This is a genomic window from Allobacillus sp. SKP2-8 (assembly GCF_007559355.1).
Taxonomy (GTDB): domain Bacteria; phylum Bacillota; class Bacilli; order Bacillales; family Alkalibacillaceae; genus Allobacillus; species Allobacillus halotolerans.
Map to the genome: position 1 here is coordinate 194,410 of NZ_VMHF01000002.1, position 46,482 is coordinate 240,891.

43 protein-coding genes are annotated in these 46,482 nt (G+C 39.7%); 7 read left to right on the top strand and 36 right to left on the bottom strand.

The annotated features are described in order from the left end of the window. The 14 genes from FPQ10_RS04240 to FPQ10_RS04305 form a co-directional block, all read right to left on the bottom strand. The coding region (locus tag FPQ10_RS04240) for a glyceraldehyde-3-phosphate dehydrogenase (protein WP_144161058.1) at window positions 1-1,004 on the bottom strand (1,004 nt) is incomplete at its 3' end. A 113-nt stretch (window positions 1,005-1,117) separates the two neighbouring features. Beyond that, entirely contained in the window at window positions 1,118-1,729 is a 612-nt protein-coding gene (gene coaE / locus FPQ10_RS04245; RefSeq protein WP_144160778.1) for a dephospho-CoA kinase, read from the bottom strand. An 8-nt stretch (window positions 1,730-1,737) separates the two neighbouring features. Then, entirely contained in the window at window positions 1,738-2,355 is a 618-nt protein-coding gene (locus FPQ10_RS04250) for a manganese efflux pump (protein WP_144160780.1), read from the bottom strand. A 105-nt stretch (window positions 2,356-2,460) separates the two neighbouring features. Next, on the bottom strand, window positions 2,461-3,294 hold the full coding sequence (mutM, locus tag FPQ10_RS04255; protein ID WP_144160782.1) for a DNA-formamidopyrimidine glycosylase: 834 nt from the start codon (window positions 3,292-3,294) through the stop codon (window positions 2,461-2,463). A gap of 64 nt (window positions 3,295-3,358) precedes the next feature. Then, window positions 3,359-5,992, bottom strand: coding sequence for a DNA polymerase I (polA, locus tag FPQ10_RS04260; protein ID WP_144160784.1), 2,634 nt, complete (start codon window positions 5,990-5,992; stop codon window positions 3,359-3,361). Window positions 5,993-6,031: 39 nt separating this feature from the next. Next, a complete protein-coding gene (gene pnpS / locus FPQ10_RS04265) occupies window positions 6,032-7,735 on the bottom strand; it encodes a two-component system histidine kinase PnpS (protein ID WP_144160786.1) in 1,704 nt (567 codons plus the stop codon). 3 nt (window positions 7,736-7,738) lie between these two features. After that, window positions 7,739-8,422, bottom strand: a complete 684-nt coding sequence (locus tag FPQ10_RS04270) for a response regulator transcription factor (RefSeq protein ID WP_144160788.1) — start codon at window positions 8,420-8,422, stop codon at window positions 7,739-7,741. A gap of 156 nt (window positions 8,423-8,578) precedes the next feature. After that, on the bottom strand, window positions 8,579-10,630 hold the full coding sequence (locus FPQ10_RS04275) for a thioredoxin domain-containing protein (protein ID WP_144160790.1): 2,052 nt from the start codon (window positions 10,628-10,630) through the stop codon (window positions 8,579-8,581). A gap of 170 nt (window positions 10,631-10,800) precedes the next feature. Next, window positions 10,801-11,226: a YugN family protein gene (locus FPQ10_RS04280; RefSeq protein ID WP_144160792.1), complete on the bottom strand. Its 426-nt coding sequence runs from the start codon at window positions 11,224-11,226 to the stop codon at window positions 10,801-10,803. A gap of 273 nt (window positions 11,227-11,499) precedes the next feature. Further along, a complete protein-coding gene (locus FPQ10_RS04285) occupies window positions 11,500-11,751 on the bottom strand; it encodes a DUF2188 domain-containing protein (RefSeq protein ID WP_144160794.1) in 252 nt (83 codons plus the stop codon). A gap of 120 nt (window positions 11,752-11,871) precedes the next feature. After that, window positions 11,872-12,819 carry a malate dehydrogenase gene (gene mdh / locus FPQ10_RS04290; protein ID WP_144160796.1) on the bottom strand — a complete coding sequence of 316 codons (948 nt, stop codon included), beginning with the start codon at window positions 12,817-12,819 and terminating at the stop codon, window positions 11,872-11,874. Between the two features lie 62 nt (window positions 12,820-12,881). Then, entirely contained in the window at window positions 12,882-14,153 is a 1,272-nt protein-coding gene (gene icd, locus FPQ10_RS04295; RefSeq protein ID WP_144160798.1) for an NADP-dependent isocitrate dehydrogenase, read from the bottom strand. Between the two features lie 129 nt (window positions 14,154-14,282). Beyond that, window positions 14,283-15,398: a citrate synthase gene (gene citZ / locus FPQ10_RS04300; RefSeq protein ID WP_144160800.1), complete on the bottom strand. Its 1,116-nt coding sequence runs from the start codon at window positions 15,396-15,398 to the stop codon at window positions 14,283-14,285. A 220-nt stretch (window positions 15,399-15,618) separates the two neighbouring features. Continuing rightward, the gene (locus FPQ10_RS04305; RefSeq protein ID WP_144160802.1) at window positions 15,619-16,092 is read right to left on the bottom strand and encodes a DUF441 domain-containing protein; all 474 of its coding nucleotides are present in this window, start codon (window positions 16,090-16,092) and stop codon (window positions 15,619-15,621) included. Between the two features lie 117 nt (window positions 16,093-16,209). Between FPQ10_RS04305 and ytvI the strand changes: the two genes are divergently transcribed. Then, window positions 16,210-17,304: a sporulation integral membrane protein YtvI gene (gene ytvI / locus FPQ10_RS04310; protein ID WP_144160804.1), complete on the top strand. Its 1,095-nt coding sequence runs from the start codon at window positions 16,210-16,212 to the stop codon at window positions 17,302-17,304. Window positions 17,305-17,897: 593 nt separating this feature from the next. Here ytvI and FPQ10_RS04315 read toward each other — a convergent pair. The 8 genes from FPQ10_RS04315 to dnaE all read right to left on the bottom strand — a co-directional run bounded on the left by FPQ10_RS04315 (window position 17,898) and on the right by dnaE (window position 28,821). Then, a complete protein-coding gene (locus tag FPQ10_RS04315; RefSeq protein WP_144160806.1) occupies window positions 17,898-18,299 on the bottom strand; it encodes an FxsA family protein in 402 nt (133 codons plus the stop codon). A gap of 11 nt (window positions 18,300-18,310) precedes the next feature. Beyond that, entirely contained in the window at window positions 18,311-20,077 is a 1,767-nt protein-coding gene (gene pyk / locus FPQ10_RS04320) for a pyruvate kinase (RefSeq protein ID WP_144160808.1), read from the bottom strand. A 20-nt stretch (window positions 20,078-20,097) separates the two neighbouring features. Then, complete coding sequence (gene pfkA / locus FPQ10_RS04325) at window positions 20,098-21,057, bottom strand: 6-phosphofructokinase (protein ID WP_144160810.1); 960 nt, start codon at window positions 21,055-21,057, stop codon at window positions 20,098-20,100. Window positions 21,058-21,325: 268 nt separating this feature from the next. Then, window positions 21,326-22,315, bottom strand: a complete 990-nt coding sequence (gene accA, locus FPQ10_RS04330; protein WP_144160812.1) for an acetyl-CoA carboxylase carboxyl transferase subunit alpha — start codon at window positions 22,313-22,315, stop codon at window positions 21,326-21,328. Continuing rightward, entirely contained in the window at window positions 22,315-23,172 is an 858-nt protein-coding gene (gene accD / locus FPQ10_RS04335) for an acetyl-CoA carboxylase, carboxyltransferase subunit beta (RefSeq protein ID WP_144160815.1), read from the bottom strand. Before accD ends, accA begins: the two co-directional genes overlap by 1 nt. 87 nt (window positions 23,173-23,259) lie before the next feature. After that, window positions 23,260-23,874, bottom strand: a complete 615-nt coding sequence (locus FPQ10_RS04340; protein WP_186278531.1) for a FadR/GntR family transcriptional regulator — start codon at window positions 23,872-23,874, stop codon at window positions 23,260-23,262. A 26-nt stretch (window positions 23,875-23,900) separates the two neighbouring features. Beyond that, window positions 23,901-25,139: an NADP-dependent malic enzyme gene (gene ystJ / locus FPQ10_RS04345; RefSeq protein WP_144160821.1), complete on the bottom strand. Its 1,239-nt coding sequence runs from the start codon at window positions 25,137-25,139 to the stop codon at window positions 23,901-23,903. 337 nt (window positions 25,140-25,476) lie between these two features. Further along, window positions 25,477-28,821 (bottom strand): DNA polymerase III subunit alpha, encoded by a 3,345-nt coding sequence (dnaE, locus tag FPQ10_RS04350; protein ID WP_144160824.1) that lies wholly within the window; start codon window positions 28,819-28,821, stop codon window positions 25,477-25,479. Between the two features lie 182 nt (window positions 28,822-29,003). Here dnaE and FPQ10_RS04355 point away from each other — a divergent pair, with 182 nt between their 5' ends. From FPQ10_RS04355 to FPQ10_RS04365, 3 genes are all read left to right on the top strand, one after another. Further along, window positions 29,004-29,333, top strand: coding sequence for a YtrH family sporulation protein (locus FPQ10_RS04355; RefSeq protein ID WP_144160827.1), 330 nt, complete (start codon window positions 29,004-29,006; stop codon window positions 29,331-29,333). A 30-nt stretch (window positions 29,334-29,363) separates the two neighbouring features. Further along, a complete protein-coding gene (gene ytrI, locus FPQ10_RS04360; protein ID WP_144160830.1) occupies window positions 29,364-29,882 on the top strand; it encodes a sporulation membrane protein YtrI in 519 nt (172 codons plus the stop codon). Between the two features lie 130 nt (window positions 29,883-30,012). Next, window positions 30,013-30,210, top strand: coding sequence for a YtzJ family protein (locus tag FPQ10_RS04365; RefSeq protein WP_144160833.1), 198 nt, complete (start codon window positions 30,013-30,015; stop codon window positions 30,208-30,210). A gap of 112 nt (window positions 30,211-30,322) precedes the next feature. Here FPQ10_RS04365 and FPQ10_RS04370 read toward each other — a convergent pair whose 3' ends face one another. Continuing rightward, window positions 30,323-31,285: a DHH family phosphoesterase gene (locus FPQ10_RS04370; RefSeq protein ID WP_144160836.1), complete on the bottom strand. Its 963-nt coding sequence runs from the start codon at window positions 31,283-31,285 to the stop codon at window positions 30,323-30,325. A 130-nt stretch (window positions 31,286-31,415) separates the two neighbouring features. Between FPQ10_RS04370 and FPQ10_RS04375 the strand changes: the two genes are divergently transcribed. Then, window positions 31,416-31,706: a YtpI family protein gene (locus FPQ10_RS04375; RefSeq protein WP_144160839.1), complete on the top strand. Its 291-nt coding sequence runs from the start codon at window positions 31,416-31,418 to the stop codon at window positions 31,704-31,706. A gap of 3 nt (window positions 31,707-31,709) precedes the next feature. On the opposite strand, the gene FPQ10_RS04380 is transcribed toward FPQ10_RS04375, so the two are convergent. Together FPQ10_RS04380 and FPQ10_RS04385 are read right to left on the bottom strand one after the other, a co-directional pair. After that, a complete protein-coding gene (locus tag FPQ10_RS04380) occupies window positions 31,710-33,014 on the bottom strand; it encodes a DRTGG domain-containing protein (RefSeq protein ID WP_144160842.1) in 1,305 nt (434 codons plus the stop codon). Between the two features lie 626 nt (window positions 33,015-33,640). Next, window positions 33,641-34,321, bottom strand: coding sequence for a metal-dependent hydrolase (locus FPQ10_RS04385; protein WP_144160845.1), 681 nt, complete (start codon window positions 34,319-34,321; stop codon window positions 33,641-33,643). A gap of 109 nt (window positions 34,322-34,430) precedes the next feature. On the opposite strand from FPQ10_RS04385, the gene FPQ10_RS04390 reads away from it, so the two are divergent. Continuing rightward, window positions 34,431-35,519 (top strand): M24 family metallopeptidase, encoded by a 1,089-nt coding sequence (locus FPQ10_RS04390; RefSeq protein WP_144160848.1) that lies wholly within the window; start codon window positions 34,431-34,433, stop codon window positions 35,517-35,519. A gap of 78 nt (window positions 35,520-35,597) precedes the next feature. On the opposite strand, the gene ald is transcribed toward FPQ10_RS04390, so the two are convergent. Both ald and FPQ10_RS04400 read right to left on the bottom strand, forming a co-directional pair. Further along, window positions 35,598-36,719 carry an alanine dehydrogenase gene (ald, locus tag FPQ10_RS04395; protein ID WP_144160851.1) on the bottom strand — a complete coding sequence of 374 codons (1,122 nt, stop codon included), beginning with the start codon at window positions 36,717-36,719 and terminating at the stop codon, window positions 35,598-35,600. A gap of 69 nt (window positions 36,720-36,788) precedes the next feature. Then, complete coding sequence (locus FPQ10_RS04400) at window positions 36,789-37,553, bottom strand: SDR family oxidoreductase (RefSeq protein WP_144160854.1); 765 nt, start codon at window positions 37,551-37,553, stop codon at window positions 36,789-36,791. A 153-nt stretch (window positions 37,554-37,706) separates the two neighbouring features. On the opposite strand from FPQ10_RS04400, the gene FPQ10_RS04405 reads away from it, so the two are divergent. After that, complete coding sequence (locus FPQ10_RS04405; protein WP_144160856.1) at window positions 37,707-38,162, top strand: universal stress protein; 456 nt, start codon at window positions 37,707-37,709, stop codon at window positions 38,160-38,162. 57 nt (window positions 38,163-38,219) lie between these two features. Here the strand turns inward: FPQ10_RS04405 and FPQ10_RS04410 are convergent, their stop codons facing one another. From FPQ10_RS04410 to FPQ10_RS04450, 9 genes are all read right to left on the bottom strand, one after another. Next, window positions 38,220-39,035 carry an EcsC family protein gene (locus FPQ10_RS04410; RefSeq protein WP_144160859.1) on the bottom strand — a complete coding sequence of 272 codons (816 nt, stop codon included), beginning with the start codon at window positions 39,033-39,035 and terminating at the stop codon, window positions 38,220-38,222. A gap of 32 nt (window positions 39,036-39,067) precedes the next feature. Continuing rightward, complete coding sequence (locus tag FPQ10_RS04415) at window positions 39,068-40,057, bottom strand: class I SAM-dependent methyltransferase (RefSeq protein WP_255439691.1); 990 nt, start codon at window positions 40,055-40,057, stop codon at window positions 39,068-39,070. Window positions 40,058-40,259: 202 nt separating this feature from the next. After that, window positions 40,260-40,730, bottom strand: a complete 471-nt coding sequence (ytfJ, locus tag FPQ10_RS04420) for a GerW family sporulation protein (protein WP_144160863.1) — start codon at window positions 40,728-40,730, stop codon at window positions 40,260-40,262. After that, a complete protein-coding gene (locus FPQ10_RS04425; RefSeq protein WP_144160866.1) occupies window positions 40,723-41,298 on the bottom strand; it encodes a DUF2953 domain-containing protein in 576 nt (191 codons plus the stop codon). Before FPQ10_RS04425 ends, ytfJ begins: the two co-directional genes overlap by 8 nt. 185 nt (window positions 41,299-41,483) lie before the next feature. After that, window positions 41,484-41,672, bottom strand: coding sequence for an alpha/beta-type small acid-soluble spore protein (locus FPQ10_RS04430; protein ID WP_144160869.1), 189 nt, complete (start codon window positions 41,670-41,672; stop codon window positions 41,484-41,486). A gap of 102 nt (window positions 41,673-41,774) precedes the next feature. Then, a complete protein-coding gene (thiI, locus tag FPQ10_RS04435) occupies window positions 41,775-42,977 on the bottom strand; it encodes a tRNA uracil 4-sulfurtransferase ThiI (protein WP_144160872.1) in 1,203 nt (400 codons plus the stop codon). 4 nt (window positions 42,978-42,981) lie between these two features. Beyond that, a complete protein-coding gene (locus FPQ10_RS04440; protein WP_144160875.1) occupies window positions 42,982-44,118 on the bottom strand; it encodes a cysteine desulfurase family protein in 1,137 nt (378 codons plus the stop codon). A 158-nt stretch (window positions 44,119-44,276) separates the two neighbouring features. Beyond that, window positions 44,277-44,597 (bottom strand): hypothetical protein, encoded by a 321-nt coding sequence (locus tag FPQ10_RS04445; RefSeq protein ID WP_144160878.1) that lies wholly within the window; start codon window positions 44,595-44,597, stop codon window positions 44,277-44,279. Between the two features lie 15 nt (window positions 44,598-44,612). Further along, window positions 44,613-46,316 (bottom strand): septation ring formation regulator EzrA, encoded by a 1,704-nt coding sequence (locus tag FPQ10_RS04450; protein WP_144160881.1) that lies wholly within the window; start codon window positions 46,314-46,316, stop codon window positions 44,613-44,615. Window positions 46,317-46,482: the final 166 nt, after the last annotated feature.

A 46,482-nucleotide genomic window follows, 5' to 3' on the forward strand; every position in this document is an offset into this window, starting at 1 on the left:
GAATCAGCAATATATTTAACAAGGTCTACTACACGACAGGAGTAACCCCATTCATTATCATACCAAGCAAGCACTTTAACTTTTCGGTCTCCCATCACAATCGTCGAAAGTCCATCAACAATCGAAGAATGAGCATCCGTCATGTAATCCATTGAAACAAGTGGTTCTTTATTGATTGATAGAATCCCTTTCATGGAACCATTCATTGCATCATAGAATGCTTGATTAACTTCTTCAACGGTCACATCTTGTTTGACGTCTACAACTAAGTCTACAAGTGAAACGTTTGGTGTTGGGACGCGAAGTGCCATTCCATGCAATTTCCCTTGAAGTGTCGGCATTACTTCTCCAAGTGCTTTGGCTGCACCAGTTGAAGTAGGGATAATTGACTGAGTTGCACCACGGGCACGACGTAGATCTTTATGTGGGTTATCCAAGTTTTTCTGATCATTGGTGAATGCATGAACAGTTGTCATCAACCCGTTTTCAATACCAAATTGATCTTCCAACACTTTAGCTACAGGTGCCAAGCAATTCGTCGTACAAGACGCATTTGAAATAACTTCATCCGTTTCAGGTTGATAGTCGCCCTCGTTAACCCCCATTACGATTGTTCGGTCAACGCCACCTTTACCTGGTGCGGTCAAAACCACTTTTTTAGCGCCTGCATCGATGTGCGGCTGCGCTTTTTCTTTGGAATTGAATTTTCCAGTCGCTTCAATGACTACATCAATATTTAAATCTTTCCATGGCAGCTCTGCAGGGTTACGGTTGGAAACTGTTTCAATCAATTGTCCATCTATCATTAATTTGTCATTTTCTACTTTTACTTCACCGTCATATTTTCCATGGTTTGAATCATACTTAATTAAATGAGCTAGTGTCTCAACAGGATAGCTTGCATTAATTGCTACAACATCCAGTTGATCTTCTTTCATAGCACGGCGAAATACCATGCGGCCGATTCTTCCAAAACCGTTGATTGCTATACGTGTTGTTGTCATATTACATCCTCCTAAGGCATAAACGTTATACATAATTTAAAAATCTCACAAATAGTATAACACATTCATGTCGAAAAGGAAGATGGATTTTGAATTGTTTTTGACAAACGTTACTATTCAAGTGAATGTGGCACGTTCCACCTCGATAAAATATCACTTAATTGCTGTTTACTTTGTTCAATTGTGCCACTGTTATCGATGATTGCATCGGCTTTCTCTCTCTTTTTTTCAACGGATATTTGTGCGTCTACACGTGATTGTGCCTCTTCTTTCGTGCTGCCATCTCTTGCCATCAGACGCTCCAATTGTAGCTTTTCTGGTATATAGACAACGAGAATGCGGTCGACATAATCAAAAAGACGACTTTCAAATAGTAAAGGTATATCCATGACAACTAATGGTACATTCTTATTAATCAAGTCGTCGCGTTGTGTAAGCATTTTTTTTCGGATCTCTGGATGGATGATTTGGTTTAATTCTGTACGTTTTTGGTCATCATTGAACACAATATTTCCTAAACGTTTCCGATCAAGTGTACCATCACCAGCAATCACTTCATCTCCGAAATGTGCCTTAATCTTCTCAAACGCTGTCTCTCCTGGCTTAACAACTTCTCGTGCAATCGAATCGGCATCGATCACTGGAAATCCCGCATCTTTGAACATATTGGATATCGTTGATTTACCTGTCGCAATGCTTCCTGTAAGTCCTACTACTAATGTCATCATAATCCCTACCCTATAAAATATGAAATACCAATTCCGATTAAAATGATTCCTGGAATCCATGCAAAGAGATGTGTGGAGTGAAATTGACGCAACCATTTACCCGTCCATGCACCGAGATGTAAAAATAGACTTGAAAAAATCCCTACCATAAGGCCAAGTACATAAATGGGTAACTCTGTAAAGGTGGTTCCAATTCCTGTCGCTAAGGAATCAAGTGATAATGCGATGGCTACAACGAAAACCTCGACTCCTCGAATGGAACCAGAACGATCGAGATCCGCTTCTTGCGGTTCTTTTAACACTCGCCATATATCTACAATTGTCCATGGTGGCTCAATGGATTTTAGTTTTTCTTTTTGCTCTGTTGCCCATTGGAATAGTACCCAAAGACCAATGGAGATAAAGATCATCCCACCAATGTATTCAGATGAAAATGGAAGCATATATAAAAAGTACTTTCCAATCCAACTTCCGATGATAAAACAGCTACCAGTAACTAAACCAATCAGCCAAACAAATCGAAGACTTAGCTGAATGGAGCGTAACTGAAAGGTGAAGCCGAAGAAAAAACTATCAAAACTAACAGCAAAACTAAGTAATACCATGATGAAATAAGGGCTCATGTAAAAGTAGCTCCTTCCATAAGCGGTCTACCTATCTTATGAAAAGAGCTCTAACCATGTGCTGTACTTGTTAACCGGGGCGTTCATTGTCCCAATTTTTGTTTTTTACTTTGAAGGTGGTTGGCAAACCGGGCAAAAATGTGTCCCACGTCCACCTACTTTTATTTTCTCAATTTCAGTGCCACATACTTTACAAGCTTCCCCTTCTTTTCCATAAACGGCAATTTGAAGTTGAAACATACCTATCTCACCAAGTGAATTTAAATAAGAGCGAATGGATGAGCCACCAACTTTGATGGCATCATCCAATACTTTTATAATCATTTCATGTAATCGCTCGCACTCTTGGAAGGTCAACGTATTGGCAATTCGTTCAGGATGAATATTACTCCAGAATAATGCTTCATCTACATAAATATTCCCTAATCCCGTTACGATCGTTTGATCAAGTAAGACTGGCTTTATTTTCCGTGTTGTTTTTTGTAATTTACCATATAAATATTCAGGTGAAAAACCCTCTTCAAATGGTTCGAACCCGAGTTTGTTTAATGGTGCAGTCGTTAACTCCGTTCCATTCGGCTTTAAATGCATCGTTCCGAATTTACGCACATCGCGGTAACGGAGTTCCTTTCCATTTGATAATGAAAAAACAATATGTGTGTGGGCATCTTTCGGTTCATTTGCTTCGTGAATGCCATACTTTCCTTCCATTCTTAAATGGGAGACAAGTGTGTAACCATCTAATCGAAACAATAAAAACTTCCCTAGTCGATCGATTTGCTGAAAGGCTTGTCCAATGAGTAAATGCCTGAATGCTTCTGTATCTTCAGGTTCTTTGACAATTCCAGCATAACGAATGTCGACGTCTTTGATCGTCGTTTTACTTATCAATGGCTCTAGCGTACGACGAACGGTTTCAACCTCTGGTAGTTCAGGCAATTGCTGTACTTCCTCTCTTCCATGATTTCATCTACTGAATCTCTTTTTATCTCTAGTACTTCGATTATTTCGCATCATACCATGTGTCACCGAAGGACGCATCGACACTTAATGGTACATCCAATGTTACTGTATTTTCCATTGTTTCTGTTACAAGGTTCTTCAGCGCATCGACATCTTCTTTTGCCACTTCAAAAATCAATTCATCGTGAACCTGCAGAAGCATATTTGCGTTAATTTCGGAGTTTTCCAATGCTTGTTTGACATCGATCATCGCTTGCTTAATGACATCTGCCGCACTTCCTTGAATTGGTGAGTTCATCGCTGTCCGTTCGGCAAAGCTTCGACGGTTGAAGTTCCGTGCATTTATCTCAGGCAAGTAGCGTCGTCGATTCATTATCGTTTCGACGTACCCGTCCCGCTTCGCTTGATTGACGATTTCCTCCATATATTTCTTAACACCTGGATAGCTATTCAAATACGTGTTTATGAACACGCCAGCTTCTTTTCTGGAAATGCCCAAGCTTTGACTTAAACCATAATCACTGATTCCATAAACAATCCCGAAGTTCACGGCTTTTGCATGACGCCTCATGAGAGACGTTACTTCATCTTCTTTGACGTTAAAAACTTCGCTTGCGGTTTGCGTGTGGATATCTTTTCCTTGTCTGAATGCTTCAATCAATTTTTCATCTTGGGAGATGTGAGCTAATACTCGAAGTTCGATTTGAGAATAATCGGCTGCGAGCATGATCCAATCATCCTTAGACGGAATGAATGCTTGGCGTATTTTTCTTCCCTCTTCCAAGCGGATTGGAATGTTTTGCAAGTTTGGATCAACAGAGCTCAATCGGCCAGTTTGTGTCAACACTTGATTAAAACGCGTATGAATTTTATTCGTGTCTTTGTGTACGACTTTTAATAAGCCCTCTAAATAAGTTGATTGTAATTTGCGAAGCTGTCGATAAAGAAGAATCTGATCGACAATTTCATGTTCATGCTGCAACTTCTCTAGAACATCAGCAGCTGTAGAGTAGCCTGTCTTCGTTTTTTTAATGACTGGAAGCCCTAAATCTTCAAACAGAACAACGCCAAGCTGCTTTGGTGAATCGATGTTGAACGCTCGTCCAGCCAGCTCATGAATACGTTTTTCAATCTCTTGTAAACGCAGATCTAAATCATCCTTCATTTCTTTCAACCGTTCGACATCTGCTCGGACACCGATATGTTCCATGTCCCCTAAAATAATGGCTAGCGGCATTTCCAATTGATGAAAAAGGTTTTCTTGTTCATTTTCTTGTAATTCCTTTTGTAAAATATCATGAAGCTGATGCCCGACGAATGCTTTTCGAACAATATGTTCCGCATAGACATCCTCTTCTGGTAGCTTTCGTTTGGCCCCTTTTCCATAGACCTCTTCGTCAAATGACGTGTCATGGATACCATAAAATGTTGCGACACCCGGCAAATCATGTGCCGAGTTTTGCGGATTGACGATATAGGAAGCCAGCAATAAATCGAATGTGATGCCTTCTACTTCAATTCCTTTCCAAGCAAGAGCTACTTTCATCGCTTTTGAATCGCTGACGATTTTTTTCTTCTCTGGATTTTTGAGCCAGTCGACGAATTTTGTTGATTCAAACGCGACCTCCGTTGGAATGAAATAATGTCCGGTTTCATTGGATAATGAAAAACCGACTACATCGGATGAGTGATAATTTTCTTCCCATAGCTCCATAATGAAAATATTTTCATTCGGACCAAGAATGTCATCATTCAATTCAGTGATTTTTTGAAAGTTTACTTCAGCGCGTTCAACCGGTTCTTCGCTTGCTTCCCCATCGATTCGGTCCATTAACGAGTTAAATCCATAAGCTTTAAAAATCTCGACGACTTTTTGCGTTTCATATCCTGGATAAACAATGTCCTCGACACTGATCTCAATCGGTGAATTCCGGTTGATCGTCACTAATTCTTTACTCATGAATGCATCTTCTTTGTGGTTCGTTAAATTCTCTTTTAACTTTTTGCCACTTACTTCTTCCAAGTTTTCATAGATATTTTCGAGTGTATCAAACTGTTTCAACAGTTTTGCTGCTGTTTTCTGACCAACACCTGCTACGCCCGGAATATTATCTGAAGGGTCACCCATCAATGCTTTGAAATCGATCAGTTGATCTCGGGAAACACCCATTTTCTCAGGAATTGTAGCTGGTGTGTATTCTTCCAAATCAGAGGTACCTTTCTTGGAAATCGATACGGTTGTATAATCATCAGCCAGCTGCAGTAAGTCTTTATCACCTGTAATGATGTTCGTATGCTTTTTCTGCTCAGATGCCTGCTTCGAAATGGTTCCGATAATATCATCTGCTTCATACTGATCCAACTCATAATGCTTAATACCAAATGCATCTAACAACTGGCGTACAATCAAGAATTGTTCAGAAAGTTCAGGTGGTGTTTTTTGTCGACCACCTTTATATTCTTTATAAGTCTCATGACGGAATGTCGTTTTGCCCGCATCAAAGGCAACCAGAATATTTTCTGGATTTTTTTCCTCCAAAATCTTCAACAACATCGTTGTGAATCCGTAAACGGCATTTGTATGAACCCCTTGATCATTACTCAATAGTGGTAAAGCGAAAAACGCTCGATATAATACACTATTCCCATCAATTAATATTACTTCATCAGCCATTCAAGCACCCCATTTTCTATTTCTCAATTCTTGCTTCGGTTAGTTTCTAGGTAAACGAACCGTAATTTCAGTTCCTTCACCGAGGGTACTATCAATGTCGATCTCACCCTCATGAACCTCAACGATATGCTTCACTATCGATAGTCCTAAACCAGTCCCACCGGATTGCCGGCTTCTCGCCTGATCGACCCGGTAAAAACGTTCAAAAATCCGGTGAAGCTGTTCTTGTGGGATACCAATACCACTATCCTTAATTTGTAAGATGATTTCTTCATCCGTTTGTTCCACCAGCCATTCAATATGGCCGCCTTCATCCGTATATTGAACAGCGTTCACATATAAATTCAATACTAATTGATACCAGCGGTGATAATCCGCGTAGACGGTTAAATCAGTTGGAACGATAACATCCGTTTGAATATTCTTTGCTTCGATTGTCTTTTCAACTACTTGGTAAACTTCATCCATCAGCATCTTCAAGCGAAATTCAGTTTTATCCAGTTGAAAAGAATCTTTCTCGAGTAAAGCTAAATCCAATAAATCTTCTACAAGATTATTCAATCGTTTACTCTCTTTTTCAATGATTTTCAAGAACTCTTTCTCTTTCTGTTCATCGACTTTTTGTTCCAAAAGTGTTTCAGCAAAACCTTGCATGGAAGTAAGTGGTGTTCTTAATTCATGCGAAACATTGGCAACAAAGTCTTTCCTTACATTTTCAACTTGCTTTATCTCCGTTATGTCATGACATACCACGACAATGCCTTTCCACGTGTCGTCTGCATTTTTAATCGGCGCAACATGTACATCAAAATAATGGCCTAGCGTTTCAATCAGTGCATGCTTTTTTTCTTCTGTAAAAATAGCCTCTTGAATTAATTCATTTAAATGCTCATGATCAATGACTTCGTAGTAAACTTCACCAATGATATTTTTCTCGTCAACAGAAAAATATTCAACAAATGCATCATTGATCAGTCGAGTAATGCCTTTATCATTGACCAACAAAACACCGCTCACCATATTATTGACAACAGTCTTCAGCCGGTCATTTTGATTCTCATACTTGCCTGTAATATAATCCAAATTACGAGCCAGGCGGTTGATTGAATGACTCAGTTCAGACGCAATCCCATAGGGGGCATCATGGATCCTTACTTGATAATCACCTTCCACTAGCCGCTCCGCTGTATCGGCTGCCTTTCGAATCGGCATCACATAGCTATCATACAAACGATTTCCAAAACTCCATAGAAAAGCAATGATTAAAACAGCTATAATGCTGACGAGTAGCCAAACTGTCCATTGCAATTCACGTATCGGTAGTTCTTCGCTTACGACAACCAATGTCGTACCAGCAGATACAGAATACGTATAAATCAACCGATCATTTTTCAATAAATACCCGGTTTCAGACGCTTGACCGCGTAAAACCTCCAAAAAGTCATCGTTATCAGGAACAAACGTAGACAATTCTTGTTGGTCATCTTGAAAATATAAATCTACTTGAAAATATTCAGCATAATAAGCAAGGTCCGAATTGTCCAATCCACGCTGTTCCGCTTCATCCTCAAGTTGCTCACCGATAAAATTCGCATCATTATCTAGTTGTTGTTCAGCCGACTGAACAATATAGTGCTGTGCAATTTGAGAGAATATATAACTAAGCACAGTGAAAAAAGCAATGATCAATAGAATATAAATATATAATGTATTTCGGTTTCCAGTTTTCCGGCTTTTCGTCATTTTTTATCCCTCAATTTTATAGCCAATTCCTCTTACCGTTTTAATCAATGTTGGTTTTTTGGGATCGAGCTCTAGTTTTTCACGTAGATGGCTAATATGTACATCAACGATTCTTGTGTCTCCAACGAAGTCAAAATCCCAAACATCCTTTAGTAATTTGGCACGTGGAACCGGTTTGTTTTTTCGTTTCACTAAATAGATTAGTAAATCAAACTCTTTTTTTGTAAATTCAACGAGTTCATCTTCTTTAAATACTTCATATGTTTCTGGGTCTACACGAATATGAGCCAGTCGAATTTGTTTTCCTGACTCCTCCACCGGCTGCGTTCGTCTCAAAACAACTTTTACGCGGGTCACCAATTCTTTAGGACTAAAAGGCTTCGTCATATAATCATCTGCACCATATTCAAGTCCAGTGATCATATCCTGCTCATGACGCTTGGCCGTTAACATAATGATTGGTGTGTGAATATTATCCTGCCGTAACTTTTGACAGATCTCCATGCCGTCCATCGACGGAAGCATCAAATCCAACACGATAAGATCGAAATGATCATTCTTCGCTGCTTCATATGCTTGCTTACCATCTTGATATACGACCGTTTCATAACCTTCCTGTTCTAGATTATATTCAATCAATGTGGTGATCGAATCCTCATCATCTACAATTAAAATACGTCGGTCCATCATGTCATCCCCTACTATTCTGTTGTATTTATCATATCGATAATTAACTAGTTTGAAAAGTAATAAGAGGCATGAACACTCTTAACAAAAGAAACGAAAATGGAACATCCATTTGCGCGATGCTCCATTTTTTATTTAGTTCATTAAATGGTAGACCTACTTTCCAAATAAATCACCAATGACGTTTTGGTAATTCGTCGTCGGTGCTTGACAGGAGAAGTTTTCACAAACAAATAATGTCGTTTGATCATTTATTTGTTGATAATCTTTCGTGAACGGGGCCACTTTCACTAATTCGTTTGCCTCACCTGCAATTAATGAGATTTGTGGACTGTAACTTTGTTGATAATGATGAACGAATTCTCTAAAGCCATCTTCTTTTTTATTACCTAACAAGACGACTTCTTTGGATGGGAATTCGGTCATTAACAAACTTTGCAAGAAAAAGCTCGTGACGTATGGATGTTTCTGAACAATGGAATAGAATAAGTGATACATTTCTTCAAGTTTTTCAATATAAACAGTTTCACCAGTCAATGCCCCCAACCGGGCTAATAGTACTCCCGCTACACTGTTTCCTGATGGGATAGCTCCTTCTTGAATCTCCTTTTCACGATCGATCAATGTTTCACCATCTTCACCATTAAAGAAGAATCCACCTTCATCATCGTCCCAAAATAATGTGAATAGTTCATCCATCAATTGCTTGGCTTTTTGTAAGTAATTCAAGTCAAAATCAATTTCATAAAATTCTAGATAGGCCCATATTAAATAGCCGTAATCATCCAAGTAAGCTTTATATTTTACGTCATTCTCTCTGTATCTGGCCATTAAACGTCTATTTTGAAACAAATTTTCCTCGATAAATGTAAGTGCTTGTGACGCCATAACAGCATAGGCAGGTTGCTGATATGCCTTGGCTGCTTTTAGCAACGCGGTAATCATCATCGCATTCCAGGAAGTTAGGATTTTATCATCCACATGCGGATAAACTCGTTTTTCCCTTTCAATTAAAAGTAGTTTTCTCGCTTCTTCCAACTGTTCATTTAGCTCATGAACCGACAACGTATTTCGCTCAGCGACTTGTTTTAAATCTACGTCAATTAAATGAGGAATATTCTTTCCTTCAAAATTACCCTGTTTTGTTATTTGGTAAGCATCTGTATATAAATCACCCAACTGCTCGCCCAAGATTTGATAGACCTCTTCAAAAGACCAAACATAATACTTTCCTTCTTGCCCTTCCGAATCGGCATCAATGCCCGAGTAGAAGACGCCTTCTTCACTCGTCATTTCCCTCTGTATAAATTGGATGATTTGCTCACTGATTTGTTGGTAAAAAGGCTTACGTGTAACTTGATAAGCCTCCGTATAAGCCATCAACAAAAAGGCTTGATCATACAGCATTTTCTCGAAATGGGGTACTAGCCACTTTTCATCTGTGGCATAACGTGTAAAACCAAATCCGACATGATCCCACAAACCACCATTAGCCATTGCTTGGAGTGTGTGTTCAGCCATTTGCAATGCCTGTTCATTATTCGTTTGATCATAATAACGGAGTAAAAAAAGGATATTTTGTGGTGATGGGAACTTAGGCGCTCCACCGAAACCACCATCTGTTTCATCGTATAATCGAGTAAACAACTCATATCCTCTGTGTACAGCCGTTTGATCCAAGCGCTGCTCACCCGCCTTCAATTGAGATCGCTTAATCGCCTGCTCAACACTGGCCGTCACATCCTTGATTTGCTCTTTGTCATTCTTATACGTCTTATATAACTGTGTGACAACTTCTGTGAAGCTCGGTAACCCATAGCGTCCCTTCGGTGGAAAATAGGTTCCTGCATAAAATGGTACATGTTCCGGTGTCATGAAGACGGATAAAGGCCATCCGCCATGCCCTGTCATCTGTTGACAGATTTTCATGTAGATCGAGTCGACATCCGGCCGTTCTTCCCGGTCGACCTTAACGGAGACAAAACGTTCATTTAGCAGTTTAGCCGTTTCTTCATCTTCGAAACTTTCATCAGCCATGACATGGCACCAATGACAGGTTGAGTACCCAATGGATAGAAAGATCGGCTTGTCTTCTGTTTTCGCCTTCTCGAATGCTTCTTCACCCCATGGATACCATTCGACTGGGTTGTATGCATGTTGTAGTAGATACGGTGATTTTTCATCGATTAGGTGATTGGGTTTTCCCATATGCGGTCACTCCAATAATTGATTTTAACGAGTCGTTTCCCTCATATCCTATTATCTTATCCTGTTATAAGTATGACCAAACAAAGTATAAACGTCAAAAATAGAAAACAGGCATTCACCCGCCAGTTAAGATGGTGAACGCCTTATTCAACAGTACATGCTATACTTTTTTAAACTTCTTCTAAAAAGTTCACATGGGAAACAATTTTTTCAACAGCTTCCTCGCCATTTTCTTCCCACTCATTCTTATCATGAATCTTTCCGTCCGTATCCAGCGGCTTTTGAAATTGTCCCAGACCTGAAATGGTTGCTAAAGCATTTGCATCTTTCTCTAAACCAATATTGACAACATGTTTAATGACATACGGTTTTTCAAATTCAATTAACGCATTGGGGCGATCGAGTTCACCTTCGATTACTTGAAAGGGTAAGCGCAAGTAAATGGTTTCACCTGCTTCTCGCCATAAAATCGAATCGATGCAACCACGATCGTAGTCCCAGCAACCACCAAGTGTAAATTTTAGTCTTTTAGCTTCTGAGAGCATGTTTCCATAAAAGGTTCGCTTACCTTCAATCGTTGTATCCAATTCAATCATATGAATCCACCTTTACAATAGAGTTTATGATGGTCATAGTATTGGCCGATTGAGATGGAAACATACTGGATTTTATGAAACTTTTGGTATGGACGGATCAAGGCATATACCTTCGTAAACAGGAAAATATGCCTTGTTTTGCAGAAGTGAAACGACACTCGAAGAGATCCTCTACTTAAGAAATAACAAATGATCTCTAAGAAGAAACAGTAATATATTTCCCGAGAAATATCGATTTATATTTTAGTTTTGATTCCAATCCTTTACTGCTTTTTACTTTGTTTCATAATCATATTGCTCTTCAATTTCCCCTGAAGAACTGTGAACATAAGCAATTGTGTCATTTTCTTCAGCAAGTTCTATTGCTTTTTCGATTGCCTCGTCCTTTGAATCTGTTGTATATTCTGGTTCGTCTTTTCCTTCTTCCTTCACTGCCCATTCTTCATCAAAAGGAACAACATGATACCGAGCATCATCCGTTCCTGCTCTTTCTTTAAAAAACTCTTTGCGTTCTTTTTCAGACATGTGTGTAGCCTCCTTTGTTTGGTTGAAAATTCATGTTGCATTAGTCGATACCCGAATCACATCTTGAAAAACATAAAAATCCACCTTGGAATGAATGTTCCAAGGTGGATCAGTTTACGTTTATTTATTTTTGTTTAATACGTCCATTACTTGTTGAACGGATTGTGCTGATTGATCTAATTGAGTTTTTTCTTCATCTGTTAAATCAAGCTCGATGATCTTCTCGAGTCCGTTACCACCGAGAACTGTCGGCACGCCTAAATACATATCATGATAACCGTATTCACCTTCGAGATAAGCGATCGCAGGCAAAATTCGTCGTTGGTCCTTCAAAATTGCTTCTGTCATTTCTGTCAATGCCGCAGCGGGCGCATAGTATGCAGAACCATTTCCGAGTAAACCAACAATCTCGCCACCGCCTTTTCGTGTACGCTCCACAATTTCATCCAGACGTTCTTTTGAAATTAGTTTCTCTAACGGAATACCTCCTGCATGCGAATAACGAAGCATTGGCACCATGTCATCTCCATGTCCACCAAGGACGAAGCCGGAAACATCCTTTACGGAGACATCCAGTTCCTCAGCGACAAATGCACGAAAACGTGCTGTATCCAATACACCAGACTGACCAATGACCCGTTTTTTCGGTAGACCAGCTGTTTGATATACCGTGTAGGTCATCGCATCAACTGGATTTGTTAGCACAAGGATGATCGGCTCCTTGGAGTGCTGCATAATTTCTTGCGTTACAGATTTCATAATCTTAGAATTCGTCGCTACAAGATCGTCTCGACTCATTCCCGGTTTTCTGGCAATTCCTGCAGTAATGATGACAACGTCGGAATCTTTTGTATCAGCATAATCCGATGTTCCAACAATATTTGCATCAAATCGTTGTACTGGACTTGCTTCCAACATATCAAGGGCCTTGCCTTTTGTCGGGTCTTCCATATCTGGAATATCGACTAATACGACGTCAGCCAGTTCTTTCTGAGCAATCATCAAAGCGGCCGTGGCACCGGTGAATCCGGCACCGATGACTGAGACTTTCCTACGCTTGATTGTCATCCAAAGCCTCCCTCAATTCGATTTCAACCAATTGATTTTAGCTTTCCACAAATAAAGAAGTATTAACCCATGTTTTTGATAAGTTCATCAGCAAATTCAGAAGTCTTAACTTCTGTTGCATTATCCATCAAACGAGCGAAGTCATAAGTAACGACTTTGCTTGCAATTGTTTTATCCATCGCTTTTGCGATTAATTCACTTGCTTCTCTCCAGCCTAAGTGGTCAAGCATCAATGTACCTGACAAGATTACTGAAGATGGGTTCACTTTATCCATGCCCGCATATTTTGGAGCTGTACCGTGAGTCGCTTCAAAGATCGCATGTCCAGTATCATTGTTAATGTTCGCTCCCGGAGCAATTCCGATTCCACCAACTTGTGCTGCTAGAGCGTCGGAGATATAGTCACCGTTTAAGTTCATTGTCGCAACAACTTCAAACTCTTTAGGACGTGTGAGGATCTGTTGCAAGAAGATATCTGCAATCGCATCTTTAACGATGATTTTACCAGCATCTTCCGCTTCTTTTTGTGCTTTATCAGCTTCTTCGCGACCTTTTTCATCAGCAATTGCATCGTATTCATTCCACGTAAATACTTTGTCGCCGTATTCACGTTCAGCTAATTCATAGCCCCAGCTCTTGAAAGCACCTTCTGTAAATTTCATGATGTTTCCTTTGTGAACGAGTGTAACAGACTTTTTACCTTCGTTTAGTGCATACTCAATCGCTGCACGAACCAAGCGCTCAGTACCTTCTTTGGAAACTGGCTTAATTCCGATACCAGAAGTTTCTGGGAAGCGGATTTTATCTACACCCATTTCATTTTGGATGAAGTCAATGACTTTCTTCACTTCATCAGTTCCTTCTTGCCACTCAATACCCGCATAAATATCTTCTGTATTTTCACGGAAAATTTGCATGTCTACATCTTCAGGGTGTTTAACCGGAGAAGGTACCCCTTCGAAATAGCGAACAGGACGTAGGCACGTAAATAGGTCAAGCTCTTGACGTAATGCAACGTTTAGAGAACGAATTCCTCCACCAATTGGTGTAGTCAATGGACCTTTAATCGCAATTTTGTAATCACGAATTGTTTCTAATGTTTCGCTTGGTAGCCATTCACCTGTTTTGTCATATGCTTTTTGACCAGCAAGAACTTCTTTCCATACAATTTTCTTTTCGCCGTTGTAAGCTTTTTCAACAGCTTGTTCGAGTACGCGTGAAGCGGCAGCCCAGATGTCCGGACCTGTTCCATCTCCTTCGATATATGGAATGATTGCATGATTTGGAACGTTCATTTTTCCATTTTCTACTGTAATTTTTTCACCTTGTGTCATTGAAATACCTCCTCATTTTTTACATCCATTTATTTGTTGTCTGAAAATTGTTAAAAGATCCAGACAACATCACAAAAGCCGGAAATCCCGGCTTTTGAATAATCTATCGTACCTTAACTCACACGCTACTTAGCGTTCATTAAGTGGTACATACTTCTGTTTGCTTGGGCCTACCCACTCAGCTCTTGGGCGAATCAAGCGGTTATCAGCATACTGTTCAAGGATGTGTGCTAACCAACCTGATACACGGCTTACTGCGAAGATTGGTGTAAAGAGATCGTGGTCGATCCCTAAACTATGATATACAGACGCAGAATAGAAATCAACGTTTGCAGGTAATCCTTTGTTTTCTTTAATATAGTCCTCAATCTTAACTGACATTTCATACCATTTACTTTCGCCTGCAATCTCTGTCAATTGCTTGGACATTTCTTTCAAGTGCTTGGCACGTGGATCGCCATTTTTATATACTCTGTGACCCATGCCCATAATTTTTTCTTTGTTCTCTAGTTTTTTCTCGATATGTGGAATAGCATTGTCGACTTCACCAATTTCAGAAAGCATCGCCATGACACGCTCATTCGCACCACCGTGAAGTGGTCCTTTAAGTGCCCCAATTGCTGCAGTAACACCAGAATATACATCTGAAAGTGTTGCTACACAAACACGTGCTGTGAATGTGGATGCGTTTAACTCATGGTCAGCATGTAGCACTAGCGCTTTATTGAAAGCTTTTACTTCAATGTCTTCTGGATCTTTTCCATTCAACATATATAAGAAGTTTTCAGCATAGCTATTCTCTTTCTTTGGAGAAACTGGGTCTTTTCCATTACGAATACGTGCAAAAGCAGTAACGATCGTTGAGATTTTTGCCTGTAAACGAACAGCTTTACGGCGATTCGCTTCTTCATCCATTGTATCTGCTTCGTCATCATACAGACCAAGCATAGAAACGGCTGTGCGCAAAGCTGCCATTGGATGAACCGTTTTCAAATCATACGATTTCAAGTGATCAACGATTTCAGAAGGGATGTCCATATTCTCTGCTAAATCGTTTTTAAATTTGTCTAATTCGTCTTTTGTCGGTAATTTTTGATTCCAAAGAAGGTAAACAACTTCCTCGAAACTTGAATTTTCTGCAAGATCATCAATATCGTAACCCACATAGGTGAGCTTATCATCAATGATCGAGCTAATAGACGATTCTGTTGCTACAATTCCTTCAAGTCCCTTTGTGTTTGACATCGTATCTCTCTCCTTTTTTTCTTTTTGTCAAAAATGTGTATGAACACATTTAATTCTATCGGAATGCTAGTATATCTTCCACACTCATTATAAACAAATTCCTACCGAATGTGAAATTTTTTAAAATATTAGAAGTATAAAGCTTCATAGCTTGGACAATTTGTTCATACAATTGGATAATACGTCATCATTCTTTCTTCAAATAGTTCATACATAAGCTTCAACTAAACAAACCAACCATAGAATCGACAACGCGCATAGCGAGATAAGCAATACCCGCACCAATCAACGGTCCAACAGCAATCCCTTGGAAGAAAACAACAGCAAGGATTGTTCCAAGAATCAACGCTGTCGTCAAATGAGGTTCATTGGCCAACAAAGTCAATCCATCTTTTGCGACATAGGCCACAAAAATTCCAGCAAGAACAGCAATCCAAGCATAATACGATTTAAAGCTTTTCGCTAGATCTGTAAACCCAATTTCACCTGCTGCAATCGGTACAAGTACGGCCACCGTAATGATGACAACACCGATAAACATACCTTTCGCTTCAAGAAAGGGAAAGACCCGATCTTCCAGCTTGAACAATTTAATGCCTAATAAAATATATACAGCAATTAAAATCGCTTGGTTTTTTGCAATAAAACCGAGTGCTAATAAAATAAGTAAGAATATTGTAGAAGATGAGAACATCATGATCACCTCTTTATTGAACCTTCACGAACCCACGTGAAAACGAACTTTCTTCATCAGAAGAGCGATAGTACTGATTAGAGACCTTATCTCATTGTAGCAGAAAGGATTACAAGAATGAATATTGATTGGCTAAAAGCTATACAACTGACTGTCACTTTCATCGTGTTGTCCACGTTATTTTACGTTAGCTTACCCATTTTATATCCGTTTTACATAAGTATCATCCTGGCAATCATCATACTTCCTCTCGCTAAATTATTGGAAAGAAAATTATATTTTCCTCGGGGACTAGCTATATTTACGATGATTTTTATGTTATTAGTCGTTTCAGTTACAGTCATTTCTTTAAGTATGATTGAATTGATTCATTTTCTTCAACAATTCTCTCATTTCTTACCTGTCATATTCGATACAACATTACAACATTTTTATGAAACCATCTTTCCTTGGACAGAAAAAATGATTGGAACATTATCTAATTTACTAAGCAGATCTCCTGATTTTTCACAAGATTACTTCACACAGCTTTTGATGGACTTTGCGAATTCGTTTCGAGATTACAGTCAAAACTTCCTATTGGACCTTGTTCAATCACTCATCTTAATATTTACAAGCACGCTACAGTCAAGTTATATTTTTATACTGATTTTATTAAGCACCTATTTTTTAGCTAAAGACGGCCCAAGATGGGCAGCGTCTTTATTATCAAAGGTTCCCGCTCCTGTTAAAGACTTTATTTATGACCTTAGAATGCAAAGCTTCCAAGTGGTTAAGAAATATATTTTCGCACAGCTTTTGATCATTTTAAGCTCAGGTTTGATTATCTGGATTGGCTTAACATTACTAAATGTGAAGCATGCACTTGCGATCACTTTTTTTAGCATGCTTTTGGATTTCATCCCTTTGATTGGGGTTAGCGTCGTATTCATCCCTTGGATTTTATATAGTTTTTTGACACAGCAATTTTTTATGACGATTGGATTAAGTGTTCTATTGCTCGTCTTGATTATATTTCGTAATATCATTGAACCAAAACTTTTAGGTACATCCCTTGGGATTCATCCTTTTGTCATGATCATACTATTGTTTTTATTTTTTCAATGGTTCGGTGTGATGGGTGTCTTGTTAACCCCTTTGTGTTTGATTTTATTGATTACGATTAAACAAACAGGTATTTTGCGGGATATTCAAGCGTATTTAACGAAGTAGATTAGCATGGTTAGGTGAAGCATTTGGGAAGCGAGAGTAATTGGGTGCCTTCCGGGCTCGAGAGGCGTTCTCAACAACGGAAGAGTGAAAAATTGGATGCCTTCCGGGCTCGAGAGACGCTATCAACTACGGAAGTACGAAAAATCGGGTTCCTTCCGTGTTCGAGAGGGGCTCTCAACAACGGAAGAGTGAAAAATCGGATGCCTTCCGGGCTCGAGAAGCGCTGTCAACGCCGGAACAGCGAAAATTCCGGTGCCTTCCGTGCTCGAGAGACGCTGTCAACAACGGAACAGCGAAAATTCCGATGCCTTCCGTGCTCGAGAGACGCTGTCAACAACGGAAGAGCCAAAAATCGGGTGCCTTCCGTGCTCGAGAGACGCTGTCAACGCCGGAACAGCGAAAATTCCGGTGCCTTCCGTGTCCGAAAGGCGCTCTCAACGACGGAACAGCGAGAAATTGATATTCTTCCGTGCTCGATAAATGCTCTCCTTCTCGACGACCATTTGTTATCCCGATGCCAGATTTTAGTCATCGATTACTTACCAAACCAAAAAACCTGAACGATCACATAACGAATGTGTCGTTCAGGTTTTTTATCTCCGGTAAATATGAAATCTTTTGACTGAGCCTTTTTTAATCATGGATAGCAGTTGTGCTTGCGCCCAAACCTTAAATGGTTTTCTTGTTACTGGAATCAATAAAAGAAAACCCAGTAAGTCAGTAAGAAATCCAGGAGTAAACAATAATACAGCCCCGATTAAAATAGCAATTCCATCGAAAATTTCATCCTTTGGCATACGGCGTTGCGCCATTTCTTGACGGGCTCGGTTCAGTGTGCTGATTCCTTGCCACTTGGCGAGAAAAGCACCGATGACGCCAGTCAAAATAATGCCTATTAAAACAAACCAAATACTTGTCACGTTGCCTAGCCAAACAAAGATCGCAATTTCGATGACTGAGAAAACAACAATTAATAAAAATAATAATCGAAACATGTATTCACCTTCTATATGATCGAAGTTCTTCCTAGATAAATATTACCCGTTTCCGAATCGAGCGTAATCTCATCTCCATTCGTCAATAAGCTTGTGACTTCTTTCGCGCCGACAATGGTTGGCAGCTCTAAGTTTAAGCCAACGATTGCTGCGTGGCTTGTCAATCCACCTTCTTCTGTGATGATTCCAGCCGCTCTTTTGATCCATGGCATCATTTCTTTTTCTGTTCCTGTGGCGACTATAATATCACCGTCTTCGAAATTTTCCTCTAATTGCTTAGCATTTTCTGCAATAATGACTTTTCCTGAAGTGCCTTTGTCTCCAATTCCTTGACCTTTTTGAACGATATCACCGACTACGTGAACTTTGACCAAGTTAGTGGAGCCACTTTGACCGACAGGAACACCCGCTGTGATTACGATTCGATCTCCGCGCTGAATGTATCCCGAATCAAGACTTCGACTTACGGCCAAACCGAGCATTTCATCGGTTGAATTCACGCGTTCACCGTTGATTGGATGCACTCCCCACACAAGGTTTAATTGACGATTTACACTCTCACGGAATGTGATAGCAATAATTGGTGCATTTGGGCGATATTTAGAAATCATCCGTGCGGTATTGCCACTTTCCGTCGGTGTGACGATTGCATTTAATTCTAGTTCTTCTGTTAAATTGGCAACCGAGTGGCTAATTGCATCTGTCATGTTTTTATCTTCGTTTTTAAATCGGTTACTAGATGAATCAAGTTGTGAAATTTTGTTTTCCGTATAAACAGCAATGTTATACATCGTTTCAACGGATTCAACAGGATAATCACCTGCAGCTGTTTCACCAGACAACATAATTGCATCTGTACCATCGTAAATCGCATTCGCTACGTCGCTTGCCTCTGCACGTGTTGGTCTTGGGTTTCGTTGCATGGAATCGAGCATCTGTGTCGCGGTAATGACTGGTTTAGCAGCTACATTACATTCATGAATTAGCTTTTTCTGGACGAACGGCACTTCTTCTGCTGGAATTTCAACGCCTAAGTCACCACGCGCTACCATGATTCCGTTACTGACTTGAAGGATTTGAGCAATGTTATTGACGCCTTCTCGGTTTTCGATTTTCGGTACAATTTGGATAAACTCTCCGTTGTTTTTCTCCAATAGCTCCCGAATATCCAACACATCTGAAGCTCGGCGAACAAAGGATGCCGCAATAAAGTCAATACCTTCTTCGATACCAAACAAGATATCTTCTGCATCTTTGTCCGTAATCCCTGGTAGGTTTACGCTGACATTCGGAACGTTGACACCTTTTTTATTTTTGATTTCACCTGAGTTTTGTACGACGGTTTCAATCTCTTTTTTATCTTCATGGATTGCTTTTACTTCAAGACCGATCAACCCATCATCAAGCAAAATTTTTGAGCCAGGGTGGACATCATGAATCAATCCACTATACGTAAGTGAGAAACGTTCCGCAGTTCCTTCTACATCTTCCATCGTCAAATAAACAGTCGATCCTTCTTCTAAATATGCTTGGCCACCTTTGAACTGGCCTGTACGTATTTCCGGTCCTTTTGTATCCAACATGATCGCGACTGAACGACCTGTCTCTTCAGCAGCCTGGCGGATATTCCGGATACGATTACGGTGTTCTTCATGATCTCCATGAGAAAAGTTTAACCTCGCAACATTCATTCCTGATTCGATTAATTGCTTTAATGTTTCCACGGACTCTGATGCTGGTCCGATTGTACATACAATTTTTGTCTTGTTTTTAATCATAAGGTCACTACCTCCTAAAGTTATATGGATAGTTGGCTAGATAAATTATATAGTTCTTCTATCTCTTGATTGTTTTTGTCGAAATTACCTGTGAGATCATGATCGACAAACTGATTATTTTCCAATCCGACCATACGGCCTTGTTTTCCATTTAGCAATAATTCAATGGCAAAAGCGCCAAAACGACTTGCAATCACTCGGTCATACGCGCTTGGTGAGCCACCTCTTTGTGTATGGCCCAATATGGTTACACGAGTTGAGAAATTCAGCTGGTCTTTGATTCGGTCGGCAATATCGTAAGCATTGCCCGCACCTTCGGCCAACATGATAATGCTATGCCTTTTTCCACGCTCATGTCCTCGTTTGATTTTTTGAATGACTTCATCATAACTCGTTTTGATTTCTGGAATTAAAATACTTTCCGCACCACCGGCAAGTCCAGCCCACAATGCTAAATCACCGGCATCTCGCCCCATTGCTTCAATGACATAAATACGTTCATGAGATGTAGCCGTATCTCGAATTTTATCAACCGCATCAATGACTGTATTCAACGCGGTATCAAATCCGATGGTATAATCAGTTCCAGCAATATCATTATCAATCGTACCTGGAATTCCGATACATGGATATCCTTTTTCCGTCAGTTTTTTTGCCCCTTTAAAGGAGCCGTCGCCACCAATGATGACCAATCCTTCAATCCCGTAGTGATTCAATTGTTCAATGGCTTTCTGTTGACCTTCTTCCGTCTTGAAATCTTCAGAACGGGAAGAAAACAACATTGTACCACCTTTTTGAATAATATCACCAACCGAACCGATATCCAGTTGCTTAATTTCACCATCGATTAATCCTTGATAACCGTAATAAATCCCATATACCTCTATATCGTGATAAATACAACTTCTGACCACTGCACGAATCGCAGCATTCATGCCTGGCGCATCACCGCCACTCGTTAAAATACCAATTCGTTTCATAACTTCACCTCATCTCACTCTCTATAGGCAATCAGTCATTCATATCATTGAATCATCTATCTATATTCTAAATCAACTGCTAGGTAAAAATCATGTCATACGGGGTAAAGTTTGAATAAATTTCATTTGTTCCATAAAAAGCTCTGTAAAACATGACGTCTATTGATAAAAATGGATGTCTTTTCGTTCTACTATGAGGTTCCCCCTTAAATAAAAAGCTGCCCCCCTTGTTTATTTGTACCAATAACAAGTAGGGCAGTTCTTGGTATTACTCATTTACCGGAGTTTCCGTACGTTCCAAAACCGAGGTTGTCGAACCGATTTTTTCATACTTCCGCCAACGTTGATCCAATAATTCTTGTTCATTCAATTGATTTAACTCATGCAAAGAAGATTCGATGATTTCTTTAATCTTGCTTGCCTGGCTATCAATATCACGATGTGCGCCACCCTGTACTTCCTCAATGACCCCATCAATCACTCCAAGTTCCTTCAGGTCATAGGATGTTATTTTCATCGATTCAGCTGCTTTTTTAGCTAAATTGGAATCTTTCCATAATAAAGCCGCTGCGCCTTCTGGGGAGATGACAGAGTAAGTTGAGTTCTCCAACATGAATAACTTATCCCCAACACTTATACCTAAAGCGCCCCCACTACCACCTTCGCCGATTACAATACAAATGATCGGGACAGTCAACCCCGCCATTTCACGAAGGTTTTTCGCAATGGCTTCACTTTGCCCTCGCTCTTCGGCAGCCTTTCCTGGATAAGCACCTTTTGTATCGATGAAGGTAATAATCGGACGATTAAATTTCTCCGCTTGGTACATCAATCGCAAAGCCTTCCGATAACCTTCGGGATGAGGCATACCAAAATTGCGACGAATATTTTCTTTCGTATCTTTGCCGCGCTGATGGCCGACTACCGTTACTGGTTGACCATTAAACTTGGCAATCCCTCCGACAATTGCTTCATCGTCGCTATGATAGCGATCACCATGCATTTCAAGAAAATCAGTAAAAAGTTGTTCGATATAATCCAAGGTGGTCGGTCGCTCGGCATGTCTAGCCATTTGAACGCGATCCCATGGAGCCATATTTTCATATACTTCACGTTCCAGATGTTCCAATCGTTCTTCCAATCGATCGATTTCTGCCGATAAATCGACTTCACTATCACCAGATATCTTTTTCAACTCAGCAATCTTCTCTCTAAGCTCGACCACGGGCTTCTCAAATGGGAGGACATTCTTTTTCATCACTGATCACCTCCATCTTGGTGAATATCAAGAATCGTCGTTACTATTTTTTTCATTTCTGAACGATGAACCACACGATCTAACTGACCATGCTTAAACAAGAATTCAGCCGTTTGGAAATCATCTGGCAGTTTTTCCCGAATGGTTTGCTCGATAATTCTTCGGCCCGCAAAGCCGATCAACGCCTTCGGTTCAGCAAAATTATAATCACCTAAAGAAGCAAAGCTCGCTGAAACACCACCCGTTGTTGGATGGGTCATATAAGAAATGAACAACCCGCCTGAACGGCTAAAACGTTCTAAAGCGACGGACGTTTTTGACATCTGCATTAAACTAAGTACGCCTTCTTGCATTCGCGCTCCGCCTGATGCGGTGAAAATAATAATTGGTAGTCTTTCTTCTCTCGCTTTTTCAATCGCTCGCGAGATTTTTTCTCCGACAACAGATCCCATACTACCCATTCGAAAGCGTGAGTCCATCACAGCAATTGCTGATTCATAACCATTTATTTTTCCTTTACCTGTCATGACTGCTTCATTCATACCGGTCTTTTTCTGATCCTTTTCCACTTTTTCTATGTAATCTGGAAATTCAAGTGGATTCGCAGAAGTCAGTTGGACATCCCATTCTTCAAAGGTGTTGGCATCCATCAATGCATCAATCCGCTCTTTCGCTGACATCGGATGATGATAATCACAATGTAAACAAATCAGATTGTTTTTCTCGAGTTCTTTCCGATAATGTATTTTTCGGCACGAAGGGCATTTAACCATTAACCCTTGTGGGACATCTTCTCGTTCTGCTTGCTTAGATATTGTGGCATATTTCCTTTTTTTATTAAAAATATCTCGTAACAACGGGATTCCTCCTTTGTGTGGACACACCTTAAAGATACAGGAAGTCTACTTTGAAAATTGTCAAAAAACATCACTGAGCAAACTTCATTATTCGAGGATATATACCTTTTTAAGTGCTTCTTTTGCTGATTCGGTTTTATTTTCTTTAACCCAAAGCAATATTTGCTCATAAAATGAATGATTTTGTTCTTCAAAAGGAATTGGGTTACTGAACCCCTCCAATAAATGCCAAATCTTCGAGAGTAACCGATTGCCTGCTGCATTGAACAACTCTGTAAAAAGAAAAGTATGTAGCTGTTCTTTTGTCAATTCAACGATTACGGATAATAATTTTTCGTAAAGATCCGTTGAAATTTGGCCACTGAGATTAGATAGCACTTGAGATTCAAGTAATAATTTCAATTGAAGTACCTCTTGTTGAGATCTCGTTTCTTGCAGAATAAATGTCGATAAAATCTCAACCGAATAATAGGGCTGATAAGATCGAAGGAACGTTCCTTCGCCATGTCTTGTTTCAATTAAACCTAAGAGCTCAATCGCTCGTAAAGCTTCACGGACAGAAGAACGCCCAGCATTTAACTGTTCAGCCAACTCCCTTTCAGAAGGGAGTCGATCACCATCTTGTAATTGATGATCGACAATATAATTGCGTATTTCTTCCAATACTTCTTGATAAACTTTCGATTTCGTGTCTTTTGTCATAAAAGGCACCTCAATCATCTGCCCGATTATTTTTCATGGATTATTGTAAGCTCTTCTGTACGTTTACGTACTTCTTCTGGATCAACATCAATTCGTGCAACTCCTGATTCCATTGCGGCTTTTGCTACGGCAGCTGCAACAGCAGGCGCTACACGCTTATCAAATGGATCAGGAATGACGTAATCCGGTGAAACCTTGTCTTCTGCAACCAATTCTGCGATTGCTTCAGCAGCGGCAATTTTCATCCGTTCATTGATCCGAGTAGCCCGTACATCCAATGCTCCGCGAAAAATTCCCGGAAAAGCCAGTACGTTATTGACTTGGTTAGGGAAATCTGAACGTCCGGTACCAATCACTTTTGCACCCGCTTCTTTCGCATCGTCAGGCATAATTTCCGGATCAGGATTAGCCATGGCGAAAATCGTTGGGTCGTCGTTCATGCTCTCTACCATTTCTTTTGTCAATGCACCACCAACGGAAACACCGATAAACACATCTGAATCTTGAATGACTTCTTCCAAAGTTCCTTCAATATTATCTTTGTTCGTCATTTTAGCAACTTCATCTTTTACTTCATTCATTCCATATGGGCGACCTTCATAAATAGCCCCTCTTGAATCACACATAATAATATCGCGAACGCCAACGCTAAATAATAATTTTATAATGGCAATTCCTGCTGCTCCTGCTCCATTAATCACAACTTTAGAGTTTGAGAATGTTTTACCTGATATTTTCAAAGAATTGATCATTCCGGCAACGGTAACGATCGCTGTTCCGTGCTGGTCATCATGAAATATAGGTATACTCGTTTCTTTTTTCAGTCGATTTTCAATGACAAAGCAATTTGGCGCAGCGATATCTTCGAGGTTTACGCCACCAAATGTCGGCTCCATTAATTTTACGGTATTCACGATTTCATCAACATCATTTGTATTTAACGAAATAGGGAATGAATCGACACCAGCAAAGCTTTTAAATAGTGTTGACTTTCCTTCCATTACAGGCAAGGCAGCTTCAGGGCCGATATTACCGAGACCTAAAACGGCAGAGCCATCCGTCACGACAGCTACCATATTCCCTTTCATTGTATAATCATAGACAGTTTCTTTATTATCATAAATTGCTTTACAAGGCTCAGCGACTCCTGGTGAGTAAGCAAGACTAAGATCTCTTGCATTACGGATCGGAATTTTTGAATTTGTCGTTAGTTTTCCTTGGTTCACTTTATGAATGTGAAGTGCTTCCTCACGTAAATCTGCCACATATACCACTCCTTCATAAAAATCGTAGAAACAACTAAATTGGTCTGACCATTAACCTAATTAATTATAACAAACCATGAACACATGTAAAGAAATTCAGCTGAACCGTACATGCGAAAATGAAATGAATCGAATGAGAGTTGAATTTTAATACGTGGAAGTAATCACTTGGCAATTCGGTCGTTATATGTACATCTTATCCGCGCTGATCCATTATGAATCCAGACACAAAAATGATTAAAAAAAGAAACCAGATTTATACGACATACGGGAGTATTCCCGTTCACTTGGCGAATAAACCTGGTTGTGACAAAGATTGTTGCTATTTCAATATTATTCAACGCTTTCGCTTTTGTATGACAACATTATCGTTTCCGAACACCTCACCAAGATAATGAATCGATTCTTCGCTTAACTTCAGATCGTACTGTACAGATAGCTGGTACGACTTTTTCTCATTCGCCAGATAAAGGACAATGGGAGCCGTTCCAGGATACATTTTGCTGATTTGTTTAATCATTTGTAAATATTCCTTTTCCTTGTCGTAAATACGAATGAAAACGAGCTGTGAACTATCTTTAGGTAATTGCTGAATGTCCAATTCGGTTACATTTTGAATAATAAGTTGCTTTTCATTATTTCGTTCATCCGTTCGTCCCTCAATCTCAACAATCATACCTTCCGTAATTTTTCTTCCTACATCTCGATAGACTTGCGGAAAAATAACGCCATCGAGGGCTTCTGTTTCATCCTGCATTCGAATGAAAGCCATCTGCTCGCCACGCTTCGTGCGGATCTGCTTAATCTCATCAATTGAGGCGACTGTTCTGGTTTGTTTTTTTACTGGTAGCTTCCGAACTTGTTGGATGGTAGCCTGCCCTCGTTTCAATAAACTTCTTCGGACACTTTTCAAAGGATGGTCGCTTAACGTGAATCCAAGCACTTCTTTCTCCATACTAATTTCCTTAAGCGTTGAGAATGGTTCTGCTGGTGTATATTCGATATCCATATGAAACAAATCTTCATTCCAGTTCATTTGTTCATTGAAATGTGAAAAAAGTTCTCCTTGCTCGATTGCCTGAACGGTTGAAGCTAATAGTTGAGCACGATTTCGATTGGAATAATCAAATGCGCCGACGATAATGAGTGATTCAATTGCCGTCTGAGTGATCACATTCAAGTGTACTCTTCTTGTAAAATCAAATAAGTCCTTGAACGGTTGTTGTTTACGTGCATCTAACACTTCCATCAATGCTTGTCGACCAAATCCCTTAATCCCCAGCAAACCGAAACGAACTGTATTCGCTTCTTCAACGGTGAATTTACCAAAACTTTTATTAATCGAAGGCGGCAACACATTCAACCCGACTTGTTTGGCTTCTTTAATATATTTTTCGAGCTTTGTTGAATCATGGATGACAGAGCTTAATAATTCCGCGTAAAAATACGCCGGATAATTCGCTTTAAAGTAAGCTGTTTGATAGGAAATCATCGAATATGCAACAGCGTGACTTTTATTAAACCCATAGTCAGCAAATCGCTCAATCCATGAAAAAATTTCTTTAGCTATGGTTGGTTCGTACCCGTTCGCTTCAGCTCCTTGCATAAATAGATCCTTCATTTTCGCAATGGCGTCTGGATCCTTTTTGCTGATCGCACGCCGTAAAATATCTGCTTGCCCATAAGAAAAGCCCGCAATCAGACTAACGACCTGCATAATTTGCTCTTGATAAATCAGTACACCGTTCGTTTCCTGTAAAATCTGTTTTAAATCATCATGTATATAAGAAACCGCTTCCTGACCATTTTTACGCTTGGCATACGTTTCAATGAATTGCATCGGACCTGGACGAAACAACGCATTAACCGCTACGATATCTTCCAAACGATTCGGTTGAATTTGTCGAAGGGCTGATTTCATCCCACTGGACTCAAGCTGAAACACGCCCGTCGTATGACCCGATCTCAGTAATTGGAACGTTTTCGCATCATTCATCGGTAGTTTTTCCAACAAAATTGTTTTTCCTTCTTTTTCTCTTATTTGACGGATCATCCGTTCAAGCAATGATAAATTCCTCAAACCAAGAAAATCAATTTTCAGCAATCCGATGGCTTCTAGGTCTTGCATCGGAAATTGGGTTAAATAGACACCATCCTGTCCCTCTATAACCGGAACAGTATTTGTGAGATACCGATCACTGATCACGACACCAGCCGCATGCGTTGAATGATGACGTGGCAACCCTTCGATGACGAGCGCAGCTTGAAACATGTGAATCAGTTGTTGGGATTCCTGGATGTAATTCCGATACGTTTCATTTTCTTGAATAAGCTTTCGAAGGGACGTTGACTGCTTCGGTAAATGCTTCAGCAACCAATTCATTTGCTCATCGGTTATATGGAAAACCTTTGCGAGTTCCCGAATAATTGAACGAGATTGAAATGTACCAAAAGTAATAATTTGGGCAACACGATGCTGCCCATATTTATTTTTGACATAGTGAATCATCTCTTCTCTTCGATAATCCGAAAAATCAATATCGATATCTGGCATCGATTTACGTTCAGGATTTAAAAAACGTTCAAACAACAAATCATACGTCAAAGGATTTACCTTCGTAATTCCAAGCAAAAAAGCAACAAGAGACCCTGCCGCAGAACCTCTTCCTGGACCAGTCAAAATGTTTTCTTTATGCGCATGCCGCATAAAGTCCCAAACGATTAGGAAATAATCAGCAAAATCCATTTTTCCGATAATCGACAATTCTTCGTCCAATCTATTTTTTGCACGTTCCATTTGAGATTCAGCACATTTAACTGGCAGTTGCTTTTCACAAAGTTCGCGCAGAAAGTCGATGGATTTTTGACCTTCACCCATTGAAAAATGAGGCAATTCAAACCATTGATCAGGAAACTCAACTTGGCACTCATTTGCAATTTTCATTGTACGTTCAATGGCTTCTGGATAGTTATTCACAAATTCAGTCGGTAATTGTTCGCCAGTTACAAAATGATGAGCACCTGTATTCTTTTGGCGAATGGAAGACAGAGAGGATTGTTTTTTCATTGCTAACAGTGACTCATAACCAATTTTGTCACGCTCTTTTAAATACCTAACATCCACCGTAGCAATCATTCGATCAGCGTAATGCTGAGTGATTTGCTCCACCCATTGATTCAATCGCTCATTTTCAATATAAGGTTGCACGGCTATATACCAATCTTTCAACTTCGCATCAAGCGATTGGAAGATATTTTGGATCGTTTGATCATCTTCCAGATATACCAAGTCCTCGATAAAGGTATTGTAAACGGATAATACACAAAAAATGTTGGTACATTCCGATAGATCGTCCAATCGAATCGGTTCTTTCTTCGCCATCTTTCGGTTGGATAATTGAACGAGCTCTTCATACCCGCGTATATTCTTTGCCAATAAAATAAACCGAAGTGGTCGATATTCTGACTCCATGTAAACATCGGCTGTCATACCGATAATCGGTTTCACATCATATTGAGAACACAACTCATAAAACCGGTATGCACCAAATAACACCTCATGATCAGTCAACGCCAATGAGTGCATGCCGCTTTGCTTTGCTTCACTTACTAACGATTCGAGCTCAATTGTACTTTCCATTAGCGAAAAACTACTATGTATTTGTAAGTGGACAAACTCCATCGGAACCACACCTTCTATGTCTTTTCCATTCTTTCATTATCTTCTGTTTATCTACGTACAAAAATTAATCATTACTATCTATTATAGCTGAGCAATGAACTTCTTGAAATCTCAACATATCAATTTCATTCAATTCATAGAATGGAACTAGGACATGTCGTGCATTGAGAGGAAGTCAACGAATGGAAGAACGAGTTATATTTGCGATGATCAAAGTTTTTTTTATCTCATTTGGCGTAGTGACTGGTGGTGCACTTTTTGGCAGTCTCAGTGCTTATTTAACAGGCGAACCACCTATTTCTGAATTGATTCTTGCCGCCAAACGGTTACGCATTTGGGCAATCGTCGCTGCAATCGGCGGGACTTTCGATGCCATATCGACATTTGAGAAAGGGATATTTGAAGCATCGACCATTGACTTAATCAAACAAATATTATTGATTATTACAGCCATGGGAGGCGTTAAATCCTCTCTCATGCTTATTTCATGGATTACCCAAAGTGAATTTTAATGACCTTATTTGATGATTGGACGAAAGCATATGCACATTCCTCCTTACTACAAAAAAAGAACATGGCAAAGTTTCTTCCTTGGTGTTTTGGCTGGTGTCATTGTCGGTTATATCTTTTTTTTATTTGTTTACGGAAAACATACCGAACGCTGGATTGAAGAAAACATGGAAATTCGGACAGAGTTAAAGCAAGTGAAACAGGAAAACGACCTCTTGAAACAGGATAAAGAAAATTTAAATGAAGAACATGAAGAGAAACTAACGATCCAATCATTTGAAATCAATTTAGATAACGCTGAAGAACTTGAACTTGATCGGTTTACAGAATATGAATTGACTGAACGGATCGAGGACGAACTCAACCCTGTGATTGGAAGAAACATCGCTTCTGTTTCGGATCAACGAGATTTGCTCATTCGGACGATTGAGAATCAAACCTATCATGTTAGAGATATCGATTACTCGGTTACCATCTCTCATTTGACTGTCGCTCCGATCTTAGTGATCACGGTCGAAGTTCAAGTGGAAACTGGAGGGGCAACGCTTTAGTTTGTTCATAAAATGGTCATAAAAATGTGTCCATTTTTAGAAAATTTTCATATCAATAATTAGGAACCAATTGGATGGGATAAAATATAATTGTAAGAGAATCGAATTCTTTTAAGAAGGAGTGGTAATGATGAAAGTAATTCACACACAACGAATCGCCAACGACAAAGTTGCCTTACTCATGAATGGTTATTCGGCATTTGCTGAAACTGAAGAAGTCATCCGACTCGTAAATCGAAGAATTCATCGTAATAATTTAAACATTATCGTAGAACGGACCAACGTAGGTTGCTGGTTCATCCCAGAACAAGTGAACAAAGCCCAATAGTCCAATCTGGCTATTATTCCAGAGACAAAGATATGTGTAATTCTTACTTAAACAGATGAATTCCCCTATAAATAAATGGGTAACTGGTCGAATGAAACGACCAGTTTTTTGTTTATTGTTTTAAATCATGTTCCGCTAAATAATCATTGCAAATTCGATCTAAGTCCTTGACCAACAAACCTGCCTCATTCCACGTATACACCTTTGCACCAGAAGCCATCGGATGTCCACCACCGTTGTACCGAGAAGCCAATTCATTGATCACAGGGCCTTTCGAACGTAACCGCACACGAATCACATCATCTTCTTCGATAAAAAATACCCAAGCAATGACTTCTTGAATATCTCCAGCGATACCAACAAATGAATGGGTTTCTTCACTCGTGACCCCGTAATCAGCCAATAATGCTTTTGATAACCGAAACACGGCAGCTCCACTTTTTCGAGGTGTCATTTGTTGGAGTAAATGTCCCTTCAAGCGGGCAATTTTAAGTGGCACTTGGTACATGCTGTCATACAATGAGTCACGATCGAAATCATATTGAACTAATTCTCTTGCCGCTTCAAATGTACGATTTGTTGAACTCGGGAATAAAAAGCGACCTGTATCGCCGACAATTCCAGCGTACAATAGTCTTGCCGCTTCTCGATTCAACTGGAATCCTCGTTCTTTTCCAGCTACATATAGCTCATAAATCATTTCACTCGTCGAAGAAGCTGATGGGTCTACCCACATATAATTGCCATACGGCTCTCGATTTGGATGGTGATCAATCTTAACGACGACTTCTCCAAGTGAATAACGCTGATCGCTGATTCGCTCCTCATTCGCCGTATCACAAACAATTACCAATGCTCCATCGTACTCTTTATCTGCAAAATCATCTAGGCGTGCGAGATAGTTCAAAGACATTTCTTCTTCCCCAGCAAGCAACACCTTTTTATCCGGGAACGATTGGCGGATGATTTCACCTAGACCTGCTTGTGATCCATAAGCATCCGGATCTGGTCGTTCGTGTCGATGAATGATAATTTTGTTGTATTTTTCGATGAGTTCAATGATTTGTTCCGTCACATAAAGCACCCTTTCTCTAAAACAATTGCGTTCATTCAATTTTTCGCCATACCTTTATCGTCTCGGTGGCTAGAATTTTTACAAGACAATCTGTACAATAAAAGAAGTTATCTTTCTAGGAGGAATTTTCATGCCAATATTTATTACATTGATTGTTGTTTCATTTATTCTATATATTTATTTTAAAGTCCGAATCATCAGTCAAAAAGATCCACTTACCATGCGATTTACCAACGCGAAAGCACGAATCGCTCTAGGTATCTTCATTTCTACATTCGGAGCGAACCAATATGTTTACTATCAAACCCAATTGGCTCTCTTTGTTTGCTTGTTGTTTGTGATCCTAGGCATTATCCAAATCGTTTATGGATATCGATTATATAAACATTACCGTGGTGAAATCATTCGTCTGAGTGACTGAATGTTAGCGGTCAATAAATTGAACCATCACCATTGCTTTTCCGGCAAGGCCTAAATCGGAGGATATTTGAACGTCCACCTTGGCAAATTTTCGGCCGGATTCAAGTATTTCTGTCGTTATAATTAAACGATTCCCTAACTGAGCAGGCTTCATGTAGTAGATCGATAAATTTTCGATGACCATGTCGCCTGTTTTGTTTCTTTTTAATACTTGATTACAAGCTTCAGAGACAAAAGAAGCGAATACTCCATGTGATAACGTTCCAAGATTATTCGTTAGCTGTGGCGTGACTTCTGCCTCAAACAATTTCTTCTCTTCATCGTAAATTAATTCTTTTTGGACAATGTCATCAATTGTTTCACCGATCTGTGGTTGTCTTTGGAAATTCTGCAATCCTTTAATGACATCCTGGCGAGTAATCACACCTAAAAAGACATCACTCTCATCTACCACAGGCAATAATTCGATTCCTTCCCACACCATCGTATGGGCGGCATTAGCTAAAGAAGTCATTGCTTTAACGGTAATCGGGTTCTTCGTCATTACTTTGTCAACCTTCATATCCTCATTTTTGCCGATGACATCTTTTGAAGTTAAAATACCAATTACTCGATTATTACCATCCAAAACTGGATAACGGCTATGTTTACTTTCTTCATTCAGCTCATGCCATTTCTTGACCAAGTCACCGCTTCTTATGTTCACTGAGTGGTCGATAGGTGTATATAGATCATCGACTAACGTAACTTCTTTTTTAATCAGTTGGTCATAGATCGCCCGGTTGATCATTGTGGCCACAGTAAATGTATCATATGTACAAGAAATCACCGGCAGCTCATATTCATCGGCTAATGCTTTCACATAATCACTTGTGTCGAACCCACCTGTAATTAAAATGGCGGCTCCTTCACTGAGTGCTTTTTCCTGAGCTTTAACACGGTTTCCGACAATGAGCAATGATCCCTTTTCGGTATAGCGCATCATCGCTTCTAATTGCATCGCACCGATCACAAACTTACTTAATGTTTTATGTAAGCCCGCTCTTCCACCCAGTACATGGCCATCCACAATATTGACGATTTCAGCAAACGTCAGCTTTTCGAAGTTTTCTTTTTTCTTTCTTTCAATTCGGATAGTTCCAACTCGTTCAATGGTACTCACATACCCTGTGTTTTCCGCTTCTTTGATTGCTCGATAAGCAGTTCCTTCACTCACATGTAGCTCTTTAGCAATCAATCGAACAGAAATTTTCGTGCCAACCGGAAGCTCTTCAATATATTTTAAAATTTGTTCATGCTTTGTCAGCATATATTTCACCCGATTCTCAAGATAAATTCTTGTTCTTATTATACCCCTAATAGGTCATGTGGTTCAATTTTTCCTATTAAAAGAAATTTTTTAGCGTTTGATGGATGATTGTTTTCGAAGTTGGCTCTAGGAACTTGTAAAGATCTTCGCTACGTTTTAACTTATGCCTTTTTTCAAAAAAACTTCTATATTCCACCGAAGGACTTTTAATTTCGTTCATCCGGGTGTTTAGAGTGCTTCTATTCGACCGAAGAAAAACATTCGAACGCCTTTCGGACGTATAGAGTGCTCCTATTCGACCGAAGAAAAATATTTGAGCACCATTCGGGCGTATAGAATGCTCCTATTCGACCGAAGAAAAATATTTGAGCGCCTTTCGGGGGTATAGAGTGCTTCTATTCGACCGAAGAAAAATATTTGAGCGCCTTTCGGGGGTATAGAGTGCTTCTATTCGACCGAAGAAAAATATTTGAGTGCCATTCGGGCGTATAGAATGCTTCTATTCGACCGAAGAAAAATATTTGAACGCCTTTCGGGGGTATAGAGTGCCCCTCCCTATTCGACCGAGGGAACGCGATAATGGAAATGCCACGAGGCAAACCTCGTGGCATCTGTCTCGTCAAAATTTATAATTCAACCATGTCCCCAGCCTTCATCACTTTCCCTACTCCTTTGCCTAACTTTTCTACGAAGGCATTCGGGTCTTGTTCAATAACAGGGAACGTATCATAGTGAATCGGAACGACTTGTTTTGCTTGAATCCATTCCGAAGCCAGCTTCGCATCATCTGGCCCCATCGTGAAATTATCCCCGATCGGAACGAAGGCTAAATCGATGTCATGCATTTCACCGTACATTTTCAAATCTGTAAACAATGCCGTGTCACCTAGATGATAAATGGTTTTTCCATCAATCGTCAGCATAATCCCAGCTGGCATGCCTGTATAAACAATCGTGCCGTCTTCTTCTGTATAGCTTGACCCATGGAACGCTTGTGTGAATTTAACCGTTCCAAAGTCAAATTCATGTGAGCCACCAATATGCATTGGATGAGTGTTTAACCCTTTATCACCTAGATAATTGGCCAATTCAAATGGTGCTACGACGAGGGAGTCATTATTTTTGGCGATTTCTTCTGTATCCCCAACATGATCATTATGTCCATGTGTCAGCAAAATAACATCTGCTTTCACACTTTCCAATTTGAGATCGCAATTTTCATTCCCTGTGATGAAAGGATCAATTAAAATTGTTTTCCCATTTGCTTCAACTTTTACAACGGAATGTGCATGATAAGATACTTTCATGAAAAGACCTCCTTTAAATAATTCCATACATCAAGGGTTCTATACTATTTCTTATTTCCCCTTCTTACGATAGGATAACACATAAGAACAAAATTTCAGAGGTGATTAAATGGAACGCATTGAGCGACTTACAAATGAATTAAAAAAAGAACAAATGGATGCCATCTTCATGACTTCCAAATCTAATCTTTATTATTACACGAACATTTACGCAGAAGCCCATGAACGTTTACTTGCTTTGTATGTAGATGTTCACGGAAATATCTTATTGATTTGTCCTTCACTTGAAAAAGAAGACGTAAAAAATGCGGGCTTTACAGAGGATGTCATCTATTATGGAGATCACGAAAATCCTTGGGAGAAATTGAAACAGAAGCTAACTGGAATAGACGGAATTAATCGTCTTGCGATTGAAAAGGAAGTATTGAATGTCAATCGATTCGAGCAGCTGAAAAATGTTTTCCATACTGCTGAATTAGTGGATGGGCAAACGCTCTTAAATAATATCCGTTTAATTAAAGACGACCAAGAATATCGTTATTTAAAAGAAGCAGCCGAATACGCTGACTTTGCGATCGAAACAGCTTTGAAGCATATTGCACCCGGACAAACCGAACTCTCACTAATTGCAGAAATCGAGTATGCGCTCAAAAAAGAAGGCATTCGGGAAATGTCCTTTGGTACGACCGTTTTGACGGGAGAAAAGTCGGCGGCACCACATGGTAACCCAGACTTAACTGCAATGGCGTCGGGGGACTTTGTGTTAATGGATTTAGGTGTTGTTCATCAAGGTTATTGTTCTGATATTACTCGGACTGTTGCGATTGGCGAAATATCCAATCAACAAAAAGAAATTTATCAAACCGTTTTGAAAGCGGAAGAGAAAGCGCTTGAAGCCAGCCAGATTGGAGTTCCTTTAGGTAAAATCGACCGCACAGCACGAGAAGTGATCGAAGCCGCCGGTTATGGGGACTATTTTATGCACCGGATCGGACACGGTTTAGGTATTGAAGTCCATGAATTTCCATCACTCGCTTCGAATATTGAATCACTGCTTCAAAAAGGAATGTGTTATACAATTGAGCCAGGTATCTATTTACCAGGTGTCGGCGGAGTTCGGATTGAAGATGATGTTTTTGTTACCGATCGAGGTGGAGAGCCTTTGACAACATTCACAAAAGAACTCATACAACTGTAACGAATAGGATTGTAGACAAAACCCTTAATGGAAAGCTGCCCATCGTCACGAATCGACGGTGGGCAGCTTTTTGTCACTTTATTTAGAGGCTAACAACTCACTGATATCTTTAAAATCCAATTGATGTGCTTCTGCTACTGCTTCAAATGTGCAATAGCCATCCAATGTGTTAATTCCTTTTCGTAAGCTTTCATTTTCTTCACACGCTTTTTTATACCCTTTATTGGCAATTTGTAAAGCGTATGGTACTGTGACGTTTGTCAGTCCGATTGTTGACGTACGTGGAACAGCTCCAGGCATATTAGCCACAGCATAATGAACTACGCCATGTTTTTCAAACGTTGGATCGTCGTGTGTGGTCACCCGATCGATTGTCTCAAAAATTCCACCTTGGTCAACGGCGACATCGACAATCACCGAGCCTGGTGACATTTTCTTCACCATCTCTTCTGTTACTAAGGTTGGCGCTTTAGCACCCGGAATCAAAACGGCTCCGATGACTAAATCTGAATTAGCTACAGCCTGCTCAATGTTTAACGGGTTGGACATGACCGTGTTCACTTGATTACCAAACAAGTCATCCAGCTCACGAAGTCTTGAAGCATTCACATCCATCATGGTAACGTTTGCACCTAAACCGACTGCAATCTTCGCGGCACCCGTTCCGACACCACCCCCACCGATGACAGTGACATTTCCAGGAGCAACCCCTGGAATTCCGCTTAAGAGAACACCTTTACCACCTTTTGTTTTTTCCAAAAACTGCGCACCGATCTGTGAGGCCATTCGTCCAGCAACCTCACTCATTGGTGTCAATAGAGGCAAGGATCCATTCGGTAACTGAACCGTCTCATAAGCGATTCCTACCACTTTATGATCAATCAATGCCTTCGTTACTTCCGGCTCATTTGCCAAGTGAAGGAAAGTCAAAAGAATCTGACCTTCATAAAAATAATCAAATTCTTCTTCCAAAGGCTCTTTTACTTTCATGATCATCTCTTGTTCCCAAGCTTCTCTTGCAGTTGAAACAATCGTAGCTCCTGCTTCGGCATATTGATCATCAGTAAAATTAGAACCCTCACCTGCATTCGTTTCTACATAAACCTCATGACCTTGTTCCACAAAGGAAACAACGCCAGCTGGTGTCAAAGCGACGCGGTTCTCGTTATTCTTAATCTCTTTGGGTACACCAATTCTCATACCCCACCCCTCCTAACGAAAAGATATGTAACATATTCAAATATATCATTAGATTTCTAAAATGTGAAACTATTTTGTTAAATGACGATGAATGACATCCAAACCTCCAGTAACTTCAATAACAGAACCTGTAATCATATCAGAATCATCCTCACACAAAAAACCAACCGTCCGTGCAATATCTTCTCCTGTTCCAGGTCGGCCAATCGGTGTTTCAGTCTCAGAAACTTGGCGGCTCTCTTGGATAGGACTTTCTTTCATCTCACCCGTAATATTGCCTGGAGCAACCATATTCGCTGTGATCCCATATTCCGCTTCCTCCAAGGCAATGGTTTTCATCAACGAAGCGGTTCCGACCTTTGCGGCAGCGAATGCTGACCGGTAAATCCATCCTGGCGCATTATTCACACCTTGAAAACCTAAAAATATAACACGGCCAAATTGCTGTTTACGCATTAATGGTATAATTTTTTTCAGAAAATGAAACGAAACATTCAAGTTGCCATTGACCATTTGATTCCATTCGTCTTCTTCATAATCAACCAATTTTTTTCGTTCAAAAATATATGGTCCTGCATTGCTGACAAAGCAATCAATTCGGCCGAAGCGGCTTACTGCTTGCTCTACAACTTTATCGATTTGTTCTTGATCCGTAACATCCAGTTGCAGCACTTGGAGTCGGTCTTGTTTGTCTTTGTACATTTCGACTAATTGATCTGCCCGCGACTTGTCTGAGCGGTAAGTTGCTGTCACACTACATCCTTTCTTTAAAAAATAATCGGTCATCATTTTGCCTAGACCTTTTGAACCTGCTGTAATTAATACATGTCGCACTTTTTTCACCTCATATTGCTACATTTACATATCTTTCATTTTAACACGAAGAATACATGTAAAGGCAATAATCGTCCTATGCGCATTGCGTTTCATTTGATTCAACTAATGATATAATGAATATAGAGTTGAAAATTCGTTGGAGGTGTTCATATGGCAATGAAATATCATAAAATCCTAGTAGCTGTCGACGGATCCAAAACATCTGAATTAGCTTTCAAAAAAGCAGTTGAGATTGCTAAAAGGAATGATGCCAAGTTACTTATTACACACGTGATTGATACGCGCGCTTATTCTTCTATTGAGGCTTATGATCAAGGGATTTCGCAACGAATTGAGAATGATGGATTACAGTTAGTCAATAACTATAAAGAACGAGCCGAGAAAGCAGATTGTCAAGATGTCATAACCATTCTTGAAACCGGCTCACCAAAAGTTAAAATACCAAAAGAGATTGCACCTAAGAATGATGTTGATTTGATTATTTGCGGGGCGACAGGGTTAAACACTGTAGAGCGCTTCTTCATTGGCAGCGTGTCTGAGCATATTACACGCTTCGCAACAACGGATGTTCTTGTGGTTCGCTCCTCTGTGGAAAACGAAGAGTAAAGAAAATGGCCTCATTTGAGATTAACTTCTCAATGAGGCCATTTTTAGTAAAAAGAACTACTCTTTATAATCTTGTATCAAACGATATTGATAAAAACGTTTTGCAAAATCCGTCAATTGTTTAGCCAGCTTATAATTGTAAGCTGCCCCTATTCCTACACTGACAAGCGGGATACCTTGAAATAACTTTTTTCGGAAACCAACAATGAACAATGTTTTAAACAGTTGGCGAATCGGTTGGTTCAGCCAACTTTCATCCGTCAATAACTCTTTGTTTTTCATCACGGACTCCAATTCTTTCACTTGCTCCTTTAAATCTTCCCATGCAGCACCTTGCAAACGCTTTGGTAAGGATCCAGCATGAAAGACTTTCAATGCGATTAACATTTCAATCGGATTGTTCAAGTTATAGCCAAATGACGAACCAATGAGTTGGATACTTCGCAAATTAAGCGCGACAATTAACGGCAAATCGGCAGCCAATAATAGAAAACCACCCGCACCAGTAATTCCACCCTGCGCAAAACTGTATACCCGATTTTTCGCAACTTGTTGATCAGCTAAATACGTCAGCTTTTCAATCGATAACTCTTGTAAATCTTCAATTCGCTCGATATTTTCATCATAAGTGCGTGCGATCTGCAAAATTCGCTGTGTCGCTTCCGTCTGGCTGTTCGTATTTTGCAGAAAAGTATACGTGTATAAAAACCATTGATCAATGGATTCGAAGAAGTTTTTCTTTAGTGGACCTGGAAGCTTTGAAAAATATTGCATCATCCATTCATCATACAATTTCTCAAAATCATTGAGTTCGTAGTTGGACATTTCATTTTCCCACCGCTCAATTTCACGTAAAACTCGTTCTTCTCCCATTGAATCACTCCCGATTTTGAACTTAATTCATACTACCGATCATTTGCAAACCATTCATTAATTTGATCAATCGTTCGGTTCATACCTTGTGCATCTTTAAAAGACGGAAGCTGTGCTAGCATGACTTTTCTCGGTTTCTTCGCTTCATTCCCTTTCTTTTGCAAGATCAAGATACTCTTTCCTTGCTTTTCTTCTTTGAATAAAGAAGTCGGCAATTCCAATACGCCATTGATATAAGCTTCTTCGGCGAGAAATTGATTTAACTTCTTATCTTTATCCATTTCAAACAAGAAGTTTGGAACTAAGAAGAATAAATAGCCGCCAGGTTTCGTATAGGTTAAACTTTGTTCAATAAATAAGTGATGCGCGAAAGAATGGCCTTCTTCAGCTTTCAGTTGGAATCTTTGCGCATTGTCGTCATCTGGGTAATAACCAACCGGCAAATCGGACAAGACAACATCGACTGGCTCCAAAAGAATTGGCTTCAAGCTGTCTTGGTGAAAATATTCAATCTCTCTTTCCTGTAAGTTCGTATGGTTATATGCTAATCGCATCAATGTTGGATCAACTTCACTGCCAAAAGCTTCTACTTGCTTATTCGTCAGTTGATTTAATACAGCTAAAAGAAAGTTAGCCGTTCCAACTGCCGGGTCAAACATTCGGAATTTTGATTTCCCTTCCATAAATTTTTCAATCAAATAACCGATCAATATTCCGATGGTGTCCGGTGTTACATAGTGATGTTGTTGCGTCGCGCCTTTCATCCCTTTCAAGATCGCGATTTGCATTGCTTTACGTCTTTCTTCCATGGAAAAATCATGCAAGTCGATACTTTCCAATTGATTTACTAAACTTTTTTCGTATGTAGACTTCATGTTTTCAGGTAATTCAGGGTCAAATAAAAGCCCACTGGAAGCAATCAACGCTTCTAAATATGGGACGGACTCTTCACTCTCAATAATTTTTGTCGTTTGATCAATCCAATCGAATAGACGTTCCATTTTCTCCATTTGCTCCGCCATGTTCATTCCTCCGCTTCAAACAATCTCTGTTTATTTTAGCAGAGAAACAAGGTCTTTTCCTAATCATAAGCAGTATCGTTTTCAATCCAGGAGGTATTTCATTTATTTCTAACGCTTCTTTTCAAACAAAAGAGACTAGGCCAACAACAATTAAAGTTCATTGTCGGTCTAGTCTCGTGTATTGTATAAATACTATCTGTTTTTAAGATTGTTCCGGAGCTGAAGGCGGAGGTCCTTGTTGCGAATTCGATTGATGATTGTGCTGCTGTTGTCCACCTTGATTATTGATTAGACTTTTTACGTAATCGGCCGCCTTTGGTGCTAATTCAAGAAGTTTTTCCATCAAGTGGGTTTGGTCGTTCATATGAACCATTTGAATATCATCTGGCCGAACAATCAAAAATGCAATCGGTGTAATCGATACACCTCCACCCGCTCCGCCGCCGAACGGCAACGACTGAGAGGATGATTCAGAGTCACCTGAACTCGATGAATCGGCAAATTCACTTCCACCAGAAGCAAAGCCAAATCCAACTTTTGAAACAGGCAAAATGACCGCTGTCTTGTCTGGCGTTTCAATCGGATCGCCAATAATGGTATCCACATCGACCATATCTTTAATGCTATCTAGTGCCGTTGCCATCAAATCTTGAATCGGATGTTCCTCACTCATAATTGTCCACCTCATTAACTATCGATTTCAATTTTCTCAAGTTACCTATAATGTGACCGAATGGAGCGAAGAATATGCAAGAGAAGTTCGTTTCAAATTCGGTTTGATGAAAATTGGGTTCAATCGCAATCTCAGGTATCGTCGTCGATTTCACATATTTTTTTATACCATGAAAACATGCGTGCTTAATGGAATAACCAACGCCATAAAGAATAGCTGTTTCATTCGCTTTACTCAAACCGAATACCGTTTTCCATTTAAATTCCTTCATTTTCAAAGAGGAGGCTAAATCCATCAATTGCTCGTATGTTTGCCGATAGAAAGTCTGTTTCTTTCGTTTATGATTTTCGTTCATCATCACCGTCAATTGGTCCAGGAACTGCTCGCCTTGAGGGAGAATAAGGGATTTTTCATAATTCGTGAACAACCCCGTGATGCGTATGGTAGCTACTTTCTCACTCTTTGAGTAAACAAGGAACAAGGCAATTTCAACCGGTTTATGTAATAACCATAAGATGATGATCAAGATTACTAAAGTAAAAATCCCTAATCCAATCCATATACCCATCGTTTTAAGCCTCCTCAAATACTTAGGTTAATCCATTCCAAGGAAAACTATGCCAACTAGAGCAATATCGATTTTTTTACTCACATATAAAGTGACCTAGGTCATTTGATATTCAATAAAAAAGCTGTTCCACAGCTTCAAAAAATGAAACCGGGAACAGCTTTTATTCAATCCACTATTCTATTTTATTTCATTTGTTGTTGGGCTTGTTGTACAAGACGTTTTGTGATTTCGCCTCCAACAGAACCATTTGAACGAGATGTTGAATCTGGACCTAGCTGAACACCAAACTCTTGTGCAATTTCAACTTTCATTTGGTCTAGAGCTGCTTCAACTCCAGGTACAACTAAATTGTTTGAGTTTTGGTTTGCCATTCCTATCACCTCCTCGTTACCTATTGTGGTTCATAGGAGGAAATCAATACTGTGTAAATCATGGAAACTAAGGTACAGATTAGTTATCGTTGATTACCGTGCTTAAAACAAGTCATTATAAACATCTTCTTTAGAAGAGCGAGAGCCTTCAAACACTACTGTTTCCATGCCATCGACAGCTCGTTGTAATTCTTCAGTAAAGTCGACTTTTGATTCAAATGCATTTACTTTATCACGTCTTGGTTTCGTTTTTGGTTGTTTCGGCACAAAAATCGTACAGCAGTCTTCATACGGACGGATCGAAATCTCATACGTATCGATTTCTTTAGAAATATCGATGATATCTAATTTATCCATAGAGATCAGCGGTCTCAAAACAGGATAATTCGTTACTTCATTAATGGTATGCATGCTCTCCATCGTCTGACTGGCAACTTGGCCGAGGCTTTCACCGGTGATCATCGATAAAATCTCTCGTTTTTCCGCGACCATTTCACTGATTCGGAGCATCATCCGTCGCATGATCGTCATCCCATAATTTTCGGGCATTTCTTTATGAATTTTTTGCTGAACTTCTGTAAAAGGAATGACGTGAAGCGTAATTTTCCCGCCAAAACGCGTTAACTTTTCAGCTAAATCTTCAACCTTTTGACGCGCACGGTCACTTGTGAAAGGCGGCGAATGAAAATGAATGGCTTCTAGCTCGACACCACGTTTCATAGCTAGATAACCAGCAACAGGACTATCGATTCCACCTGACATTAACAATAAGCTCTTACCGGCTGAACCGACGGGCATTCCGCCTTTACCAAATGTTTTTGACGATGTAATATACGTTGCTTCTTTTCTAATTTCAACACGTATTTCAACATCTGGATGATGGACATTGACCATCCACTTGTCTGTATTACTAAGAAGATGACCGCCAAGAATTTGATTCATCTCTTGCGATGAGATTGGAAAGCTTTTATTTGGGCGCTTTGTTGCCACTTTAAATGTTTGACCCGTCTCTTTTTCAAGCGCAGCCAAGGCTCCTTCTTTAATTGCTTCTTTTTCATTTTCGACTTTTAAAGCTAAACTGAAAGAGTGAATCCCGAAAACTTGCTTACATACTTCGCTGACACCTTCAGCAGACTCACCGTTCAATAAAATGTACATATGATCTCTTTTGGCCTGTATTTTCGTTTTCGGAAAGTCAACTAAAGCTTTACGCATATTATTTTCCAATAGTTGTATAAAGTGCCTTTTGTTTTTTCCTTTTAGCGCTAATTCTCCATACCGTATTAATAAATGATTATATTCCATAAAATTACCCCATTAATTCTTCGATATTTTTTATTTTTTCATATAAAACAGTTAGAAACGTATCAATATCTTCTTTCGACTGGTTCATATGCATGCTGACACGAATAGCAGCGGCTGTGTCATTCGTGTCAAAACCACAGGCTAGCAACACATGGCTTGGTTCGTTTTGTTTTGAAGAACAGGCCGACTTTGTCGAAACCATAATACCTTCTTCACCCAACGCATGGATCAGTACCTCTGGTTTGAACTTTAATACAGAAAAGTTAAGGATATTGGCAATCGCATCGTCAGGTGAGTTAATTTGAATGTTTGGAATCTCTTTCAACCGATCACGTAATGTTCGGTTCAATGATGCCACCGATGGATAATTCCTCTGTTGCTCTAACGCCAAGCGCATCGCTTTTGCCAAAGATACGGCGCCTGCTGGATTTTCAGTTCCTGGACGAAAAGTGTCTTGCTGACCACCCCCATAAAATAGTGGCTTTACCATTAGACCTCTCCGTTTCAATAAAAGACCAGTCCCTTTTAATCCATGGATTTTATGTCCAGAAATCGTCATTAGATCAATGCCTTCATGCGAATATGGAAGCGAAACCTTTCCGAACCCTTGTACGTGATCGACATGAAAATGAGCGGCTGGCCATTCTTTTAGAACGTCTGCGACTTGTTCGATTGGCTGGATACTGCCGATTTCATTATTAACATGCATCAATGTAACTAAAATGGTTTCTTCCCGCATTGCGTTTTTTAGGTCATCAATCGAGATCTTGCCCGTCTCATTTACTGGCAAATAGGTGACTTGGAACCCTTCTCGTTCTAACTGCTGGCATGTTCCCAAAACGGATGGGTGCTCGATGGCAGACGTAATGATATGGTTCCCTCGTTTTTGATGCGCATAAGCTATTCCTTGGATCGCCATATTATTACTTTCCGTACCACCAGATGTAAAAAAGACTTCTTTTTCATGAATCCCTAGTAATGAAGCGATTTGTTTTCGTGATTCACTTACCAATTTTTCAACTTCTCCACCAGCGATGTGTATCGAAGAAGGATTAGCAAAAAAGTCAGTCGCCACTTTTGTATAGGATCGAACGACAGATTCGTCCGGTTTTGTCGTTGCACTATTATCTAAATAGATCATCTTCAGTACTCCTTTAAATGTCTGCGTACTTTCCACCTTAGTATATTATCAAAAACTCGTCGATTGACAAGACTGAGTAGAAGGAAATCACTAAAATGAATGCAGACCTTGCATTCGATTCAATGTTAGAAAGTCATTCTCAAAAAAAGAAGCGTTCCTTATGAAGAAGGAACGGCTTCTTGTTCAATCTCTAACCAATTCAACAACTCATCAATCGGGATACCATCTTTGAATCGTTGTTTTTTACTGTATCGATCAATTGTTTTTTCCTTTGCTGATTGGTCTTGAACTGGAGCAGTAACAACTGACTCACTCTCAATAAAGACTACATATTCTTTTCCCACCATATTCGATTCAGCTATTTCATCATGGGATGAACCGAGGAGAATTTCATCGTCCGTATTCAAGAAAACGAACAATACAACCGTCCATGTCATTAAACAGGCAACCAAGCTCATGATCACATATCGCATTCCCATTAAACTCGCTCCTACTTAGGAAACTGAAGTCTCTTCTGACCCAATAAACTCTTCGATTCGTTTTAACGCACCAGGTTCAATCTCTTCCAAGGAGTTCGCAGCTTTTTCTAATGCTCGCTCGTATTCAAAATCGAGAAAGTTCGCTTCAGCTTCTGCGATATTTGCAGCTAAAATCGGATATTGGCTACGGTACCGGTTCGCATATTGAATCACACGTTCAGCAAGTGTTGCTTGTTCAATGAGTAAATCCGTTTGTTCGACGGCTTTCTTGACACATTTTTCTGCTTCATTCAACAACTCAGTAGCTTTGTCCATATCAAGTGGTTGCTCTTCGATGTTCGCATGCCCTTTCTCGATCAGCTCCCTCGCTTGATTAACGAGTTCGACCAAGTAATTTGGCACACCAGGCAAATTGTGTTTATGCAACTTTTGTTTAACTACAAGGATTTCGTGTTTCAATGCTGCAATTTGATCTCTTGCCTCAAGTTCATCTTTCCTCAAGTTATGCAGATAATGATCAAATGCTTCTTGCGGTTCTTGCCATTCTTTATACTGATTGAACCATTGTTCGATTGCCGTGCGAATTGTCGAAAATGGCTTGTTGTCATCTTCTAGCATCTGTTTAATTTCAATGGTTGCTCGATCTAACTCATCAATTAATTGCCCAAGTTCCTTTTGCTTTTCTTGCTTTTCACTATTGAGATGATAATTTTCTTGCACTGCCGCAACACTTTCTTTCGTTTTCTCAAAAGTCTCTTTGGCTTGCTGCAATTTTTCATCCATTTCTGGAACATGTTCCACAACATATTTCTTATCCAAGGCTTCTTTTTCTAAATCATCATAAATTTCTTTCATTCTGGATTCGACTTCGGTAATTTTCTCACTAACTCCATCGTCATTGCCTTGGTTTAATTGCTCAATCAAAGCCAACAACGTTTCATGCAATAGATTGACTTCTTTATCGACACCTAGATGTTGGATTCGGAAGCCTTCATCTCTCATTTCACGTAAGCCATTTTGCAAATGGTCCAATTCTTCAGGAAGGGACTGCTTACACGCTCTGTACAATTCCGGGAATTCGTTTGATTTCCGTTCAATTTCATTTAAACGTGCTTGTAAATCATGAATCAACGATTGAGCTTCCGTATAATTGCCTTCGTCACTCAATTCTTCAAATCGAGCCAATTCAGCTTCTATTTCATCTAATTCAACTTCAAAAACGACCTCTGCTTTACCGAGCTGATAGCCGTTTTCTAAAACTTTTTTTCGAACTTCTTTGATTCGTGGATTCACTTTTTTCGCTTCTTCTCTACTGTTTTGTTCTGAATGAAGCAACCGTTCCACTTCTGCAAAAATTTCATCAATTGTATGTTCAACTTGGTTTAATTTTTCTTCAGCAGATTGTAATACGAGGAAAGCTTTTCGGAATCGATACTTCTCAGCTGCTTCCTCTGATGCGAGTAATTGGTCTTCTAACGATCCGAATGTTTGATGATTGATTTCATCCCATTCTTCCCGCCAGGATTCAAACAGCTCCTCTGTTTCACCAGATAGATTGAGATGCCTGATTTTACCCAATTCTTCCGCTACTCGACGATTCATCAAATAGACTTTCTTTTCTTCCAATGCATCTACGCGTTGGTATACTTTACGTCTCATAAAAACACCAACCAAAATTAATGCAACTATGATGATTAAAATTGTTAAAATCAGTTCCATCAGAAGCCCTCCAACCTCACGACTCGTGAATCCTATCTCTATTCCTATATAATAGCATGTTTAGACATTAAATGGCTAAAAATTTAAGCATTTTATATAAAATTCTATCCGTTTATCGGGTTTTGTGACGAATGCTCGGATAATGGCAACCATTTCTTAAATGTAT

Bases quoted from the DNA above. Each gene is read 5' to 3' on its own strand.
- FPQ10_RS04390 (WP_144160848.1), top strand. From the start codon at position 34,431: ATGGAACGCATTGAGCGACTTACAAATGAATTAAAAAAAGAACAAATG.
- polA (WP_144160784.1), bottom strand. From the start codon at position 5,992: ATGGCTGATGAAGTAATATTAATTGATGGGAATAGTGTATTATATCGA.
- FPQ10_RS04450 (WP_144160881.1), bottom strand. From the start codon at position 46,316: ATGGAACTGATTTTAACAATTTTAATCATCATAGTTGCATTAATTTTG.
- FPQ10_RS04365 (WP_144160833.1), top strand. From the start codon at position 30,013: ATGAAAGTAATTCACACACAACGAATCGCCAACGACAAAGTTGCCTTA.
- FPQ10_RS04275 (WP_144160790.1), bottom strand. From the start codon at position 10,630: ATGGGAAAACCCAATCACCTAATCGATGAAAAATCACCGTATCTACTA.
- pyk (WP_144160808.1), bottom strand. From the start codon at position 20,077: ATGATTAAAAACAAGACAAAAATTGTATGTACAATCGGACCAGCATCA.
- ytvI (WP_144160804.1), top strand. From the start codon at position 16,210: ATGAATATTGATTGGCTAAAAGCTATACAACTGACTGTCACTTTCATC.
- FPQ10_RS04375 (WP_144160839.1), top strand. From the start codon at position 31,416: ATGCCAATATTTATTACATTGATTGTTGTTTCATTTATTCTATATATT.
- FPQ10_RS04380 (WP_144160842.1), bottom strand. From the start codon at position 33,014: ATGCTGACAAAGCATGAACAAATTTTAAAATATATTGAAGAGCTTCCG.
- icd (WP_144160798.1), bottom strand. From the start codon at position 14,153: ATGACACAAGGTGAAAAAATTACAGTAGAAAATGGAAAAATGAACGTT.
- FPQ10_RS04355 (WP_144160827.1), top strand. From the start codon at position 29,004: ATGGAAGAACGAGTTATATTTGCGATGATCAAAGTTTTTTTTATCTCA.
- ytrI (WP_144160830.1), top strand. From the start codon at position 29,364: ATGCACATTCCTCCTTACTACAAAAAAAGAACATGGCAAAGTTTCTTC.
- FPQ10_RS04425 (WP_144160866.1), bottom strand. From the start codon at position 41,298: ATGGGTATATGGATTGGATTAGGGATTTTTACTTTAGTAATCTTGATC.
- dnaE (WP_144160824.1), bottom strand. From the start codon at position 28,821: ATGGAGTTTGTCCACTTACAAATACATAGTAGTTTTTCGCTAATGGAA.
- mdh (WP_144160796.1), bottom strand. From the start codon at position 12,819: ATGACAATCAAGCGTAGGAAAGTCTCAGTCATCGGTGCCGGATTCACC.
- coaE (WP_144160778.1), bottom strand. From the start codon at position 1,729: ATGACATTAGTAGTAGGACTTACAGGAAGCATTGCGACAGGTAAATCA.
- FPQ10_RS04340 (WP_186278531.1), bottom strand. From the start codon at position 23,874: ATGACAAAAGACACGAAATCGAAAGTTTATCAAGAAGTATTGGAAGAA.
- FPQ10_RS04280 (WP_144160792.1), bottom strand. From the start codon at position 11,226: ATGATTGAATTGGATACAACGATTGAAGGTAAGCGAACCTTTTATGGA.
- FPQ10_RS04430 (WP_144160869.1), bottom strand. From the start codon at position 41,672: ATGGCAAACCAAAACTCAAACAATTTAGTTGTACCTGGAGTTGAAGCA.
- FPQ10_RS04385 (WP_144160845.1), bottom strand. From the start codon at position 34,321: ATGAAAGTATCTTATCATGCACATTCCGTTGTAAAAGTTGAAGCAAAT.
- ytfJ (WP_144160863.1), bottom strand. From the start codon at position 40,730: ATGAGTGAGGAACATCCGATTCAAGATTTGATGGCAACGGCACTAGAT.
- FPQ10_RS04285 (WP_144160794.1), bottom strand. From the start codon at position 11,751: ATGTCTGAAAAAGAACGCAAAGAGTTTTTTAAAGAAAGAGCAGGAACG.
- FPQ10_RS04405 (WP_144160856.1), top strand. From the start codon at position 37,707: ATGGCAATGAAATATCATAAAATCCTAGTAGCTGTCGACGGATCCAAA.
- accA (WP_144160812.1), bottom strand. From the start codon at position 22,315: ATGAAAAAGAATGTCCTCCCATTTGAGAAGCCCGTGGTCGAGCTTAGA.
- ald (WP_144160851.1), bottom strand. From the start codon at position 36,719: ATGAGAATTGGTGTACCCAAAGAGATTAAGAATAACGAGAACCGCGTC.
- FPQ10_RS04445 (WP_144160878.1), bottom strand. From the start codon at position 44,597: ATGGGAATGCGATATGTGATCATGAGCTTGGTTGCCTGTTTAATGACA.
- FPQ10_RS04315 (WP_144160806.1), bottom strand. From the start codon at position 18,299: ATGTTTCGATTATTATTTTTATTAATTGTTGTTTTCTCAGTCATCGAA.
- FPQ10_RS04305 (WP_144160802.1), bottom strand. From the start codon at position 16,092: ATGTTCTCATCTTCTACAATATTCTTACTTATTTTATTAGCACTCGGT.
- thiI (WP_144160872.1), bottom strand. From the start codon at position 42,977: ATGGAATATAATCATTTATTAATACGGTATGGAGAATTAGCGCTAAAA.
- FPQ10_RS04415 (WP_255439691.1), bottom strand. From the start codon at position 40,057: ATGGCGGAGCAAATGGAGAAAATGGAACGTCTATTCGATTGGATTGAT.
- FPQ10_RS04440 (WP_144160875.1), bottom strand. From the start codon at position 44,118: ATGATCTATTTAGATAATAGTGCAACGACAAAACCGGACGAATCTGTC.
- FPQ10_RS04270 (WP_144160788.1), bottom strand. From the start codon at position 8,422: ATGGACCGACGTATTTTAATTGTAGATGATGAGGATTCGATCACCACA.
- pnpS (WP_144160786.1), bottom strand. From the start codon at position 7,735: ATGACGAAAAGCCGGAAAACTGGAAACCGAAATACATTATATATTTAT.
- citZ (WP_144160800.1), bottom strand. From the start codon at position 15,398: ATGTCAAACACAAAGGGACTTGAAGGAATTGTAGCAACAGAATCGTCT.
- FPQ10_RS04410 (WP_144160859.1), bottom strand. From the start codon at position 39,035: ATGGGAGAAGAACGAGTTTTACGTGAAATTGAGCGGTGGGAAAATGAA.
- FPQ10_RS04250 (WP_144160780.1), bottom strand. From the start codon at position 2,355: ATGAGCCCTTATTTCATCATGGTATTACTTAGTTTTGCTGTTAGTTTT.
- pfkA (WP_144160810.1), bottom strand. From the start codon at position 21,057: ATGAAACGAATTGGTATTTTAACGAGTGGCGGTGATGCGCCAGGCATG.